Annotated in this window: 52 protein-coding genes (2 of these 52 only partly in view); 21 read left to right on the top strand and 31 right to left on the bottom strand. The window is 66.7% G+C overall.

Annotation, left to right across the window (positions count from 1 at the left end):
* The 5 genes from ACT531_RS01565 to ACT531_RS01545 form a co-directional block, all read right to left on the bottom strand.
* Positions 1-1,184, bottom strand: partial view of an ABC transporter substrate-binding protein gene (locus ACT531_RS01565; RefSeq protein ID WP_110961605.1) — the 5' portion only. Its footprint begins 145 nt before the window's first position; 1,184 of the gene's 1,329 nt are visible here — the first part of the coding sequence; the start codon lies at positions 1,182-1,184; its stop codon lies beyond the left edge, outside the window.
* Between the two features lie 126 nt (positions 1,185-1,310).
* Entirely contained in the window at positions 1,311-2,387 is a 1,077-nt protein-coding gene (locus ACT531_RS01560; protein WP_015012349.1) for a branched-chain amino acid ABC transporter permease, read from the bottom strand.
* A 153-nt stretch (positions 2,388-2,540) separates the two neighbouring features.
* Positions 2,541-3,470, bottom strand: a complete 930-nt coding sequence (locus ACT531_RS01555; RefSeq protein WP_015012350.1) for a branched-chain amino acid ABC transporter permease — start codon at positions 3,468-3,470, stop codon at positions 2,541-2,543.
* Positions 3,471-3,485: 15 nt separating this feature from the next.
* A complete protein-coding gene (locus tag ACT531_RS01550; RefSeq protein WP_015012351.1) occupies positions 3,486-4,271 on the bottom strand; it encodes an ABC transporter ATP-binding protein in 786 nt (261 codons plus the stop codon).
* Between the two features lie 35 nt (positions 4,272-4,306).
* Positions 4,307-6,253: an AMP-dependent synthetase/ligase gene (locus ACT531_RS01545; protein ID WP_476016247.1), complete on the bottom strand. Its 1,947-nt coding sequence runs from the start codon at positions 6,251-6,253 to the stop codon at positions 4,307-4,309.
* 181 nt (positions 6,254-6,434) lie between these two features.
* Here ACT531_RS01545 and ACT531_RS01540 point away from each other — a divergent pair, with 181 nt between their 5' ends.
* On the top strand, positions 6,435-8,216 hold the full coding sequence (locus ACT531_RS01540) for an ExeA family protein (RefSeq protein ID WP_476016246.1): 1,782 nt from the start codon (positions 6,435-6,437) through the stop codon (positions 8,214-8,216).
* Positions 8,217-8,221: 5 nt separating this feature from the next.
* Complete coding sequence (locus ACT531_RS01535; protein ID WP_476016245.1) at positions 8,222-9,019, top strand: general secretion pathway protein GspB; 798 nt, start codon at positions 8,222-8,224, stop codon at positions 9,017-9,019.
* 133 nt (positions 9,020-9,152) lie between these two features.
* On the opposite strand, the gene ACT531_RS01530 is transcribed toward ACT531_RS01535, so the two are convergent.
* Positions 9,153-10,364 (bottom strand): ABC transporter substrate-binding protein, encoded by a 1,212-nt coding sequence (locus ACT531_RS01530; RefSeq protein WP_476016244.1) that lies wholly within the window; start codon positions 10,362-10,364, stop codon positions 9,153-9,155.
* Between the two features lie 165 nt (positions 10,365-10,529).
* On the opposite strand from ACT531_RS01530, the gene ACT531_RS01525 reads away from it, so the two are divergent.
* Positions 10,530-11,255: a Crp/Fnr family transcriptional regulator gene (locus ACT531_RS01525; protein ID WP_015012356.1), complete on the top strand. Its 726-nt coding sequence runs from the start codon at positions 10,530-10,532 to the stop codon at positions 11,253-11,255.
* A 49-nt stretch (positions 11,256-11,304) separates the two neighbouring features.
* Here the strand turns inward: ACT531_RS01525 and ACT531_RS01520 are convergent, their stop codons facing one another.
* A complete protein-coding gene (locus ACT531_RS01520; protein ID WP_476016243.1) occupies positions 11,305-13,020 on the bottom strand; it encodes a methyl-accepting chemotaxis protein in 1,716 nt (571 codons plus the stop codon).
* A gap of 403 nt (positions 13,021-13,423) precedes the next feature.
* Here ACT531_RS01520 and ACT531_RS01515 point away from each other — a divergent pair, with 403 nt between their 5' ends.
* The 7 genes from ACT531_RS01515 to htpG all read left to right on the top strand — a co-directional run bounded on the left by ACT531_RS01515 (position 13,424) and on the right by htpG (position 22,998).
* Entirely contained in the window at positions 13,424-14,317 is an 894-nt protein-coding gene (locus ACT531_RS01515) for a DUF4394 domain-containing protein (RefSeq protein WP_476016242.1), read from the top strand.
* Positions 14,314-14,958, top strand: coding sequence for a methylamine utilization protein (locus ACT531_RS01510; protein WP_476016241.1), 645 nt, complete (start codon positions 14,314-14,316; stop codon positions 14,956-14,958). The genes ACT531_RS01515 and ACT531_RS01510 overlap by 4 nt, the downstream gene beginning before the upstream one ends.
* On the top strand, positions 14,958-17,291 hold the full coding sequence (locus ACT531_RS01505) for a putative bifunctional diguanylate cyclase/phosphodiesterase (protein ID WP_476016240.1): 2,334 nt from the start codon (positions 14,958-14,960) through the stop codon (positions 17,289-17,291). The genes ACT531_RS01510 and ACT531_RS01505 overlap by 1 nt, the downstream gene beginning before the upstream one ends.
* A 282-nt stretch (positions 17,292-17,573) precedes the next feature.
* The gene (locus ACT531_RS01500) at positions 17,574-18,470 is read left to right on the top strand and encodes a pseudouridine synthase (RefSeq protein WP_476016615.1); all 897 of its coding nucleotides are present in this window, start codon (positions 17,574-17,576) and stop codon (positions 18,468-18,470) included.
* Positions 18,471-18,514: 44 nt separating this feature from the next.
* Positions 18,515-19,819, top strand: a complete 1,305-nt coding sequence (locus ACT531_RS01495; protein WP_476016239.1) for an esterase/lipase family protein — start codon at positions 18,515-18,517, stop codon at positions 19,817-19,819.
* A gap of 103 nt (positions 19,820-19,922) precedes the next feature.
* Positions 19,923-20,858 (top strand): exopolyphosphatase, encoded by a 936-nt coding sequence (locus tag ACT531_RS01490; protein WP_015012363.1) that lies wholly within the window; start codon positions 19,923-19,925, stop codon positions 20,856-20,858.
* Between the two features lie 160 nt (positions 20,859-21,018).
* Complete coding sequence (htpG, locus tag ACT531_RS01485) at positions 21,019-22,998, top strand: molecular chaperone HtpG (RefSeq protein WP_476016238.1); 1,980 nt, start codon at positions 21,019-21,021, stop codon at positions 22,996-22,998.
* Positions 22,999-23,183: 185 nt separating this feature from the next.
* On the opposite strand, the gene ACT531_RS01480 is transcribed toward htpG, so the two are convergent.
* The 11 genes from ACT531_RS01480 to ACT531_RS01430 form a co-directional block, all read right to left on the bottom strand.
* On the bottom strand, positions 23,184-23,492 hold the full coding sequence (locus ACT531_RS01480; RefSeq protein WP_295944321.1) for a hypothetical protein: 309 nt from the start codon (positions 23,490-23,492) through the stop codon (positions 23,184-23,186).
* Positions 23,493-23,549: 57 nt separating this feature from the next.
* Positions 23,550-24,317, bottom strand: a complete 768-nt coding sequence (locus ACT531_RS01475) for a response regulator transcription factor (protein ID WP_476016237.1) — start codon at positions 24,315-24,317, stop codon at positions 23,550-23,552.
* Between the two features lie 160 nt (positions 24,318-24,477).
* On the bottom strand, positions 24,478-25,536 hold the full coding sequence (locus ACT531_RS01470; RefSeq protein WP_476016236.1) for a serine/threonine protein kinase: 1,059 nt from the start codon (positions 25,534-25,536) through the stop codon (positions 24,478-24,480).
* A gap of 44 nt (positions 25,537-25,580) precedes the next feature.
* Positions 25,581-26,675, bottom strand: coding sequence for a DUF2855 family protein (locus tag ACT531_RS01465; protein ID WP_476016235.1), 1,095 nt, complete (start codon positions 26,673-26,675; stop codon positions 25,581-25,583).
* A gap of 97 nt (positions 26,676-26,772) precedes the next feature.
* Positions 26,773-28,212 carry a serine/threonine protein kinase gene (locus tag ACT531_RS01460; protein ID WP_476016234.1) on the bottom strand — a complete coding sequence of 480 codons (1,440 nt, stop codon included), beginning with the start codon at positions 28,210-28,212 and terminating at the stop codon, positions 26,773-26,775.
* A gap of 1 nt (position 28,213) precedes the next feature.
* On the bottom strand, positions 28,214-28,972 hold the full coding sequence (locus tag ACT531_RS01455) for a metallophosphoesterase family protein (protein WP_110961588.1): 759 nt from the start codon (positions 28,970-28,972) through the stop codon (positions 28,214-28,216).
* Positions 28,973-29,106: 134 nt separating this feature from the next.
* Complete coding sequence (locus ACT531_RS01450) at positions 29,107-29,493, bottom strand: DUF1304 domain-containing protein (protein WP_476016233.1); 387 nt, start codon at positions 29,491-29,493, stop codon at positions 29,107-29,109.
* Between the two features lie 4 nt (positions 29,494-29,497).
* The gene (locus tag ACT531_RS01445; RefSeq protein ID WP_476016232.1) at positions 29,498-29,914 is read right to left on the bottom strand and encodes an organic hydroperoxide resistance protein; all 417 of its coding nucleotides are present in this window, start codon (positions 29,912-29,914) and stop codon (positions 29,498-29,500) included.
* Positions 29,915-29,997: 83 nt separating this feature from the next.
* Positions 29,998-30,462, bottom strand: a complete 465-nt coding sequence (locus ACT531_RS01440; protein WP_476016231.1) for a MarR family winged helix-turn-helix transcriptional regulator — start codon at positions 30,460-30,462, stop codon at positions 29,998-30,000.
* A gap of 270 nt (positions 30,463-30,732) precedes the next feature.
* A complete protein-coding gene (locus ACT531_RS01435) occupies positions 30,733-31,551 on the bottom strand; it encodes a crotonase/enoyl-CoA hydratase family protein (RefSeq protein WP_476016230.1) in 819 nt (272 codons plus the stop codon).
* Between the two features lie 80 nt (positions 31,552-31,631).
* The gene (locus ACT531_RS01430; protein ID WP_015012375.1) at positions 31,632-32,480 is read right to left on the bottom strand and encodes a 3-hydroxybutyryl-CoA dehydrogenase; all 849 of its coding nucleotides are present in this window, start codon (positions 32,478-32,480) and stop codon (positions 31,632-31,634) included.
* A 129-nt stretch (positions 32,481-32,609) separates the two neighbouring features.
* Between ACT531_RS01430 and ACT531_RS01425 the strand changes: the two genes are divergently transcribed.
* The gene (locus ACT531_RS01425) at positions 32,610-34,199 is read left to right on the top strand and encodes a GMC family oxidoreductase (RefSeq protein WP_476016229.1); all 1,590 of its coding nucleotides are present in this window, start codon (positions 32,610-32,612) and stop codon (positions 34,197-34,199) included.
* A gap of 188 nt (positions 34,200-34,387) precedes the next feature.
* Positions 34,388-35,125, top strand: coding sequence for a hemerythrin domain-containing protein (locus ACT531_RS01420; RefSeq protein WP_476016228.1), 738 nt, complete (start codon positions 34,388-34,390; stop codon positions 35,123-35,125).
* Positions 35,126-35,128: 3 nt separating this feature from the next.
* Here the strand turns inward: ACT531_RS01420 and ACT531_RS01415 are convergent, their stop codons facing one another.
* Genes ACT531_RS01415 through ACT531_RS01405 form a run of 3 tightly spaced genes read right to left on the bottom strand, consistent with a single transcriptional unit; the run spans position 35,129 to position 37,841 of the window.
* Positions 35,129-36,481, bottom strand: a complete 1,353-nt coding sequence (locus ACT531_RS01415) for a GAF domain-containing protein (RefSeq protein WP_043565971.1) — start codon at positions 36,479-36,481, stop codon at positions 35,129-35,131.
* Complete coding sequence (locus ACT531_RS01410; RefSeq protein WP_476016227.1) at positions 36,478-36,993, bottom strand: hypothetical protein; 516 nt, start codon at positions 36,991-36,993, stop codon at positions 36,478-36,480. Before ACT531_RS01410 ends, ACT531_RS01415 begins: the two co-directional genes overlap by 4 nt.
* The gene (locus ACT531_RS01405; protein WP_476016226.1) at positions 36,990-37,841 is read right to left on the bottom strand and encodes an ABC transporter permease; all 852 of its coding nucleotides are present in this window, start codon (positions 37,839-37,841) and stop codon (positions 36,990-36,992) included. Before ACT531_RS01405 ends, ACT531_RS01410 begins: the two co-directional genes overlap by 4 nt.
* Before the next feature lie 91 nt (positions 37,842-37,932).
* Between ACT531_RS01405 and ACT531_RS01400 the strand changes: the two genes are divergently transcribed.
* The 6 genes from ACT531_RS01400 to cynS all read left to right on the top strand — a co-directional run bounded on the left by ACT531_RS01400 (position 37,933) and on the right by cynS (position 43,676).
* On the top strand, positions 37,933-39,141 hold the full coding sequence (locus ACT531_RS01400) for a sensor histidine kinase (protein WP_476016225.1): 1,209 nt from the start codon (positions 37,933-37,935) through the stop codon (positions 39,139-39,141).
* Positions 39,138-39,833: a response regulator gene (locus ACT531_RS01395; RefSeq protein ID WP_476016224.1), complete on the top strand. Its 696-nt coding sequence runs from the start codon at positions 39,138-39,140 to the stop codon at positions 39,831-39,833. The genes ACT531_RS01400 and ACT531_RS01395 overlap by 4 nt, the downstream gene beginning before the upstream one ends.
* 146 nt (positions 39,834-39,979) lie before the next feature.
* The gene (locus tag ACT531_RS01390) at positions 39,980-41,386 is read left to right on the top strand and encodes a CmpA/NrtA family ABC transporter substrate-binding protein (RefSeq protein ID WP_476016223.1); all 1,407 of its coding nucleotides are present in this window, start codon (positions 39,980-39,982) and stop codon (positions 41,384-41,386) included.
* Position 41,387: 1 nt separating this feature from the next.
* Complete coding sequence (gene ntrB / locus ACT531_RS01385) at positions 41,388-42,254, top strand: nitrate ABC transporter permease (RefSeq protein WP_309826967.1); 867 nt, start codon at positions 41,388-41,390, stop codon at positions 42,252-42,254.
* Entirely contained in the window at positions 42,244-43,119 is an 876-nt protein-coding gene (locus ACT531_RS01380; RefSeq protein WP_291442142.1) for an ABC transporter ATP-binding protein, read from the top strand. Before ntrB ends, ACT531_RS01380 begins: the two co-directional genes overlap by 11 nt.
* A 113-nt stretch (positions 43,120-43,232) precedes the next feature.
* The gene (gene cynS / locus ACT531_RS01375; protein WP_008905293.1) at positions 43,233-43,676 is read left to right on the top strand and encodes a cyanase; all 444 of its coding nucleotides are present in this window, start codon (positions 43,233-43,235) and stop codon (positions 43,674-43,676) included.
* Positions 43,677-43,698: 22 nt separating this feature from the next.
* Here the strand turns inward: cynS and ACT531_RS01370 are convergent, their stop codons facing one another.
* The 10 genes from ACT531_RS01370 to ACT531_RS01325 all read right to left on the bottom strand — a co-directional run bounded on the left by ACT531_RS01370 (position 43,699) and on the right by ACT531_RS01325 (position 53,876).
* Positions 43,699-44,469: an anti-sigma factor gene (locus ACT531_RS01370; RefSeq protein ID WP_476016222.1), complete on the bottom strand. Its 771-nt coding sequence runs from the start codon at positions 44,467-44,469 to the stop codon at positions 43,699-43,701.
* The gene (locus ACT531_RS01365) at positions 44,466-45,032 is read right to left on the bottom strand and encodes a sigma-70 family RNA polymerase sigma factor (protein WP_476016221.1); all 567 of its coding nucleotides are present in this window, start codon (positions 45,030-45,032) and stop codon (positions 44,466-44,468) included. Before ACT531_RS01365 ends, ACT531_RS01370 begins: the two co-directional genes overlap by 4 nt.
* Positions 45,033-45,139: 107 nt before the next feature.
* A complete protein-coding gene (locus ACT531_RS01360; RefSeq protein WP_476016220.1) occupies positions 45,140-45,718 on the bottom strand; it encodes a DUF3455 domain-containing protein in 579 nt (192 codons plus the stop codon).
* A 150-nt stretch (positions 45,719-45,868) separates the two neighbouring features.
* Complete coding sequence (locus ACT531_RS01355; protein ID WP_476016219.1) at positions 45,869-47,191, bottom strand: FAD-dependent oxidoreductase; 1,323 nt, start codon at positions 47,189-47,191, stop codon at positions 45,869-45,871.
* Positions 47,188-48,345, bottom strand: a complete 1,158-nt coding sequence (locus tag ACT531_RS01350) for an acyl-CoA dehydrogenase family protein (protein ID WP_476016218.1) — start codon at positions 48,343-48,345, stop codon at positions 47,188-47,190. The genes ACT531_RS01355 and ACT531_RS01350 overlap by 4 nt, the downstream gene beginning before the upstream one ends.
* 45 nt (positions 48,346-48,390) lie before the next feature.
* Positions 48,391-48,969, bottom strand: a complete 579-nt coding sequence (locus tag ACT531_RS01345) for an OsmC family protein (RefSeq protein ID WP_066789476.1) — start codon at positions 48,967-48,969, stop codon at positions 48,391-48,393.
* Positions 48,970-49,055: 86 nt separating this feature from the next.
* Positions 49,056-49,967 carry a sulfurtransferase gene (locus ACT531_RS01340; protein WP_476016217.1) on the bottom strand — a complete coding sequence of 304 codons (912 nt, stop codon included), beginning with the start codon at positions 49,965-49,967 and terminating at the stop codon, positions 49,056-49,058.
* Positions 49,968-50,201: 234 nt separating this feature from the next.
* Complete coding sequence (locus tag ACT531_RS01335) at positions 50,202-51,824, bottom strand: sigma-54 interaction domain-containing protein (protein ID WP_476016216.1); 1,623 nt, start codon at positions 51,822-51,824, stop codon at positions 50,202-50,204.
* Positions 51,825-51,990: 166 nt separating this feature from the next.
* Positions 51,991-52,899, bottom strand: a complete 909-nt coding sequence (locus ACT531_RS01330) for a c-type cytochrome (protein WP_476016215.1) — start codon at positions 52,897-52,899, stop codon at positions 51,991-51,993.
* On the bottom strand, positions 52,896-53,876 hold the full coding sequence (locus tag ACT531_RS01325; RefSeq protein WP_476016214.1) for a VOC family protein: 981 nt from the start codon (positions 53,874-53,876) through the stop codon (positions 52,896-52,898). Before ACT531_RS01325 ends, ACT531_RS01330 begins: the two co-directional genes overlap by 4 nt.
* Before the next feature lie 89 nt (positions 53,877-53,965).
* Between ACT531_RS01325 and ACT531_RS01320 the strand changes: the two genes are divergently transcribed.
* The 3 genes from ACT531_RS01320 to ACT531_RS01310 all read left to right on the top strand — a co-directional run.
* Positions 53,966-54,682 carry a TetR/AcrR family transcriptional regulator gene (locus tag ACT531_RS01320; RefSeq protein WP_015012395.1) on the top strand — a complete coding sequence of 239 codons (717 nt, stop codon included), beginning with the start codon at positions 53,966-53,968 and terminating at the stop codon, positions 54,680-54,682.
* A 166-nt stretch (positions 54,683-54,848) separates the two neighbouring features.
* Entirely contained in the window at positions 54,849-56,051 is a 1,203-nt protein-coding gene (purT, locus tag ACT531_RS01315; RefSeq protein WP_476016213.1) for a formate-dependent phosphoribosylglycinamide formyltransferase, read from the top strand.
* Between the two features lie 59 nt (positions 56,052-56,110).
* A protein-coding gene (locus ACT531_RS01310) for a putative bifunctional diguanylate cyclase/phosphodiesterase (RefSeq protein WP_476016212.1) crosses the window boundary here: on the top strand, positions 56,111-56,291 show its 5' portion. The gene runs 2,231 nt beyond the window's last position; only the first 181 of its 2,412 coding nucleotides appear in the window; it begins with the start codon at positions 56,111-56,113; its stop codon lies beyond the right edge, outside the window.

Here is a 56,291-nt window from a genome sequence, read left to right as displayed (position 1 = left end):
GTGTGCACGCGCGCCCAGGTGGAGCCCATGTGGTCGGCGCAGCTGGTGGACAGCGGACGCATCACGCCGCCAAAGCCCAGCGCGTCCAGCTTCTTCTGGTCCAGGGCCAGGTTTTCCATGCCCCAGCGCACTTGCTCGCCGGTCATGACCTTGCCCTTGCCAAAACGCTCCTGGGCGCGGCGCACCGACTCGACGGCCAGCATCTGGATGATCACGCCGCGCGTGTACAGCACCGAGCCCACTTCGTCCTTGGGACCCGTGCCCTGGCCCTTGTCGTGCACGTGCTTCAGGATGTCCTGGATCACCTTGGGCTGCTGGCCCGAGGTGTTCAGCGCCAGTGCGTTGTAGCCCTTGGCACCTTCGCCCACGTCACGCACATCGGGCTCGGCACCGGCCCACCACACGCCGTACATCTTGTCGCGGGGGTAGCCCGTGGCTTGGGCTTCCTTCAGGGCGGTGGAGTTCATCACGCCCCAGCCCCACAGCAGCACGTAGTCGGGACGGCTCTGGCGTACTTGCAGCCAGGTGGCTTTTTGTTCCACGCCGGGGGCGGTCACGGGCAGCATCTGCAGCTCAAAGCCGTGCATCTTGGCGCGCTCCTGCAGCAGCGGGATGGGCTCCTTGCCGAAGGGGCTGTCGTGGTACACCAGCGCGATCTTTTTGCCCTTGAGCTTGTCCAGGCCGCCATTGGCCTTGCCGATGTGCTGGATCAGGATGTCAGCGCCGGTCCAGTAGCTGCCCATGAAGGGGAAGTTCCACTTGAACGCCTGGCCGTCCTGCGCCACCGACAGGCCGTAGCCCAGCGTCATCAGCGGGATCTTGTCCACGGGGGCTTTTTCGGTCAGCGCAAACGTGATGCCGGTGGCCTGGGGGTCGAACAGCGAGACGCCGGGACGGCTCTTCAGGCGCTCGTAGCATTCCACGCCACGGTCGGTGGCGTAGCCCGTTTCGCATTCTTCAAAAGTGAGCTTCACACCGTTGATGCCGCCGTCGCGGGCGTTGATCATCTTGATGTAGTCCTGCTTGCCGTTGGCCCATGGCACACCGTTGGGTGCGTAGGGGCCCGTGCGGTACGACAGCAGCGGGAAGAACTGCTCCTTGGCTTGTGCGAAGGCGTTCGTCGCGATGGACGAGGCACCGGCAGCAACCACCGCAGCGGCGATCACGATTTTCGAAAGCTTCATGGATGTCTCCTTTGGATGAATGTGTTGAAGCACGGGAAAAAACACGACAGACAGACAGTTAACGCGGCAATGCAACAGGCTCGTATCGGGACTTGCGAGTAAGGGGTTTCCTGCAGCGCGGTCTGATCAGTGCGGGAAGGGCCACAGGCGCAGCTTCTGCTTGGCGGTGGACCAGAGCTTGGCCAGGCCATGGGGCTCCACGATCAGGAACCACACGATCAGCGCACCGAAGATCATCAGCTCGGCATGCGACACGCCCGCCGTGGACACCTCGATGCCAAACAGCCCCATGAAGGCGGGCAGGAACTGGTTGAGCACGATGGGCAGCACCACGATGAAGGCCGCGCCAAAGAAGCCGCCCATGATCGAACCCAGCCCGCCGATGATCACCATGAACAGCAGGCGGAAGGACACTTCCACCGAGAACGCCGCAGGTTCCCAGGCGCCCAGGTGCACAAAGGCCCACAGCGCACCGGCCATGCCCACGATGAAGGAGCTGACGGCAAACGCGCTGAGCTTGGCGTACATGGGGCGGATGCCGATCACGGCGGCGGCCACGTCCATGTCGCGGATGGCCATCCACTCGCGGCCAATTGCGCCGCGCACCAGGTTCTTGGCCAGCAGGGCCACCACCACCAGGATGGCCAGGCAGAAGAGGTATTTGCTGGTGGCGCTTTCGATGGGCATGCCCAGCACCTGCAGGTTGGTGACCGACACCGAGCCCGAGTCGGAGTTGTTGGTGAACCACTTGATGCGCAGGAACATCCAGTCGCTGAAGAACTGCGCGGCCAGCGTCGCCACCGCCAGGTACAGGCCCTTGACGCGCAGACTGGGCAGCCCGAACAGGATGCCGAAGAACGTGGCGCACAACCCGCCCAGGATGAGCGCCGGAATCAGCGGCATGCCCGGAAAGCGCACAAAGAAGTTGTAGGCTCCATAGGCCCCCACGGCCATGAAGGCGCCCGAGCCCAGCGAGATCTGCCCGCAGTAGCCCACGAGGATGTTCACCCCCAGGGCTGCCAGCGCCATGATGACGAAGGGGATCAGGATGGCGCGGAAGATGTAGTCGCTGGCCAGCATGGGCACGGCGATGAAGGCGATGGCCAGGATGATGCCGATGGCAAGGCGGTCCTGCGCGATCGGGAAGATCTGCTGGTCGGCGCGGTAGCTGGTCTTGAACTGGCCGTTTTCGCGGTAGAGCATGGTGTGTCTCCTGTGTTCTTGTTGTTATGGGTTAAGTGCGATCAAGGATCTTTTGCACGGGGGCGCACCTGCGGTGCCACGCGGAGCTTGCGGCACCGCTGACAACGCGCTGCGCGCGTTGTGCCTCCTTCGAAAAATTATTGGTCTCGTATTTCATACGCGATCAATAATTTTTTCCCCAAACAAGCCCTGAGGCCTGAAGAGAAGGAACACCAGCGCCAGCACATACGCAAACCAGATTTCGATGCCCCCGCCCACATACGGGCCCAGGTACACCTCCGACAGCTTCTCGCCCACACCGATGATCAGCCCGCCGATGATGGCGCCGGGCACCGATGTCAGGCCGCCCAGGATCACCACGGGCAGGGCTCGCAGCGCCACGGTGGTCAGCGAGAACTGCACACCCAGCTTGCTGCCCCAGATCATCCCGGCCACCAGGGCCACGACGCCCGCCACGCACCACACGATCACCCAGATGCGGTTGAGCGGGATGCCGATGGACTGGGCTGCCTGGTGGTCGTCGGCCACGGCACGCAGGGCGCGGCCGGTGGAGGTCTTCTGGAAGAACACCGACAGCAGGGCCACCAGCGCGGCGGCGATGGCGGCGGCAATCACGTCTTCCTTGTTGATCAGGATGCCGCCCTGGAACATGGACTCCAGCGCAAAGATCGGGTCCTTGGGCATGCCCACGTCGATCTTGTAGATGTTGCTGCCGAACAGCGTCTGGCCCAGGCCTTCCATGAAGTAGGTGATGCCCAGCGTGGCCATGAGCAGCGTGGCGCCCTCCTGGTTCACCAGATGGCGCAGCACCAGCTTCTCAATCAGCCAGGCCACCACAAACATGATGGCGCCGGCAATCACAAAGGCCGCCAGGTTGGCCACGATGGGGTTCGTGATGCCGGTCCACTGCGGAATCCACTCGGCAAAGCGGGCCATGGCCAGGGCTGCGAACAGCACCATGGCGCCCTGCGCAAAGTTGAAAACGCCCGAGGCCTTGTAGATCAGCACAAAGCCCAGCGCCACCAGCGAATACAGCATGCCGGCCATGAGGCCGCCGATCAGTGTTTCGAGAAAGAATGCCATGAGTTGTTCTCCTGATCAGTGCGAGGTGCCGAGGTAGGCACTGATCACGTCTTCGTTGCTGCGCACTTCGTCGGGCGTGCCGTCGCCGATCTTCTTGCCGTAGTCCAGCACCACCACGCGGTCGCTGATGTCCATCACCACGCCCATGTCGTGCTCGATGAGCACGATGGTGGTGCCGAACTCGTCGTTCACGTCCAGGATGAAGCGGCACATGTCCTGCTTCTCTTCCACGTTCATGCCGGCCATGGGTTCATCGAGCAGCAGCACCTGCGGCTCCATGGCGAGGGCCCGGCCCAGGTCCACGCGCTTTTGCAGGCCGTAGGGCAGCTGGCCCACGGGGGTCTTGCGGTAGGCCTGGATTTCGAGGAAGTCGATGATGTGTTCGACGTACTCGCGGTGGCGGATTTCCTCGCGCTCTGCCGGGCCGATGCGCAGCGCCTGCATCAGCAGGTTGCTTTTGATCTTGAGGTTGCGGCCGGTCATGATGTTGTCGATCACGCTCATGCCCTTGAACAGCGCCAGGTTCTGGAACGTGCGCGCCACGCCCATCTCGGCTACCTGGCGCGAGTTCATGTGGTCAAAGGTCTTGCCCCGGAAGGTGATGGAGCCTTCGGACGGTGTGTACACGCCGTTGATGCAGTTAAGCATGGAGCTTTTGCCCGCACCATTGGGGCCGATGATCGCGCGGATCTCGTGCTCTTTCACGTTGAACGAGATGTCGGTGAGTGCCTTCACCCCGCCAAACCGGAGGCTGATGTTCTTGACGTCGAGGATGACGTCGCCGATCTTTTTGGTGGTCATGGTGGGGGGCTTCTCCAGCGGGTAGAGCGCGGGTTTCATGCGGCGGTCTTGACGGGTGTGAAGGTCTTGGCGTCCGAGATCTTGAGCGTGGCGCTCACGCTGCCGGTGCGGCCGTCCTCGAACTTGACCTGGGTCTCGATGTACTGCTCGGTGCGGCCTGCGTACAGCGCATCGACGAGCACGCCGTACTTGTCGGCAATGAAGCCCCGACGGACCTTGTTGGTGCGGGTGAGTTCGCCGTCGTCGGCGTCCAGCTCCTTGTGCAGCACCAGGAAGCGGCTCACTTGGCTACCAGCCAGCATGCTGTCGCCCGCCAGGTCGGCGTTCACCTTCTCGATGCATTCGCGGATCAGCTCGTAGACCTCGGGCTTTTGCGCCAGGTCGGTGTAGCCGGCGTAGGGCAAGTTGCGGCGCTCGGCCCAGTTGCCCACGGCGTCGAAGTCGATGTTGACCATCACGCACACCTTCTCGCGCTTGTCGCCCAGGGCCACCACTTCCTTGATGTGTGGGAAGAACTTGAGCTTGTTCTCCACGTACTTGGGCGCAAACATGGCACCGTCGTTGGCACCACCCATGATGCGGCCCACGTCCTTCACGCGGTCGATGATCTTGAGGTGGCCGTGCGCGTCCAGAAAGCCTGCGTCGCTGGTGTGGTACCAGCCGTCCGCCGTCAGCACCTCGGCCGTGGCTGTGGGGTTCTTGTAGTACTCCTTGAGCAACCCGGCCGACTTGACCATGATCTCGCCGTTGTCGGCCACCTTGATCTGCACGCCACGAATCGGCACGCCCACCGTGTCGGCGCGGGCCTGGTTGTCGGGCTGCAGGCACACGAACACGGCGGTCTCGGTGGAGCCGTACAGCTGCTTGAGGTTGATACCGATGGAGCGGTAGAAGGTGAACAGGTCCGGGCCAATGGCCTCGCCCGCCGTGTAGGCCACGCGCACGCGGCTGAAACCCAGGTTGTTGCGCAGCGGGCCGTACACCAGCACGTTGCCCAGCGCGTACTTGATGCGGTCCAGCGTCCCCACGGGTTCGCCGTCCATGAGGGCCGGGCCCACGCGCTTGGCTACGCGCATGCAGGCCTCGAACATCTTGCGCTTCAAGGCGCCCGCGTCTTCCATGCGGATCATCACGCTGGTCAGCAGGCCTTCAAAAATGCGCGGCGGTGCAAAGTAGTAGGTGGGGCCCACTTCCTTGAGGTCGATGGTCACGGTGCTGGCCGACTCGGGGCAGTTGACCACGTAGCCGCAGGCCAGCCACTGCGCATAGCTGAAGATGTTCTGGCCGATCCAGGCGGGCGGCAGGTAGGCCAGCACCTCTTCGCTGCTGGTGAGCTTGTCAAATTCGGCGCCAGCGCTGGCGCGGTCCAGCAGCGTGCTGTGGGTGTGCACCACGCCCTTGGGATTGCCCGTGGTGCCCGAGGTGAAGAACATCGCGGCCACGTCGCCGGGCTGGGCCTTGGCCACCTCGGCCTTGAACCAGCCGGGGTTCTTTGCCGCAAAGGCCTTGCCAGATTCGATCAGGGCGTCCAGCGAGGCCAGGCCGGGCTCCGAATAGTTGCGCAGGCCGCGCGGGTCGTCAAAGTAGATGTTGGAAATCTGCGGGCACTGCTCGCGGATTTCGAGCAGCTTGTCCACCTGCTCCTGGTCTTCCACCAGGCAGAAGCGCACCTCGGCGTTGTTCAGCGGGAAGATGCATTCGGCTGCCACCGCATCCTGGTACAGCGGCACGGGGATGGCGCCCAGCGACTGCGCGGCCAGCATGGTGGCGTACAGGCGGGGGCGGTTGGCTCCCACCACCACCATGTGCTCGTGGCGCTTCAGGCCCGCCAGGTGCAGGCCGGCGGCCACCTGTTCCACCAGGCGCACCAGGTCTGCCCAGCTGTGGGTTTGCCAGATGCCATATTCTTTTTCGCGCAGGGCCGGGGCCTCGGGGCGCTCGGCGGCGTGCTTGAGCAGCAGTTGCGGGAACGTGGTCAACATTGCAGGTTCCTGAAAGTGAGAAGGTGTCAGCCCGGTGACTGCCGGGCGCGCAAGCTTGTGATTGCGCGATGGGGGAATGCTAGGACCCACTTTGACGCCATCTTGTCTTGCCGACGACAATTTAGGGGTAACTCCTGGGTGGGTAAAACCCTGCCCACGGGCGGGCGGTATCCTCCGGGGCATGTACGCCCCGTTCTTCGGCCTTCAGCACCCGCCGTTCTCCATCGCCCCCGACCCCCGCTACCTGTTCATGAGCGAGCGGCACCGCGAGGCGCTGGCGCACCTGCTGTACGGCCTGGATGCGGGCGGCGGTTTTGTGCTGCTGACGGGCGAGGTGGGTGCGGGCAAGACCACGGTGTGCCGCTGCTTTCTGGAGCAGATCCCGTCGCACTGCAACGTGGCCTACATCTTCAACCCCAAGCTCACGGTGGGCGAGCTGCTGCGCTCCATCTGCGATGAGTTTGGTGTGCCGCACCAGCCCTCGGTGGCCGGGGTGGAAACGGTCAAGGATTACATCGACCCGCTCAATGCATCGCTGCTCGCGGCGCATGGCGCCGGGCGCAACACCGTGCTCATCATTGACGAGGCGCAGAACCTGTCGGCCGATGTGCTGGAGCAGCTGCGCCTCTTGACCAACCTGGAAACCAGCGAGCGCAAGCTGCTGCAGATCATCCTCATCGGCCAGCCCGAGCTGCGCACCATGGTCGCCAGCCCTGCGCTGGAGCAACTGGCCCAGCGCGTGATTGCGCGCTTTCACCTCGATGCGCTGAGCGCGCAGGAAACCCAGCAATACATCGCCCACCGCCTGGCCGTGGCGGGCCTGCAAGGGCCGCTGCCCTTCAGTCGCAGCGCCCTGCGGCGGGTGCATGCGCTGTCGCGCGGCATTCCCCGGCGCATCAACCTGCTGTGCGACCGGGCGCTGCTGGGCGCCTACGCGGCCGGGGTGCGCGAGGTCAGTGCCCGCATCGTCCAGCGTGCGGCGGCTGAGGTGTTTGATGCACCCGCGTCGGCCGCTGCAGCGCGCAGCGCCCGGGGCCAGTGGCCCCGCTGGGCGGTGGCCGGCCTGGGTGTGGCGGCGGGTGCCGCGCTGGTGGCGGGCGGCTGGGCACTGGGGACCTGGCCGCAATGGTCTCGGCAGGGCGTCGTGTCATCCACCGCGCCTGCGGGCGCCACGGCCAGCCAAACATCTGCCAGCGCGCCATCCAGCGCCCCGCCCAGTACCCCGCCCAGTACCCCGCCCAGCAGTGCTGCCAGCACTGCAGCGGTTACAACACCCACGGCGCCCGCGGCAGGGGCTTCGGCCCCGCGCGTCGCGGCGCCGGTGGCCATGTCGGACCTGCAGCAGTTTGTGGCCGCACTGCCCGCCAGCGACAACGCGGCCTGGCAGGCGCTGGCCTCGGCCTGGGGGGCCAGCGTGGCCGACGGGGCCGATGCCTGCGCCACCTTGCCGCGCGACGGCCTGCGTTGCTACCGCAACCGCCGCGCGGGCCTGAACCTGGTGCGGCAGATCGATCGCCCGGTGCTGCTCACGCTGTTTCCGTCCGAAGAGGGCGATGTGGCCGTCTCGGCCGTGCTGCGCCGTCTGGACGGCGACATGGCCACGCTCGAAGGCGCGGGCCGTGCGGTGCGCGTGCCGGTGGCCGAGCTGGCGCAGGTGTGGCGTGGCGACATGGCCACGCTGTGGCGCACGCCGCCCGACATGCCCGACAAGGGCGACCTGGCGGAGACCGCTGCCGGCGCCGCCTGGCTGGACCAGCAGCTGGCGACGACTGCGGCCGGTGGCTCGCGCGTTGGCGCACCGGCTGCGGGCCGTACGACCACGCCGGCCCAGCGCCAGGCACGCATCCAGCGCTTCCAGCTGGCCCAGGGGGTGACCCCGGACGGCCGGGCGGGGCCCTTGACCCTCATGCTGCTCAACCGTGTCAACGGCGTGAGCGAACCGCGCTTGCGCACCGGAGGCTGAACCCAGTGTCTTACATCCTTGACGCGCTGCGGCGCGCAGAAGCCGAACGGGGCCGTGGCGCCGTGCCCGGCATCCATACCCCGGCGGTGCCTGTGCCGGGTGCCGTGCCGGTGGCCGGGCGGTCATTCATCAGCCCGGTGCTGGTGGCTGTGGCGGTGGTTGCTGTGGCCGCCGTAGCGGCTGGCGGCACCTGGTGGGTCTTGCAGCGGCCGGTGCCTGCGGGTGCCGTCGTGGTGGCTGCAGCGCCTGCTACTCCTGCGGCCGTGGCTCCGTCCATGCCGGCGGTAGCGTCCACGGCGCCACCCGCTGCCGTGGCCTCCCCGGAACCGGCCCCTGCCGTGGCGCCAGCGGTAACGCCCCCTCCGGCACCCGCGCCGCGCGCGGCGGCACCGCAGCGGGAGCGGCCCGCGCCCAGCCCCTCCGTAGCGCCGCGTTCCCCTGCCGCCGACCCCGAGCGGCCGCGCCCTGCTGCGCCCGCCCCGCGCGAGCGCACGTCCGCAGCCCCCGCGCCGCGTGCTGCAGACGTAGCCTTGGCCAACCCCGCTCCTGCTGCATCCCCGGCCGCGACCGGCACCGTGTTTGCGCAAGCCGATCTGCCCGAGGCCGTGCGGGCGCAGCTGCCGTCACTCAAGATTTCTGGGGTCACCTATTCCAGCAACCCGGTGTACCGCATGGCCATCGTCAACGGCCAGGTGCTGCACGAAGGAGACCCGGCCGGGCCGGGCCTGTTGCTGGAGAAGATCGAGCCCGGCCGCACCATCTGGTCGTTCAAGGGCTACCGGTACGGGCTGGCGTCGCAATAGCAGTATTTGGGCGAAATCGGCCGGTAGCGCTAGTGCAATATGCGCTGATAGCTATCTGATTTATAGCAATTGCATGGGCGGCCCCGCCGCAGCGCGCCCCTGTCATCAGCGTGCCACCGGCGGGCCCTTCGGGCTATCGCAAGAACCGCCCATCGCGTCCCACCAGCGTGAGTTCGACAAAGCGCGAGGCGTTGCGGTCCGGGGTGCTGGCGCTGATCTCGAACCCGCCCAGGTCCCACTTTTTCAGGTTCCAGGTGGCGTCGATGAAGGCTGCGCGGGTGGGGTTGCGGCCTGCGCGCTGCAAGGCCTCGGCAAACACGCGGGCGTTGATGTAGCCCTCCAGCGCCAGATGCGAAGGCTCGGCCGTGGCGCCCGAGGCCTTCCAGGCGGCCTGGAACTCGCGCACCACGGGCATCACCACGTTGGAGGGCAGGGGCACCACCTGCGAAATCGCCATGCCCGTGGCGTCCGCACCCAGGGCCTTGACGGTGGCCGGGGTGCCCATGACCGACAGCGCATACAGCGTCACGCCCCGCTTGAGCGCGCGGAACGCCTTCACAAACTCCAGCGTGGGCTTGCCTGCGAGGCCAATCACGATGGCCTCCAGGTTGCCGCCCGCCAGCTTGGCGGCGGCGCTGCCCGCGTCCGAGGCATTGTTCTCGACTGTCACCGTGACGGCCTCGGGCAGCTTGAGCCGGTCCATCGACTGCTTGGCGGCGTTGAACACCTCTTTGCCGAACGAGTTGTTCTGGTAGACGATGCCAATGCGCTGGATGCCTATGGTGGACAGGTGCTGCACCAGCTTCTCGGCCTCGTCGGCATAGCTGGCGCGGATGTTGAACACGTTGCGGGCGTTCTTGGTGCGGCTGAGCTGCGCGCCGGTGAAGGGCGCAAAAAACGGGATGCCGCTCTCGATCACCTTGGGCAGCATGGCGTCGATCATGGGCGTGCCCATGCAGTTGAACAGCGCAAAGTACCCAGGGTCGGCCAGAAACTGCTCCACATTGGCCAGCGCCTTGGGCACGTCGTAGGTGTCGTCCTGGGTGACAAGTTCAATGGCCTTGCCGTGCACGCCGCCGCGCGCGTTGATGCCCGCAAACGCGGCCTTGGCGCCCTGGTGCATGGCCGAGCCCAGATCGCCCAGCGGGCCAGTGAGGGCGGTGGACTGCGCGATCTTGATCGCGCCTTCCTGCGCGCGGGCTGCGCCGCTCCAGCCCAGCCCGGGCAGGCCCACGGCCGCTGCGGTGGCGGCTGCGGCGGCCAGCACCTGGCGGCGGGCCAGGGGGCGCGGCGCGGCGGGCGCGGGGTGGAGGGGGCGTGCGGTGGTGGAAGATGGTTGGGTCATGGTGCTTGTCTCCTCGGGGCGCCCTCCGTAGGTGGCAGGGGCGCGAGGCGACATCATCCCGTCACGATTGGCATTTTTTTGTCGGTCTGACGACAATTGGGGTCGTGGTATTCCCGCATGCCCAGGCGGCTGCGGGGCGCCCTTTTTCGTGAGAACCTTTGCGCCATGGACCCACGCACCCACCAGGACTTGTCGCTGCACCAGCGGCGCCGTTCGCCCACGCCGCAGGAGCTGGAAGGCATTCCCTGGCTCCCCCTGCTGCTGCCCGCCGAGCGGGAGCGCGCGGTGGCATCGCTGCTGGTGGGGGATGCCAAACCGGGCGACTATGTGTGCCGCGTCGGGCGCCCGGTGACCTACTGGTTTGGGGTGGTGGAGGGCCTGCTCAAGATGAGCACCGACAACGCCCAGGGGCAGACCATGACCTATGCGGGCCTGCCGCCCGGCGGCTGGTTTGGCGAGGGCACCACCATCAAGCGCGAACCCTACCGCTACAACATCCAGGCCCTGCGCAAGAGCGTGGTGGCGGGGCTGCCCATCGACAGCTTTCACTGGCTGCTGGACCACTCCATCGGCTTCAACCGCTTCGTGATGAACCAGCTCAACGAGCGCCTGGGCCAGTTCATCGCAGCCCGCGAAATCGACCGCCTGAACAATCCCGATGTGCGCGTGGCCCGTAGCCTCGCCTCGCTGTTCAACCCGGTGCTGTACCCGGGCGTGGGCGAGGTGCTGCGCATCACGCAACAAGAGCTGGCCTACCTGGTGGGGCTGTCACGCCAGCGGGTGAACGAGGCGCTGTCTGCGCTGGAGGCGCAAGGCGCGATCCGTGTGGAGTACGGCGGCCTGCGCGTGCTGGACCTGGCGGCGCTTCGGTCCAGCGTGACCGCCCCCTGAGGCGCTGTGCGCATTCCCTCCGGGAGCGTACGCCCGTGGGAAAGTCCCGTCAGCTGCGCGGCAGTGCAGGAGCGCGCGATGGGGCCGAGGCCAGTGGGCGCGGGGCTGCAGTGCGTGTGGGCGCCGGCACCGCCGCCGGTGCTGCGGCGGGGCTGGCGGTACCCCAGCTGTCCTCGTCGCCGCCGTCGTTGCGCGAGAGGCGGAAGGTGCCCACCATCTGCGTCAGGCGCCCGGCCTGGTCCTTCAGGCTGTCGGCGGCAGCCGCGCCTTCTTCCACCAGCGCGGCGTTCTGCTGCGTCATTTCCTCCAGCGCGCCCACCGAATGGCTCACATGGCCGATGCGCTGGCTTTGCTCCTGCGTGGCGGCCGTGATCTCGCCCATGATGTCGGACACGCGGCGCACCGACTGCACCAGTTCTTCAATGGTCTTGCCGGCGTGGTTGACGAGCGTGCTGCCTTCCTGCACCTGGTCCACGCTGGTGCCGATCAGGGCCTTGATCTCGCGCGCCGCCTGGGCCGAGCGGCCCGCGAGGTTGCGCACCTCGCCCGCCACCACCGCGAAGCCGCGGCCCTGTTCGCCGGCGCGGGCGGCCTCCACGGCGGCGTTCAGCGCCAGGATGTTGGTCTGGAACGCGATGCCATCGATCACGCTGATGATGTCGGCGATCTTGCGCGAGCTGGCGCTGATGGTGTCCATGGTGCGCACCACCTGGCCCACCACTTCGCCGCCGCGTGTGGCCGCATCGGACGCGGTGGACGCGAGCTGGTTGGCCTGACGGGCCGAGTCGGCGCTTTGCGACACCGTGCCGGTCAGGTCCACCAGCGAGCTGGCCGCGCTTTGCAGGTTGTGCGAGGTCTGCTCGGTGCGCTGGCTCAGGTCCAGGTTGCCCGAGGCCACCTCGGAGCTGGCCACCAGGATGGAGTCGGCGGTCTGCCCGATTTCGCCCACCAGGGTGCGCAGGCGCTCCTGCATGGCGGCAATGGCTTCGAGCAGTCGGCCGGTTTCGTCGTGGATACGCACCTCGACCTGCGAGGTGAGGTCGCCGCGCGCAATGCGCTCGGCCACCACCACCGCGCGGCCAATGGGGGCGGTGATGCTGGCCGTGATGCGCCAGGCGATCAGCGCGCCCAGGCCAATGGCCAGCAGCACCAGCAGCCCGCCCACCACGCGGGCGCTGCTCTGGGTTTGTTCTGCCGAGCTTGTGGCTTCAGCATTCAGGGTGTTTTGCAGCTCGATCAGCTCGCGCAGCTTGGCGCGCCAGGCGGTTTCTGCGGGGGCCACGCGGGTCATCAGCGCCAGCGTGGCGCTCACGGTGTCGCCGTCGTCAGCGGCCTTGATGGCGCTGTCGAGTTCGGGGCGGGTCTTGCCGCCCAGGGCCTGCACCTCGCCCAGCAGCTTGAGCTCTGCAGGGGTGGCCTTGGCGGGGGTGAGCAGCTCGGTTAATGCAGCTTCTTGCGCGGCGTATTCCTTGAGCGTCTTGCCCACGGCCACGATCTGCTCGCGCGCCTGCTTGGGGTCGATGTCGTTGAGCATGGCGGCGGAGCGGCTCTGGATGCCGATGGCGCTCACGCTCTCCAGCATGCCGTTGACCAGCTTGGCCTTGTTGGCGCCCACGCCGGTGATCTGGGTCATCTGATCGTGCACCTTGCCCACGGACAGCTGCCCCACCGCTGCCACGGCCACCAGCAGCACCAGCATGCAGCCAAACCCCAGGCTCAGCCGGCTGGAGATCGACAGGGATTTGAGGGTGGAAGCAGCCGACATGGGGGTCCTTGGGTATCGAAAAAGATCAAAGCGTGATCAAGCGGGGGCTTTGGTGCAAAAGCAATAACGGTGCCCACCGGCCCCGGGGCGCCCGATGGGTGGGGCAGAGGTCGGTGCAGTGTAGGCAATAACAACAAAATGTGTCATGAGTGTTGAGGATGCTCCCATGCCCGATCTGCATAGCCGTCTTGTTACAAATGCAGCCGTGCACAGCCTTGGTGCACTGGCGTCAAAGTGCAACAGAAGATGCCGGTGAAATCATTGGTAAAAACGCTATGGGCGCAAATAAATCATGCCTTCGGTGCTATTAAAAACATAGTTGGTGGAGGCTCGGGGTTTGCCCTTGTCCCCGCCGCGGGTGCAGCCGATCAGGTATAAACCTGTAACACTTGCGAGGCGTCCCATGCATCCGTTTTTTCCCTCCTCCACGCTGCGTGCAGCGGTGGCTGCAGTGGCCTTGGCCGTGCTGGCTGGCTGTGCGGCGCCCCGGCCCGATACCGGCTTGCGCGAAACGCTGGTGGCCGTGACGGCCTCGCACGAACTCATCACCTTCCACGCAGCACAGCCTGACCGCATCCTGGAGCGGCGCCCGGTGACGGGCCTGGCGCCCGGCGAGCGGCTGGTCGGCATCGACTTCCGCGTGGCCAAGGGCGTGCTCTATGCGCTGTCGCAAGCGGGCCGCCTGTACACGCTCGACATTCCCACGGGTGCGCTGCGCCCGGTCGGCCCCGCGCCTGCTGCGCTGGCACTGCAGGGCACGGTGTTCGGCTTTGATTTCAACCCGGCGGCCGACCGCATCCGGGTGGTGTCCAACACGAGCCAGAACCTGCGCCTGCACCCCGACACGGGGGCGGTGGTGGATGGCGACGCTACTGTGGAAGGTGTGCAGCCCGACCCCAGCCTGCGCTACGCCTGGGGCGATGTAAACGCCCGCCGCCGGCCCGACATTGCCGGTGCCGCCTATACCTACAACCCCAACGACAGCAAGATCACCACCAACTACGCGATCGACCGCGCGCTGGGTGTGCTGGTGATGCAGGGCTCGCGCGAGGGGACTCAGCCGATGGTGTCGCCCAACGCCGGGCAGCTGCGCACCGTGGGTCCGCTGGGGCTGGGACCGCTCACGGATGTGAGCTTTGACATTGCCGACGTGGGCAACACCGCCCTGATTGCCGTGCGCACAGCCGCCGACACCCAGACCCGCCTGCACCAGGTGGACCTGGCCACTGGCGCCACCCGCCCCCTGGGTGTGGTGGGCGATGGCGCGCCCCTGGTGGGCCTGGCGATCGAACCATGAGGCTGGCCGGCCCGCCGACGCTGCAGCCCGCCAGGTTGGCCCGGTTGGCAGCGCTTGCTGCGCTGGTACTGCTGGCTGGCGGCGCGCAGGCGGGCACGGTGCAGGTCGATGTGTCCGACGCTGCGGGCAAGCCGCTGGCCGATGCCGTGGTCTTTCTGGACTCGGCCGAGGCCCGCAAGCAGGTCAAGCCGCTCGTTGGCGTGGAGATGGCGCAGGAGAAGCGGCAGTTCGTGCCCGGTGTGCTGGTGGTGCCGGTGGGCACCGAGGTGCGGTTTCCCAACCACGATACCGTGCGGCACCACGTGTACTCGTTCTCGCCCGCCAAGAAGTTCGAGCTCAAGCTCTACAGCGGCACGCCGTCCAACCCTGTGCTGTTTGACAAGTCTGGCGTGGTCACGCTGGGCTGCAACATCCACGACCAGATGGTGGGGTGGGTGCTGGTGGTGGACACACCGTACTACGCCCGCACCCCTGCGGCCACGGGCAAGGCACAACTCGACAACGTGCCGCCTGGCACCTATACGCTGCGCACCTGGCACGCCCGCCTGCCGGTGGGCGCCCCGGCCCTGGAGCAGGCACTGACCGTGCCGGCCACAGGAGCGGCCACGGCGGCGGTGCGCATGACGGGGTTGCAACCTTGATGCGGCTGCGCCTGGCCCGGCGCAGCCTGATCCTGCGGTTGGTGGGGTTGTCGTTGCTGCTGCTGCTCATCGTGCAGGCGGCGGGGTTTGCCGTGGTGCGGGCCTCCATCGACCGCAATGCGCGCGCCCAGATCGCGCGCGCCCTGGACCTGGATGAAAACATCTGGCGCCGCCTGCTGGACCAGAACGCGGAGCAACTGCGCCAGGGCTCGGCCCTGCTGGCGGCGGACTACGGGTTTCGTTCGGCGGTCAACTCGGGCGACGAGGAAACCATCCAGTCGGTGCTCGAAAACCACGGCAGCCGCATCGGCGCGGCCGTGACGGCGCTGCTGAGCACCGACCTCACGCTGCGTGCGGTCAGCCTCACGGGAAGCATGGACCAGTTTCCGGCCACGCTGCAGCAGGTGGTGCCGCGCCTCGCGCAGCAGCCCCAGGGCAGCCAGATCGCGGTGATGGAAGGCATTCCCTACCAGTTCGTGATGGTGCCCATGCGGGCGCCGGTGGTCATTGGTTGGGTGTTGATGGGCTTTCGCATCGACCAGTCGCGTGCCGACGAAATGCGCCAGCTCCTGTCGGTGCATGTGGCCCTGATGGTCAAGGCCCCCGGGGGCGCAATGACCCTGCCGGTCAGCACCCTGCCCAAGGACGCACAGGCCTTGCTGCTGGCCAGCGGTGGTGCGGCGGGCGAGCTGCAGACGGCCGAGGGCACCTTGCTGGCGCGCTCCAGCCCGCTCGATAGCGTGGGGGGCGAGGTGCACTCGCTGCTGCTGCGGTCGGTGGACGAGGTGGTAGCCCCCTACCGGCAGCTGCAGGTGTTGCTGGCCATCATCACCGTGGCGGGTGTGCTGCTGTTTGCCGTGGGTACGGGCCTGGTGGCGCAACGGCTCGCCACGCCGCTGCGCTCCTTGCTGGCGGCCACGCAGCGGCTGTCGCGTGGTGAATACGACGTACCGCTGGAGCACACCGACCGCACGGACGAGATCGGCAACCTGGCGCGCTCGTTCGACCACATGCGCGTGGACATTGGCGCCCAGCAGACCGAGATCCGCCGCCTGGCCTACTGGGACCGCCTGACGGGCCTGCCCAACCGGGAGCGGTTTCGCGACGCCGTGGTGCAGGCCATTGCCGCCAGTGCCAGCACGCCGCAGCCCCTGGCCGTGCTCACGCTGGACCTGGACCGCTTCAAGCATGTGAACGATGTGCTGGGCTATGCCTTTGGCGATCGCCTGCTGCAGGCCGTGGCCGAGCGCCTGAGCCAGCAGGTGCGCTCGCCCGACGATATGGTGGCGCGCCTGGGCGGCAATGAGTTCGCCATCCTGCTGCAGCGCGCCGATGCGGCGGACGCGCACGACGTGGCCCAGCGCATCAACCAGTCGTTCGAGTTACCGCTGGCCTTCGAGGACCAGACGGTGGACCTGAGCGCTGGCATCGGCTTTGCCTGCTGGCCGGGTGATGCGGGCGACGCCGACACGCTGCTCAGCCGTTCTGAAATTGCCATGTACGCCGCCAAGCGCCAACTCAGCGGGGCCCTGCAGTACGACGCGGCGTTTGACTCGTCCAGCGCGCAGACCCTGTCGCTGCTGACCGAGCTGCGCCACGCCGTGGAACACCATGAGCTGCGTCTGTACCTGCAGCCCAAGGTGCCCCTGCACGGGCAGCCGGGCCTGGCGGCCGAGGCGCTGGTGCGCTGGCAGCACCCGCAGCGCGGTCTGGTGCCGCCCATGCAGTTCATTCCGTTTGCCGAGCAGACCGGGTTTGTGCGCCACCTCACGCTGTGGATGTTTGAAGAAGTAGCGCGCCTGCTGGCCGACCCACGCACCCAGGGCCTGCCGCTCAGGGTGTCGGTCAACCTCTCCACGCGCGACCTGCTCGACCCCGAACTGAGCCACCGGCTGGCCGACATCCTGGCGCGCCATGGGGTGCCAGCCAGTGCCTTCTGCCTGGAGATCACCGAAAGCGCGATCATGGACGACCCCCAGCGCGCCGAGGCCATGCTCAACCGCCTGTCGGAGCAGGGCTTCAAGCTGTCCATCGACGATTTCGGCACCGGCTATTCGTCGCTGGCCTACCTCAAGCGCCTGCCGGTCGATGAACTCAAGATCGACAAATCGTTTGTGATGGGCATGGAAACGGGTGAGGACGACGCGATGATCGTGCGCTCCACCATCGACCTCGCGCACAACCTGGGACTCACGGTGGTGGCCGAAGGCGTGGAGACTGCCGCCATCCAGGATCGCCTGCGTGCGCTGGCCTGCGACGAGGCGCAGGGGTACCACATCGCGCGGCCCCTGCCGGTGGATGATTTCCTCGCCTGGCAGGCGCGCCAGGGGTAGCTGGCAGCAGGCCGCCGCCTCTCTGTTTGGGGGCTAAGCAGTCCACAGGCGAAAATACCCGCAATGTCTTCCTCCTCCTCTCGCCCGCCTGCGGGCCCTGCCGCCGCTCCCGCCTCCGACGTTGGCGGCCCATCGTCTTCTGCACCAGCCGCCGGTCGGCCCGTGCTGCGCCGCCCGACCCTGACGGCCAAGCCCGCCCCTGCTCGGCCTGCTTCTGCACGGCCCGCTCCGCCGCCCCGGGCCCCACGGCCGTCCCGCGCCCCTGCACCCTCCAACTACCGCGTGGCGTCGGGCGCTTTTGTGGCGCCGGTGCGCCAGGTGCCTGCGCCAGCGACGGGCACCGTGGGCGGCTTGCCCACCTCGCGCCTGAACAAGCGCATGGCCGAGCTGGGCCTGTGCTCGCGCCGCGAGGCCGACGACTGGGTGGAGCAGGGCTGGGTCAAGGTCAATGGCGTGGTGGCCACCATGGGCCAGCAGGTCACGGCGGCCGACCGCATCGAGGTGGACAAGATTGCCCAGGGCTTCCAGGAGCAGCGCGTCACCATCCTGCTGAACAAGCCCATTGGCTACGTGAGCGGCCAGGCCGAAGACGGCCACACGCCCGCCGTGGCGCTGATCAACCCCCGCACCCACTGGCGCGAGGACCCCAGCCGCAACCGCTTCTCGCCGCCCCAGCTGCGGGGCCTGGCGCCCTGCGGGCGGCTCGATATCGACTCGGTGGGCCTTTTGGTGCTGACGCAGGACGGCCGCGTGGCCCGGCAGATCATTGGCGAGGACTCCGTGATGGAAAAGGAGTACCTGGTGCGCGTGGTCTACCAGGCCCCGGGCCAGGCGGCGCCCCATCACCCCGGGGAGCGCTCCGCGCCACTGCAGGAAATCAACGAGCGTGACCCCGTCAGCACCAATGTGCAGGCGGTGTTTCCCAAAGAGCTGCTGGAGCGCCTGCGCCACGGCCTGAGCCTGGACGGCGAGCCGCTCAAGCCCGCCAAGGTCGATTGGCAGAACCCCGAGCAACTGCGTTTTGTGCTCACCGAGGGCAAAAAGCGCCAGATCCGCCGCATGTGCGAGCTGGTGGGGCTCAAGGTGGTGGGCCTCAAGCGTATCCGCATCGGCCGCGTGACCCTGGGCAACCTGCCCGTGGGTCAGTGGCGTTACCTGTCCCCCAACGAGCGGTTCTGAGAGTCCCGGGCTCCTTGCAAGCACTTTTAAACGGAGCCCCTCTCATGCCCCTTCCTTCCGCACCTCGGCCACGCAAGCCTGCTCCCTCTACCCCTGCGGGCGACGGCACTAAAGCGGCGACGGCCAGCCCGCTGCGCCAGTTGCGCGCCTCCGACCTGCGCGCTGTAGCGCGCCTGGCCACGCAGGCCACCACCGGCATCAGCCGGGTGGCCGAGGGGGTGCACCAGTCGGTGCTGGACACGCTGGGGCTGCCAGGTGGTGCCGAGCCGGGTCGCACGCGGGGACTGACGGGGCTGGTGTACCAAAGCATCCGGGGGGTGACGCAGCTGGTGGATACGGGCCTGCAGGCGGGTCTGGCGCGGCTGGAGCCGTTTTTTGCCCCGGCCACGTCGGCCGGTAAGGTGCACTGGGAGCGCGAGGCGGTCATTGCCGCGCTCAATGGCGTGATGGGCGACCGCTTGCAGCGCGACGGCAACCCGCTGTGTACGCCAATGGGCTGGTACCAGCACGGTCTGCCCCTGGACTTGCACGCGCTTGCCGCCCCGGGCGCCGCCACCGGCAAGCTGCTGGTGCTGGTGCATGGCCTGTGCATGAACGACCTGCAGTGGCTGCGCCGCGGCCATGACCATGGCGCCCATCTGGCCGAGGCCCTGGGCTACACCCCCGTGTACCTGCGCTACAACACGGGCCAGCACACCTCCACCAACGGGGCCGAGCTGTCGGCCCTGCTCACATCCCTGGTGGCTTCATGGCCTGTGCCGGTGACGGAGCTGTCCATCCTGGCCCACAGCATGGGCGGACTGGTGGCGCGCAGCGCCTGCCACCAGGCGGCCCAGGCACCAGCGGGTGCCAGCGGGTGGCTGCCCCTGCTGCGCCACCTGGTCTTTCTGGGCACCCCGCACCACGGGGCGCCGCTAGAGCGCGCGGGTCACTGGGTGGATGTGCTGCTGGGCAGCAATGCCTATTCGCGCCCGTTTGCGCGCCTGGCCCAGCTGCGCAGCGCGGGCATCACCGACCTGCGCTACGGCCATGTGCTGGAGTCCGACTGGCAGGGGCGGGACCGTTTTCGCAAAAGCCCCGACCAGCGCACCCCGGTGCCGCTGCCCGCCGGGGTGGCGTGCCATGCGGTGGCGGCCACCCTGGCTGCGCAGCGCAGCCCGGTGGGAGAGCGGCTGGTGGGGGACGGGTTGGTGCCCTTGCACAGTGCGCTGGGCATCCACGATGATCCTTCCAGGACGCTGGGGTTTGCCAAGGCCCGCCAGGCGGTGTTCTACCGCCTGGGCCACCTGGATCTGCTGGCAGACGCGGGCGTGGCCCGGCAATTGCAGGACTGGATGCAGGACCATTGATCCAAGAGTACCCGGACGGCCAGCTTTTTGACGCAAGCGGTGCTTGCCAGGGGCCCGGGCGCGGCTACCATGTCGCCGTGCGCTACATAACAAGGAGAATTGAGTGAGTGATGCGAAATACCGCCTGGTGACCCGCAGTGACTTTGACGGCCTGGTCTGCGCGGTGCTGCTCAATGAGCTGAATCTGATCGACGAGATCACCTTCGTCCACCCCAAGGACATGCAGGACGGCAAGGTGCCCATCACCAGCCGCGATATCACCACTAACCTGCCCTATGTGCCGGGTGCGCACCTGGTGTTCGACCACCACGAGTCCGAAACCATCCGCAACTCGGGCCGCCGCGACGAGAACCACATCATCGAAGCCCATGCCCCCTCAGCCGCGCGGGTGGTTTACAACTATTACGGTGGCAAGGCGGCCTTCCCCCGCATCACGGACGAGATGATGGCCGCCGTGGACCAGGCCGACTCGGCCCAGTACTCGCGCGAGGACATCCTCAACCCCCAGGGCTGGGTGCTGCTGAACTACCTCATGGACTCGCGCACGGGCCTGGGGCGTTTTCGGGAGTTCCGCATCAGCAACTATGCGCTGATGATGGACCTGATCCAGTACTGCCGCGACCACACCATCGACGAGATCCTGGCCCTGCCCGACGTGCAGGAGCGCGTGCAGCTCTACCGCGAGCACGCCCCCAAGGCCCAGGCCCAGCTGCAAAGCTGCGCCATCCGCATTGCCAACCTGGTGGTGCTGGACCTGCGCGACGAGGAAACGATCTGGGCCACCAACCGGTTCATGATCTACGCGCTGTTCCCCCAGTGCAACATCTCCATCCATGTGATGTGGGGGCTGCAAAAGCAGAACACGGTGTTTGCCACCGGCAAGTCCATCCTGGACCGCAGCAGCAAGACCCATGTGGGCAACCTGATGCTGGAGTTTGGCGGCGGCGGCCATGCGGCGGCAGGCACCTGCCAGGTCGCCAACGACAAGGCCGACGCCATGCTCAAGACGCTGATCGAGCGCATCACCACCGACGGTTGAAGCCGTCGCTCCCGGCGGGGTGGCGGTCCGCCGCTCACGCCGGGCCCTTGAAAACCGGGCACATGCCCCTACATCACGCCTGCTGGTTCGGCAGGCGTGATTTTTTGTGCCGATTCCATTCGCATTCGTTCAGACCGATTTCCATAGAGAGAACCCCTCCATGAGCAAGCAAACCCTGTCCTTCCAGGCGGAAGTAGCCCAGCTGCTGCACCTGGTCACCCATTCGCTGTACTCCAACCAGGAAATCTTCCTGCGCGAGCTGATCTCCAACGCGTCGGACGCCTGCGACAAGCTGCGTTTTGAGGGCCTGAACAACGCTGCCCTGTTTGAAGACGCCCCCAACCTCGAAGTGCGCGTGACCTTCGACAAGGCCGCCAAGACGCTGACCATCACCGACAACGGCATCGGCATGAGCCAGCAAGAGGCGATCGACCACCTGGGCACCATCGCCAAGAGCGGCACCAAGGATTTCATGGGCAAGCTCTCGGGCGACCAGAAACAGGACGCCCAGCTCATCGGCCAGTTCGGCGTGGGCTTCTACTCGGGCTTCATTGTGGCCGACAAGATCACCGTGGAATCGCGCCGCGCGGGCCTCAAGCCCGAAGAAGGCGTGCGCTGGATCAGCGGTGGCACGGGCGACTTCGAGGTCGAAACCATCACCCGCGCCCAGCGCGGCACCAGCATCATCCTGCACCTGCGCGACGATGCCGAGGAATACCTCAACGCCTGGAAGCTCAAGCAGGTCATCGCCAAATACTCCGACCACATCAGCCTGCCCATCCTGATGGAAAAGGAAGAGTGGAAAGACGGCGAGCTGATCAACCCCAATGACGAAAACGGCGGCCGCCAGCCCGGCGGCATGGTCAAGACCGGTGAGTGGGAAACCATCAACAAGGCCAGCGCCCTGTGGACGCGCCCCAAGAAGGACATCACCGAGGAACAATACGCCGAGTTCTACAAGACCATCAGCCACGACCACGAGGCCCCGCTGACCTGGGCGCACAACCGCGTCGAGGGCAATACCGAGTACACGCAGCTGCTGTACATCCCCGCCAAGGCCCCGTTCGACCTGTGGAACCGCGACAAGAAGGCGGGCGTTAAGCTGTACGTCAAGCGCGTCTTCATCATGGACGACGCCGAAGCGCTGATGCCCACCTACCTGCGCTTCGTCAAGGGCGTGATCGACTCCGCCGACCTGCCGCTGAACGTGAGCCGCGAGTTGCTGCAGGAAAGCCGCGACGTGCGCTCCATCCGCGAAGGCTCGACCAAGCGCGTGCTGAGCATGCTGGAAGACCTGGCCAAACACGACAAGCACGAAGCCGCAGCGGCTGAGGGCGCCGACGGCGTTACCGACGTGGTGAGCGAGGAAGACAAGGCCAAGGAAGGCAAGTACACCGCGTTCTACGCCGAGTTTGGCGCCGTGCTGAAGGAAGGCCTGGGCGAGGACTTTGCCAACCGCGAGCGCCTGGCCAAGCTGCTGCGCTTTGCCTCCACGCAGAGCGATGCCGTGACAGTCTCCTTTGCCGACTACAAGGCCCGCATGAAGGAAGGCCAGGAGGCCATCTACTACATCACGGCCGAAACGCTCGCCGCCGCCAAGAACAGCCCGCAGCTCGAAGTCTTCAAGAAGAAGGGCATCGAAGTGCTCCTGATGACCGACCGCGTGGATGAATGGGCGCTGAACTACCTACACGAGTTTGATGGCACCCCGCTGCAAAGCGTGGCCAAGGGTGCGGTGGACCTGGGCAAGCTGCAGGACGAAGCCGAGAAGAAGGCTGCCGAAGAGGCCGCCGAAGCCTTCAAGCCCGTGCTCGCCAAGCTCAAGGAAGCCCTCAAGGACAAGGCCGAAGACGTGCGCGTGACCACCCGCCTGGTCGATTCGCCCGCGTGCCTGGTGGTGCAGGACGACGGCATGAGCACGCAGCTGGCCCGCCTGCTCAAGCAGGCCGGCCAGCAGGCCCCCACCACCAAGCCTGTGCTGGAGGTGAACGCCGAACACGCACTGGTCAAAAAGCTGGACGGCAGCGTGCACTTTCACGACCTGGCGCACATCCTGTTCGACCAGGCCCTGCTGGCCGAAGGCGGCCTGCCGGAAGACCCGGCAGCCTACGTCAAGCGGGTGAATGCCTTGCTGGCCTGAGTTGGGTGCTTTTTGAGTAAAAACGACCGCAAGCGCTAGTGCCATAAGCGCTGGCTGCTATCAAAATAAGAAACCCCGGTGGTGCCTGGCGCCATCGGGGTTTCTTTATTGGGAGTGGAGGCTGGCGTGTGCTGTTATCCGGTCTTCCCGTCCTGCAGGGGCGTTCGGAGGTCCGTGACGACTCCTCACACCTCGGGCTCTGCCAGCTCCAGGATGCGTGCGTGGACCTGGTTGCGCTCAGCCGGGTCGGCATCGATCAGGGCCTTCAGCGCGCCTTCGGGCAGTTGCATGCCCTTGCGCCGATCGTCCTTGACCGGCATGTTTCGCCAGCCCGACAGCACCAGCCAGTCCCACAGCTCAGCGGGCAACGGGTGTGTGACCAGCATCTTGACTGGCCCCCGCATGATGAGTGCCCCCACCGGAGGCAGCGAGCCCACCGGGGCGGGCCGGCGAGGCTGGCGGATGGACAGGGCGTTGCGAATCCAGTCTTTCATGGGGGCAGTGCAAAGGGGGGATGGCGGCAGCATAGCCCAGCGCCGCCCGCAACGCCATCAGCTTGTTTCCATTTGAGGCAGGAGGTCGCTTCGCTCTGCGACGCGCTCGGTACCGTGCGCCCCAGCCCCCTGCGGCGGCTGCCGCGGCACCGCATCCAGCCGGTACCCCACCCCATACACCGCCGTGATCGTGTAGCCGTTGGCCTCCGTCAACTCCAGCTTGCTGCGCAGCCGGGACATGTGGGTGTCCAGGGAGCGCGAGGGGGTGTCGGTGGCATCGCCCCACACTGCCTCGCGCAGGTGGGTGCGGGACAGCAGGCGGCCTGCGTTGCGGAACAGGAACAGTGCGAGTTCGTATTCGCGGTGCTTGAGCCCGATGGCTTCGCCGTGGAGTTGCAGGGTGCGTTGTTCCGCGTCAAAACGGTACGCACCAAAGTCCAGCCGCGCGCCCATGGACTGGGGGAAAGCCCGGCGCAGCAGGGCGGTGGTGCGGGCCACCAGCTCGCCCATGCGCAGGGGCTTGCTCATGAAGTCGTCGGCGCCGCGCGACAGGGCCTCGACCACATCGCGTTCATCGCTGCGGCGGGTGATGAACAGGATGGGCGGCAGCATGCCGTGGGTGTTGCGCACGGTCTGCACCACGTCTGTCCCTTCCATGTCGGGCAGGTGCCAGTCCACCAGCAGGAGGTCGAAGGTTTCTTGGCGCAGCGCCTGCAGCAGGCTGGTGCCGTCGGCGAAGGTGTGGCACACGTGCTGGTGGCATTCCAGGGTGCCCTTGATCTGCTCCAGCAGGAGAAGGTCGTCGTCAAGGACTGCGATGCGCATGGGAATGGGCTCTGGGGGCTGACACCCCGGTGGATCAACAAAACGCTCCCGTCACAAGGGAGCGCTTTGATGTTGCCCCACATCGGCCCGCTGTGCGCGCGGTTTGACAATCGTTTGCAATGCTCCGGTGCCCGCGCGGGCCCGGCTGGACAAGGCCTGCTCAGGCCACCAGCGGCTCTTCCTGCATGGCCTCGATCTGCTCGATCAGCATGTCCACCTGCCCGCGCCAGTAGTCGCTGCTGCCAAACCACGGGAAGTTGGCCGGGAAGATCGGGTCCTGCCAGCGGCGCGCGAGCCAGGCGCTGTAGTGGATGAGGCGCAAGGTGCGCAGCGGCTCGATGAGCGCCAGCTCGCGGCGGTCGAAGCTGCGGAACTGTTCGTAGCCGTCGATCAACGCACCGAGCTGGTGGGTGCGCTGGCGCCGGTCGCCCGACAGCAGCATCCACAAATCCTGCACGGCCGGGCCCATGCGCGCGTCGTCCAGGTCCACAAAGTGCGGGCCGCCCCGGCCCCATTCATCCAGCGGGGTCCAGAGGATGTTGCCGGGGTGGCAGTCGCCGTGCAGGCGGATCTGGGTGGCATCGTTCAGGCCAAATGTGCCTGTAGCGCTAGTGGAATATGCGCTGGTAGCTATCAAATCAAGAGCTTTTTCGCACTGTGTCTTCCAGGCGGCTTGCATGTCGAGCGGGATGATCTCGTTCATCAACAGCCAGTCGCGCGACGCCGTGCCAAAGGTGGCCAGGTCCAGCGTGGGCCGGTGTGCAAAGGGCTGGGCGGCGCCCACGGTGTGGATGCGGGCCAGAAAGCGGCCGATCCATTCCAGCACCTCGAAGTCGTCCAGCTCGGGCTGGCGTCCGCCGCGCCAGGGGCTGACGGAAAAGGCAAAGCCATCGTGCTGGTGCAGGGTGGCGCCGTTCAGCACCAGCGGGCCCACGGCGGGCACCTCGGCGGCCATCAGCTCGGCGGCAAAGGCGTGTTCTTCGAGGATCTGCGCTTCGCTCCAGCGGCCCGGGCGGTAGAACTTGGCCACCACGCGCTGGCCGTCTTCCAGTGTGGCCTGGTACACCCGGTTTTCGTAGGACGACAGGGCCATGAGGCGGCCGTCGCCATACAGGCCCACGCTGGCCAGCGCGTCCAGCACCTGGTCGGGGGTGAGGCGGGCGTAGGGGTGTTGGTCGTTCGAGGCGTTGGCAGCGGTATTGGGGGGCAATGGGGTCATGCCCCATTGTCGCCGCCGCGCCCTTGACGGCCGCGCATAGCGTTTCAGCCGGGCAGCATCGTCGCGATATGCCCCGCTCGTGGGTCGCCGCTGCCTGCCAGCACGCTGGCAAACAGGGCCTGCGTGGCCTGGGGCCCCGCATGGCGCTGCACCACCAGCCAGGGCTGCGGCCCGGCCGACACGGCGGTGCTGAACTGGTTCCAGGTTGCCACCAGCCGGTCGTTCAGGCCCTGCGCGCCCCAGTCGGTATGGCGCTTCTTGACCTGGGCGGGGGCAAAGAACATCACTGGGCGCGGGCCGGGCAGCTGGCCGGCGCCGCCCAGATCGCCCACATGGCTCGCACCCACCGAGCAGCTGTAGGCCAGGCCGGTGAAGTGGGCGTGGATGCGCTGGCGCAGGCCCACGCTACCTGCAAAGTCGATGTACACGCTGGGTGTGGCACCGTCGAGGGTGTCCAGTGCGTCGTAGGTGACCACGCGGTGGTAGCAGCCCAGACTCTCGCAAAACGCCACGTTGCCGGGCGAGGTGAGGCCGATGACCTCGATGCCCTCCCGCTGCGCAAGCTGGAAGGCCGTACCGTAGGCGGTCTTGCTCGACGCGCTGGACAGCAGCATGCGCTTGGCGCCATAGAACTGCTGGTCGGCCAGAAAGTCGTCGATGAGCCACGAAGTGATGAACAGCGGCCGCAGCAGCGCCTGCACGTCTTCGTTGTCGGCGCGGTATAGCCCGTCAGTGCTGGTGCGCAGGTAGTGGTTGTAGACCGCATGCAGGCCGGCGCGGTGCGGGGCGCCGTCGCTGAAGCCCGTGGGGTTGACGCGGTCTGGCGACAGCACGGCCTGGCTGGCCATGGGCCAGTAGCCATACAGCCGCTCGCCCACGGCCACGGCCGGGTGCAGCGACTGCACCACGGTGCCAAAGCCCCACACGGGCACGATGCCCCAGCCGGCCTCGCCGGTGGGGAAAAACTGCCAGTAGTTCAGCATGTCGCCCAGCGCGGCGTAGGTGATGTTGTTGGCCGTGAGGGCAAACGACTCGACCCGCACGCGGACCTGGCCTTCGGCCAGCGGGGTGTCGTCGGTGGTGATCAGGCTGGTGGTGGCCAGCTGGTCCTGGCGCACGAGGAGGGTGGTGGTGCTCATGCTGCCACGCTAAACCAAAGCGTGCGCGCGCTCAAGCGATGCGCGCCGCCTGGGCGACAGGTGCGCGGCGTGTCGGTGCGCCAGATTGCTAACGGGCTCAGTCCGCCGTGGGCTGCGCCAGTTGCTCGAAAGGCAGCGCCTGCTTGACCAGGATGACGGTGCAAGGCGCGTCGCGTGCCACGCGCATGGGCACGGTGGCAAAAAAGCGCTGGGTCTGCAGCCCGTGCGTGGCGGCGCCCAGGATCATCATGCTCACGTGGTTGCTGGCCGCGTAGCGCACCAGCGCCTGGGCCACGTCGCTGGCTTCGAGCACGTGGTAGCTCACGGCATGGCCGGTCAGGTCCAGCCCCTGGGCCCACTGGCGCAGGCGGGCCATGTGCTGGCGGTGCAGCGTGGTCTCGCTGCGCTCGCTGTCACTGGTGCTGCTGGCGCCGGGCGACACCACCGTCACGCAGGCCAGCCGTGCGCCGGGGCGAATGCCCAGCGACCGGGCCACGGCCTGGCGCAGCGAATACAGCGTGGCGTCCGTCACGTCGGCATGGGGCACGGCCACCATGAGGATGGGCGTGTCCTCGATCTGCTGTGAGGGCAGGGGGCTGGGCGTGTAGTGCATGCCCGCCGCGCGCAGCCAGCGGCGCAGGTGGGTGCCCAGCGGCGTGCGCTCGGTGCGCTCGCCGCGTTCGGTGATGAGCACCTGCTCGGGGTGGGACAGGTCGAAGGCCAGGTGCGCTGCCGAGGGGTAGCGGCTTGCGGCCTCGGGCTCCAGGCAGCGCAGGATGACCTCTTGCAGCCAGGGCGGAATGTCGGCGCGGTGCTTGCGCGGCGGCGCGGGCGTCATCCACAGGCGCTGGCGCATGCCGCCGCTGGTGGTGGGGGCGCCAAAGGGCAGCTCGCCCGTGGCCAGTTCGTACAGCATCACGCCGATGGCAAAGATATCGCTGCGCGGGTCGCCGCGCACGCCCACCACCTGTTCGGGCGCGATCCAGGCGGGCGAGCCCACGGCCTGGCGCATCTCCTCGGCCAGCAGGTCGGGGTAGTGGGCGTGGCACGAGAGGCCAAAGTCCAGCAGCACGGCCGTGCCGTCGTCCTTGATGAGCACGTTGGCGGGCTTGAGGTCCAGGTGGCACACGTTCTGCTGGTGCAGGCTGTGCGCCGCGTGGGCCGTGGCGGCGCCCAGGCGGGCTATGGTTGCGATATCGCAGCGCCCGGGCGCTTCGTCCAGCCAGTGCTGCAGTGTCTGGCCGGGGATGTACTCCATCACCAGGTAAGGCAGCCGCACCAGGTCGCCCGCCGCCACAAAACGCGGCACATGCGGGCCGCTGAGCACGGGCAGGATCTGCAGCTCGACCTCGAAGCTCACGATGTTCTCGGCCCCGTCGCCCGCCGTCATGCGCGGGATCTTCATCGCCATCGGAAAGCCCGGGCTGCGGTCGGTCTGGGCGTATTCCACCGCGTAGATGTGGGCCATGCCACCCGCGTGGATGCAGTCCACCACGCGGAAGCCGTCGATCTCGGTGCCAGGCTCCAGCAGCTTCATCTCACTGGCCCTTTTCCAAGCGATCGGCATAGAAGCCGGGCAGGCCCGCCGCGCGGATGGCGGCGGCGGCGGCCAGGTGGTCGTAGGGCACGCGGTAGAAGGTGATCTGCCTGGCGGTGTCGTCAAACAGCGCGTACATGGCCCGCGCATCGCCATCGCGCGGCTGGCCCACCGAGCCCACGATGCCCAGCCACTGGCGGTGCGTCGGCACGGGCACGGGCACGCCGGGCTCGGGCGCAAAACGCATCAGCTTGGCCGTGGGCGTGAGGAAGTACAGCACCTGCTCGTGCACATGGCCGCAGAACACATAGCGGATGGCGGGGTCGATGCCTTGCGCTGCGGTCATGCTGCGCTCGGCGGCGTTGGAGTCCTCCACATACCGCCACTGCGCGGGCATGTCGGCGCTGGCGTGCACCAGCAAGGCGCTGCTGCCCAGCCGCGCCGTGAGCGGCAGCGACTGCAAAAAGGCGATGTGGCTGTTGCCGAGCTGGTCGTGTGTCCACTGCGCGCCCAGCTCGCTGCGGTTGCGCGGGTTGGCGGGAGGCGCCAGGGCCATGGCGTCGTGGTTGCCCAGCACGCACAGGGCACCTTGCTGGGCCAGGTCGCGCACTTGCTCCACCACCGCCACGGGCTCGCCGCCGTAGCCCACCAGGTCGCCCAGCAGCGCAAATTGTTCGGCGCCTTGGGCGCGGGCATGTTGCAGGCAGGCGTCGAGGGCCTGGCGGTTGGCGTGGATGTCGGACAGCAGGGCGATTTTCATGGGGTTGTCTCCAACCCCATCATCGCGGGTGTCGCTGAACGCCAGCTTGCAGGCGGCAATCCCTGTGTGGCTTCAAAGCAAAAATAGCTGCCAGCGCTTGTTGATCAAGCGCTGGCAGCTATGGTTTTGGTAGCTCAGAGGCTGCGCTGTGCGGCGGCTTTTTTGTCCAGCGCCAGCACCAGGCCCAGCGCAATGATCGCGGGCAGCGCCTGGCTGAAGAAGATCTTGGGCGCTGCGGTGGCGGCTCCGAACACCCCGGCCACGATCACGCAGGCCAGGAAGAAGATCTTGAACAGCCGGTTGCCGGTGAACAGCCCCCAGAACAGCCCGGCTGCCAGAAAACCGTTGTACAGCCCCTGGTTGGCCGCCAGCGTGGTGGTGGCGTCGGCGAACTCCTGGGTCAGGTTGAAGGTCTTCATGCCCTGCGGTTTGTTCCAGAAGAACATTTCGAGCACGAGGATGTACACATGCTCGATGGCCACCAGGGCCACCGCGATGCGGGGAAGCAGCTGGCGGCCCATCGTCTTAGACGATCGTGATGGTCACGTCGATGTTGCCGCGCGTGGCGTTGGAGTAGGGGCAGACCTGGTGGGCTGCGTCCACCAGCTTCTGGGCGGTTTCCTTGTCCAGGCCGGGCAGGCTGATGGCCAGGCGGGCGGCGATGCCGTAGGCGTTCGGGATGGGGCCCAGGTCCACTTCGGCGTCGATGGACACGTCCTGCGGCACGGGGATGCCGATCTTGCCGCCCACAGCCTTCATCGCGCCGATGAAGCAGGCTGCGTAGCCGGAGGCAAACAGCTGCTCGGGGTTGGTGCCGGTGCCGGAGGTGCCGGGCGAGGACAGCTTGACGTCCAGGCGGCCGTCATCGGTCTTGGCGGCGCCATCGCGGCCACCGGTCACATGCGACTTGGCGGTGTACAGGACTTTTTCGAGCTTGGTCATGGTGTCTTCCTTGCGGTTGTTGCCCACGGTGGGCGGTGGAGGGAATCGGTTCTGGCGGTGTCGTTGCGTATTTCTGCGGGCCGTCAGCGTTGCTCGCTGAGCCGGTCTCGCAACTGCTTGAGTTCGGTGGTCAGGGCGGTCAGCTCAGCAATCGAGCATTGGCTGCTTTGCAGCACACACTGCGGAATGGCCTCGGCCTGGTCGCGCAGCGCGCGGCCCTCGGCGGTGAGGGTGATGCGCACGCGGCGCTCGTCCTGCACATCGCGCAGCCGGGCAATCTGGCCCTGGGCCTCCAGGCGCTTGAGCAGCGGCGTGAGCGTGCCGGAGTCGAGAAACAGGCGCTCGCCCAGCTCGGACACGGTCACGCCGTCCTGTTCCCACAGCACCAGCATCACGAGGTACTGCGGGTAGGTCAGGCCGATGCGGTCGAGCAGGGGCTTGTACAGCTTGGTCATTGCCAGCGAGGCGGAATACAGCGCAAAGCAGACCTGGTTGTCCAGCCGCAGGATGGCGGGGCTGGGAATGTGGGGTGTGCTGTGGCTGGGCATGGGGTGAATTGTGGGTGCAAATTAAATTGTGTGCAATTGAATTGTGAAAAACTTTGTTAATGGGCGGGATTGTGCGGGTCGGGGAGCAGAGCCGCGCCATCGGTGCTATTCGCGCGTCCCGCTGGCGCAGGCGGGAGCGTCGTGCCCCCGTTACTCTTCGGAAATTGCTATCAATAGCAGAGCTACTGGCGCATGATTCATCTGCGCTAGAGATCGATTTGGCTTGAAATTTGACGCATGGCGGTTCGGGCGACAACGAACCACCAGGAATCAGCGCCCGCTGAACTGCGCCGGTCGCCGCTCGACAAACGCGCGCACGCCTTCGGCTGCGTCTTCGCTGTTGGCCAGCTGCTTCTGCACGGGGATGAAGTCCGCCACCGCCGCCGCCTGCCCCTGCTCGATAGCCTTGAGCACGTTGAGCCGCGTGGCCACCACGGCCAGCGGGGCCTGGGCCTCGATGCGCTGGGCAATCTGCAGCGCTTCTTGCAGCTCCTGGCCTGCGGGCACCACCTTTTGCACAAAGTTCAGCCGGTAAGCCTCGCTGCTTCCGAACTCGTCGGCCGTCAGCAGGTGCAGCAGCGCATTGCCCGTGCCCGCGCGCTCGGCCATGCGCAGCGTGGCGCCGCCCGTGGCCATGATGCCGCGCTGCACCTCCATCTGCGAGAAGCGGCAGTTGTCGGCCGCCACCACGATGTCGGCGCCCAGCATCAGCTCGATGCCCACCGTGAAGCAGATGCCCTTGACCGCCACCACCATGGGCTTGGTGCGGCGCCGGTAGCCAGGCAGGCCGTAGTCGTGGGGCTCCACCAGGCCTTCAGGGATGGCTTTCTCGCCGCGCTGCATGTAGGCGCTCACGGCCGGCAGGTCCAGCCCGGCGGTGAAGTGGTCGCCAAACGCATGCAGCACGCCCACGCGCAGGGCGGGGTCGTCATCGAGGCGGGTGTAAGCCTCGGCAAGCTGGCGGAACATGGGGGGCGTCCAGCCATTGCGCTTGGCGGGCCGGTTGATACCGATCAGCAGCACATGGCCGATGACCTGGGTGTCGATACAGCCCTCGGGCGGGGGTGTGGTGGGGGTGATGTGTTTCATGGGCGCGGTCTCCTGGCCCATGATTGAAAACGCAATGGAAACTGCGCGCCGTCCCCCGAGGGACAGCGCGCTGAAGGCCGTCAGTAGGTGTAGACGCCTTGCCCGGTCTTGCGGCCCAGGCGGCCGGCGGCCACCATTTCCTTGAGCAGCGGGCAGGGGCGGTACTTGCTGTCGCCAAACTCGGTCAGGTACACGTCCATCACGGCCAGGCACACATCCAGGCCGATCATGTCCGCCAGCGCCAGCGGGCCGATGGGCTGGTTGCAGCCCAGCTTCATGCCGGCGTCGATGTCCTCGGGCGTGGCCAGGCCCTCGGCCAGCACAAAGAAGGCCTCGTTGATCATGGGCACCAGGATGCGGTTCACCACAAAGCCGGGCGCGTTCTTCACGGTGATGGGGCTCTTGCCCAGCGCCTCGGCCAAGGCCTTCACGGCGTCGTGGGTCGCGTCGCTGGTCTGCAGGCCGCGAATGATTTCCACCAGCGCCATCATGGGCACGGGGTTGAAGAAGTGCATGCCGATGAAGCGGTCGGCGCGGCTGGTGGCGGCGGCCAGCTTGGTGATGGAGATCGAAGAGGTGTTCGAGGCAATGATCACCTCGGGCGCCACGATGGCGTCCACCTGCTTGAGGATCTTGAGCTTGAGCTCGTAGTTTTCGGTGGCGGCCTCGATCACGAGCTGCGCGGCCTTCAGGTCGTCGTAGCTGGTGGAAGTCTTGATGCGCGCCAGGGCGGCCGCCTTGTCGGCTTCGCTGATCTTTTCCTTCTTGATCAGGCGGTCCAGGCTGCCGGCCACGGTGGCCAGGCCTTTTTGCACTGCAGCATCCGAAATATCAACCATCACCACGTTGATGCCCGACACCGCACAGGCCTGTGCAATGCCGTTGCCCATGGTGCCTGCGCCGATGATGCCTACGGTCTGAATCGTCATATAGAGAGCCCTCTTCAAAGTGAAACGGATAGACGGAATGGTAAGGGGAATCGCACGGCCGTTCGGTTATCGTGCGTCAAACCTGAACCCACAAGCCGCTGCGCAGCATGGCGGAGGAGACACCACAACATGTTCGACTACATCGTGATCGGCGGCGGCTCGGCAGGCTCCGTGCTGGCCGGCCGCCTGACTGAGAACCCCGCAGTGCGCGTGTGCCTGCTGGAGGCGGGGCCTGCCGACAACAGCGTGCTCATCCACTGCCCGGCCGGGCTGGCCGTGATGGCCAAGTTCGAGCTGAATGGCTGGGGCTTCAACACCACACCACAGGCGGCGCTGAACAACCGGCGCGGCTACCAGCCCCGTGGCAAGGTGCTGGGAGGCTCCAGCTCGATCAACGCCATGGTCTACATCCGGGGTCAGCACGCCGACTACGACCACTGGGCCGCGCAGGGCAACCCGGGCTGGGGCTGGGAAGATGTGAAGCCGTACTTTCTGCGCGCCGAGAACAACGAACGCGGCGCCAACGCTTGGCATGGCCGGGGCGGCCCCTTCAACGTGGCAGACCTGCATGCACCCAACCGGTTCAGCCAGTATTTCACCGACGCAGGTGTGCAGGCTGGGCACCCGCACAACACCGACTTCAACGGCGCCACGCAGGAAGGCGTGGGCCTGTACCAGGTCACGCACAAGAACGGCGAGCGCCACAGCGCAGCCAAGGGCTACCTCACGCCGCACCTGGCGCGGCCCAACCTGCAGGTCATCACCGGTGCGCATGCCACGCGCATCCTGTTCGACGGCACACGCGCCGTGGGTGTGGAATATCGCCAGGGTGGCGCGATCAAGCAGGTCCGCGCCGGGCGCGAAGTGCTGCTGAGTGCGGGCGCGCTGCTGTCGCCGCAACTGCTGATGCTGTCGGGCGTGGGGCCTGCCGCGCATTTGCAGCAACACGGCATCCCGGTGCTGCACGATCTGCCCGGCGTGGGCCAGCATCTTCACGACCACCCCGATGTGGTGCAGGTGCTGGACGCCCCTGAGTTCAAGGACCTGTTCGGCCTCTCGTTTTCGGGCATGGCGCAGACGCTGCGCGGCATCGTCGAATGGCGCAAGCACCGCACCGGCATGCTGACCACCAACTTTGCCGAGGCGGGCGGCTTTATCAAGAGCGACCCGTCAGAGGCTGCGCCCGATCTGCAACTGCACTTTGTGATCGGCAAGCTGGTGGACCACGGGCGCAAGACGGTGTTCGGCCACGGCTACTCGGCCCATGTGTGCCTGCTGCAGCCCAAGAGCCGGGGCTCGGTCACGCTGGCCAGCCGCGACCCCATGGCCTTGCCACTGGTGGACCCGAACTTCCTGGCGGACCCCGACGACATGGCGCGCATGGTGCGTGGCTTCAAGCGCACGCGCGAGATCCTGATGCAACCGGCGCTCGCGAAGTTCGGCGCCAAGGAGCTGGCGGCTTCGGCCAGTGCGCGCACCGACGCGGAGATCGAGCAGTTCATCCGCCAGTACGCCGACACCATCTATCACCCCGTGGGCACGTGCCGCATGGGGCCTGGGCCCATGGATGTGGTGGATGCCGAACTGCGCGTGCATGGCCTCGCAGGCCTGCGTGTGGTGGACGCGTCCATCATGCCGCGCATTGTGAGCGGCAACACCAATGCGCCCACGGTGATGATTGCGGAAAAGGCGGTGGACCTGCTGCGCGCCGCGCCGTGAACGATTTCACGTTTGGCGCCCGGAGCGCGATTTTTAAGGTTTTCAAAGGGTCTGTTTAAGGAGTTTTTAACAGGCAACAACGCGGCGAATTTCTAGACTTCTTGGCATGGAAGCGGGTGCATGGTGCACCCGGCCCGGCGCCCAAAAAAAGGCGCTGAAAGAGCCCAACGAGGCCATGAAAGAACGTGATGAAGATTGATGCCCGCGAAATTGCCGCACTGACCCAAGCCCAACCCGCCGCCCCCCGCATGGACATGTACGCCAGCATCCACAAGGCGCTGCGCGCCTTTATGGCCGACACGCTGCTGGGCCTGGGCCGCATGGATGTGGACGACGACCTGGAGTTTGCCCAGACCTGCGACCGCGTGATGCAGCTGCTGGACCTGTGCCGCGCGCACCTGCACCACGAGAACCAGTTTGTGCACGCTGCCATGGAGGCGCGCCAGCCCGGCTCCAGCCAGAACATTGCGGGCGAACATCTGGAGCACGAACAGGCCATCACGGCCCTGGCCGACGGGGTGAACCACCTGATGGCCTGCGCCAAGCCCGCACGTCCGGCGGCCACCCTGGCCCTGTACCGGCAGCTGGCACTGTTTGTGGCGCACAACTTCGAGCACATGCACGAAGAGGAGACAGCCCACAACCGCGTGCTCTGGCAGTGCTACACCGATGCCGAACTGGCGGGCGTGCACGATGCGCTGGTGGCCTCGATCCCTCCGCACGAAATGATGGTGGTGGCCCGTTGGATGGTGCCCTACATGTCGCCGGCCGAGCGCACGGCCATGCTGTCGGACATGCAGCAGCATGCGCCTGCTCCTGTGTTGGCTGCAGTGCTGGCACAAGTGCAGCCGCACCTCACGCAGCCCGAATGGACCAAGCTGATGCGCAGCCTGGGCCTGGCGGTGGTGCCCGGCCTAGTGCACTGAGGTTCAAGCGTCTTCCAGCACCACGGGGCGCAGCACGCACAGCCGAAAGCGCCCGCGCCCCGTTTTTTCGATGTGGATGTGTGGGCAGTTCTCTTGCAGGCGGCGCTGCAGCAACAGCAGGCGGGCCTCCAGGTTGTCGGCCACATCGGGCAGGCGCAGGGCGGGGTCCAGCCGCAGTTCGCGGTTGGTGAAGTCCACGCGCCCGGTGTGCTGGTGGTCGCGCAGCAGCTTCCAGACAATGGCGCCCGCCACCCCCTTGATCAAATAGTCGTCGTTGATGAACACGCTGTCGTTGGCCGCAAAGTGGCGCACCCGCAGCGCGCTGCCGCTCACTGGCGGTGCCGCTGTCGGAGTAGGCAGCGGCTCGGGCGCATCGGGCGCGGCCTGCAGCAGATCGATGGCGGCGGCCAGCTGGCCCGCAATGGCCACCAGCAGGTCTTCATCCTCGAAGCCAAAGCGCATGTCCTCGGGGCTCTCGGCGAACAGCACACCCAGCAGGCGCCCGGCCGACAGCAGCGGAACCGCCACCTGGCTGTGCGGCTCGGGCAGGCCGGGGTAGGGGATGTCCAGGCCGCGCAACGAGGGTGCATCGGGTGTGGCATGCGCGTCCATGCTTTCGCGGATGGCATGGCTGTACAGGGCGGCGTGCGTCATGTGGCTGATGCGCACCGGCGTGCGCTCGCGCGCAGCCATGCCGATCACTCCCTGGCCCAGCCGGATTTCGGAACCCACGCCCGATGTGGCATAGCCGCAGCTGGCCACCGTGTAGAGCTGCTGGGCGCTGGCGTCCAGCATCAGCACCATGGCGTGCTGGATGCCCAGCTTGTCCTGCAGGCCCTGCAGCGCGCCTTGCAGCAACTCGTCCAGCCCCGAGCAGCGCGCGATGCTCTCGCTGCACAGACGCAGCGTGTGCAGCAAACCGGAACGCGGCGCCGGTGCCGGCAGGCCTTCGCCCGCCACCGATTCGATGCGCTCCACAGCGTAGATGTCGGCCCCTTTGAGTTCAAACACCTCGGCCATGCCCGCATGCGACGCAATGCCCGCCAGCTGCGCGCGCATGCTCTCGAACACCGGGCCACTGTCCTCGGTGCGTTCGTACAGCAGGTGCAGGCGGTAGAAGTGGGCGGTGACTGGGTCCAGCACCAACACCGACGCGCGCGGGTTGCGCAGGATGTTCTGGCGGGTCTTGTTGAAGAACTGGAACGACAGTGCCACATGCGCCGCATCCACATAGACCACCTGCGAGATGTAGGCCACGTTGGGTGTGCCGTCAGGGTCGCAGGTCGCCATGATGGCGGGAATCGCCCCTTCCAGGCAGGGGCGGATGCTGTGCAGGGACGGCGCTGCGGTGCTCATGGCTGCGGTACGGGTGGTGTGGGTGGTGCGGGCGGCGCACACAGCTCCGCGCCTGCGCGTGGGCCTGGGGTCTGGTCGAACGCGCTGGTGGGGGTGAATGTCACTGCCACCACATCCTGCAGCGGTGCTGCCAGCATGGCGCCCACATACTGCGGCCCATAACCCACCCGGCCCACCTCCTGCACCATGGACTGCAGGTAGGCCTGCAACACGGGCAGATCGCCGTCATGGGCCGGGCGCTGCGTGGCCCGGCGGGCCTTGAGCTGCAGCGTCTGGTGGGTGGATGGCACGCTGAACACCACGGCAATCTCGCCGGTGTGCGCAATGTCCTGCAGCAACTGCTCGGACTGGCTGCGCCGCAGGTACACCGTGACCTCCTGCCCATCGCCGCTGATGTGGCTGCCCACGGCCCGCATGATGCTGGGGCGCAGGGCCGCATCGCGTGACGCCACGATGGCCGACACGCCCTTGGCCACCATGGCGATATGGCTGGTGCCGAGCAGCACGGTCATGCCTTGAAGCGCTTGCGGGTTAGGGCCAGCGCCACCCAGAAGGCGACCACCGTGGTCACCACCAGCACCAGGCCATGGCGCAGGGGGTGGGCGGGCCACTGGTCCATGAACAGCGGGCGCACCAGCTCGACCGCGTTGGTCAGCGGCAGCCAGTCGGAGATGGCGCGCACGATGGGCGGCAGCTGCTCGCGCGGGAAGAACACGCCCGAGAGAAACATCATGGGCGTGAGCACCAGCGTGAAGTAGTAAGTGAAGAAGTCATACCCCTTGGCCAGCGCATTGAAGATGAGCGCAATGCTGGAGAACATGATGCCCACGAACAGCAGCACCGGCCAGGCCACCAGCAGCTTGGGGCTGTGGCTGATACCCAGGGCCAGCATCACGCCCAGGATGGCCGTGACGGTGAACAGCGCCTTGAACGCCGCCCACAGCATTTCGGCCAGCACCACGTCGTCCAGGCTCACCGGCGCGTTCATGATGCCGTCCCAGGTCTTTTGCACATGCATGCGCGAGAAGGCCGAGTACAGCGCCTCAAAGCTGGCCGCGTTCATGGCGCTCATGCAGATCGAGCCGCTGGCCAGGAACAGGATGTAGGGCACCTTGGTGTCGCCCGCTGCGCCGCCCACATTCACCTGCCCCACCAGTGCCCCCATGCCGTAGCCAAAGGCCACCAGCCACATCAGCGGCTCGGCAATGTTGCCCACCAGGCTGGGGATGGCCAGCTTGCGCCAGACCAGCAGGTTGCGCATGAACACGGGCCACCAGCGCACGGACAGGCTGGGCGGGCGCCACACCGACGGCGGGGGCGGGGCCACAGAGGCCAGGGAGGACGGGGTAACGGTTTGCATCCGCTTATTGTGCGATGTTGGCGGGCGCGCGCACAGCCCCCGATCGGCAGTTGCCCCTCCAGCTGGGCACGCCCATTGCTTGGGTGCTGCCATGTCCACCCATGTCCTGAACCTGCCTGCCGGTGCCAGCGCCCTCTGGCAGAACCGCCTCGGGCTGCTGCTGGAATCCACGGGGGAAGGCGTGTTCGGCATCGATCTGGCCGGCAACTGCGTGTTCATCAACCGGGCGGGCGCACAGATGCTGGGCTTTGCCGCCGAAGAGGTGATGGGGCGCAACATGCACGCGCTCACCCACCACAGCCACCCTGACGGCAGCCCCTACGCCGACAGCGACTGCCCCATCTTCAACGCCTTCCGCCAGGGCCTGCCCTGCCGGGTGGACACCGAGGTGTTCTGGCGCCAGGACGGTTCGGCGTTTGCCGTGGAGTATTCGAGCCACCCCATCCTGGAGGGCGAGCAGGTGCACGGCGCCGTCATTGCTTTTGTGGACATCACCAGCCGCAAGCGCGCCGCCGACGAACTGCAGCGCGCGCACGACGACCTGGCCCGCGCCAATGACGAGCTGGAGCGCCGCGTGGCCGCGCGCACCCAGGAGCTGTCGCAGGCGCTGGCGCAGCTGCGCGAGCTGTCGGCCTACTCCGAGCAGGTGCGCGAGGACGAACGCACCCGCATCGCCCGCGAGGTGCACGATGAGCTGGGCAGCCTGCTGGTGGCGCTGAAGATGGATGTGAACTGGCTGCACAAGCGCCTGGGCGAGCAGGGCGAGCGCACGCCCGAGGCGGCGGGTGACATGCGCACCCAGATGCGCTGCAAGTGCCAGAACATGAGCCGCCTGATCGAAAACGCCGTGGACAACGTGGGCCGCATCATCACCGACCTGCGCCCCAGCATCCTGGACCACCAGGGCCTGTGGGCGGCGCTGGAGTGGCAGGCGCAGGAGTTTGTGCAGTCGGCCGAACTGGAGCTGGCGTGGCAGATGGAGGTGCCTGCCACCTTGCACTTGCCCGAGCCTGCAGCCATGGCTGTGTTCCGCATCTTCCAGGAGATGCTGAGCAATGTGGGCCGCCACGCGCAGGCCAGCGCCATCGACATTGCCATCGACGTGCAGGACGAGATGCTGCAACTGCGCGTGCGCGACAACGGCGTGGGCGCCACCCGCCAGGCCCTGGAGGCGCCCACCGCCTATGGCGTGATGGGCATGCGCGAGCGGGCACGGCAGCTTGGGGGCCGGTTGAGCATCACCAGCGAGCCGGGGCAGGGCTCGTGCCTGCAATTGCTGATTCCTCTGGAGCTGTCATGAATTCCGTGGTTCGCGTATTGATCGGGGATGACCACCGCATCGTGCGGGAGGGGCTCAAGCAGGTGCTGGGCGACCCGGCCAATGGCGCGCCCGAGATCACTGTGGTGGCTGAGGCCACCCAGGGCAGCGAAGTGCTGGAGCAGGTCACCGCACTGCAAGGGGCCACGGGTACGCTGGCCCTAGACGTGGTGCTGCTGGACATCGCCATGCCAGGCATGGACGGCCTCGAAGTGCTGCAGGCGCTGCGCAAGGCCTGGCCTGCATTGCCGGTGCTGATGCTGAGCACCTATCCCGAGCGGCAATACGCAGTGCGCTGCATCCAGATGGGCGCGGCGGGCTACCTGCACAAAAGCGCCGATCCCGACGACATGGTGGCCGCCGTGCGCAAGGTGGCCGCTGGCGGGCGCTACCTGACGGAGGCGACCGCGCAAGCCCTGGCAGGTGCACTAGAACGCACCGGGGTGGTGCGCACCGCCCAGCAGGGCACGCCCGCCGGGGTGGACGCGCTCTCCTATCGGGAGCACCAGGTGTTCCGCCTCCTCACTGCCGGGCAGAGCGTGAGCGAAATTGGTGCGCAGCTCAAGCTCGCGCCCAACACGGTGAGCACCTACCGCGCCCGCGTCCTCGAAAAGACCGGCGCGCGCAACGATGTGGAGCTTGCGCTGCTGGCGCGTGGCGCACCGGCAGAGTGAATTCGGTGCGTTGCATGCCCGGTTTGTAGTGCTGGCCCTACACGCTGTAGACACCACACCCACGAATTCATGACAGCGGGTCGACACCGGCAAAAACTGGCCCGCGCTTTGCGTAACGCCTGGCACCAACTTCTTCGAGGTGTGCCATGTCCGAATTCTTCTCGCCCTACGATGCCGACCGCCCGTTGATGCTGAAATGCAGCTGTGGCCGCGACCACACGGTGGCCGACCACCACGCCGAGGTGTCGGCCGATGCCGCCGCAGCCACCCTGCGCCAGCGCAGCGAGACCCGTGAGTTCGAGCTCTACAGCAACGAGTTCATCGAAGCCACGCTGGTCAAGGCGCTGTTTCCGCAAGACGCAGTGCGCCGCCGCTTCATCAAGGCGGTGGGCAGGGGCACGGCCATGGCGGCCATCGCGAGCGTGTTGCCTGTGGCCAGCATGCAGGCCATGGCGCAAGAGAAGCAGGGCGCACTGGAGAAGACCAACCTCAAGATCGGCTTCATCCCGATCACCTGCGCCACCCCGCTGATCATGGCCCACCCGCTGGGCTTCTACAGCAAGCAGGGCCTGAATGTCGAAGTCACCAAGACGGCCGGCTGGGCGCTGATCCGCGACAAGATGATCAACAAGGAGTACGACGCTACGCACTTTTTGAGCCCGATGCCGCTGGCGATCTCCATGGGCCTGGGCTCCAACGCCACGCCGATGAACGTGGCCACCATCCAGAACGTGAACGGCCAGGCCATCACGCTCAGCCTCAAGCACAAGGACAACCGCGATCCCAAGAACTGGAAGGGCTTCAAGTTCGCGATCCCCTTCGAGTACAGCATGCACAACTTCCTGTTGCGCTACTACCTGGCCGAGGCGGGCCTGAACCCCGACACTGACGTGCAGCTGCGCGTGGTGCCACCGGCCGAGATGGTGGCCAACCTGCGTGCGGGCAACATCGACGGCTTCCTCGGCCCCGATCCTTTCAACCAGCGTGCCGTGTTCGAGGAAGTCGGCTTCATCCACCTGCTCACCAAGGACCTGTGGAACGGCCACCCCTGTTGCGCCTTCGGCACCAGCACCGAGTTCATCCAGAAGAACCCCAACACCTTTGCTGCGCTGTACCGCGCGGTGCTTACCTCGGCCGCCATGGCGCGCGACCCCAAGAACCGCGAGCTGATCTCCAAGGTGATTGCCCCCCAGGCCTACTTGAACCAGCCCGAGGCCGTGATCAACCAGGTGCTCACCGGCAAGTTCGCCGATGGCCTGGGCAAGATCCAGAACGTGCCCGACCGCGCAGACTTCGACCCCATGCCCTGGCAAAGCATGGCCGTGTGGATGCTCACGCAGATGCAGCGCTGGGGCTATATCAAGGGCGATGTGGACTACAAGCAGATTGCCGAAAAGGTGTTCCTCATCACGGATGCGAAAAAGCAGATGAAGGCGTTGGACCAGAAGGTGCCCGACGGCGCGTACCCCAAGTTCAAGATCATGGGCAAGGAGTTCGATGCGGCGAAGGCTGCCGAATACGCGAAGAGCTTCCCCATCCGCAAGGCGGCATGACATGACTGCCACCAAAAACCTCAACCTGCGCGCGGGCCTGCTGTCCGTGCTCATCTTCCTCACGCTGCTGGGCATCTGGTACGTGGCCACGTCGTCCTCGGGCGCTGGCGGCGGCACGGCGGGCATGACGGCCGAGCAGATCGAGTACGCCAAGATGATGGGCAAGGACCCGGGCGCATCCAAGAGCGGTGGCTTTCCCACGCTGGGTGCGATGGGCAGCACGGTGTGGGGCCACCTGTCCAACCCGTTCTACGACAACGGTCCCAACGACAAAGGCATCGCCATCCAGCTGGCGCACTCGCTGGGCCGCGTGGCGCTGGGCTTTGGCCTGGCCTGCCTGGTGGCGATCCCGCTCGGCTTCATCATCGGCATGTCGCCGCTGCTGCGCCGCGCGTTCGACCCGTTCATCCAGGTGCTCAAGCCCATCAGCCCGCTGGCGTGGATGCCGCTCGCGCTCTACACCATCAAGGACTCATCCATCTCGGGCATCTTTGTGATCTTCATCTGCTCGGTGTGGCCCATGCTGGTGAACACGGCGTTTGGTGTGGCATCGGTCAAGCGCGACTGGCTCAACGTGTCGGCCACACTGGAAGTGAACCCGCTGCGCAAGGCCTTCCTGGTGATCCTGCCTGCCGCAGCGCCCACCATCCTCACGGGCATGCGCATCAGCATGGGCATCGCGTGGCTGGTGATTGTGGCCGCCGAGATGCTGGTGGGCGGCACGGGGATTGGCTACTTCGTGTGGAACGAGTGGAACAACCTGTCGCTCACCAACGTGATCTTTGCCATCCTGGTGATCGGCGTGGTGGGCATGTTGCTCGACCTGGCGTTTGGCCAGCTGCAGAAGGTGGTGACCTATGTGGAGTGATGTTGCCCAGCGCCCGGCTGTTCCAGCCCCTCTTGCCACTGACGCACCGCAACGAAAGGCCTCTGCCGTGACCCAAGGCTTCCTCCAGATCGACCGGCTGAGCAAAGCCTTTGTACCCGCCAAACCCGTGTTTGCCGACGTGTCGTTCACGCTCGACAAGGGCGAGTTCGTCTGCATCATCGGCCACTCGGGCTGCGGCAAGACCACCATCCTGAATGTGCTGGCGGGGCTGGACACCGCCACCTCGGGCACCGTCATCATGGACGGGCGCGAAGTGGCCGGCCCCAGCCTGGACCGGGGCGTGGTGTTCCAGAGCCATGCGCTCATGCCCTGGCTCACGGTGCGCCAGAACATTGCGTTCGCCGTGAAGTCGCGCTGGCCGGACTGGAAGAGGAGCCAGGTCGATGTGCATGTGGAGAAGTTCGTGGCGCTGGTAGGCCTGAGCCCTGCCATCGACAAGAAGCCTTCGCAACTCTCGGGCGGCATGAAGCAGCGCGTGGGCATTGCGCGCGCGTTCTCCATCCAGCCCAAGATGCTGCTGCTGGATGAGCCCTTTGGCGCACTCGATGCGCTCACACGCGGCACCATCCAAGACGAACTGATGACCATCGTGCGCCAGACGCAGCAGACGGTGTTCATGATCACGCACGATGTGGACGAAGCCATTTTGCTGGCTGACCGCATTCTGCTGATGAGCAACGGCAACGAGACGCCCGAGGGCTATCGCCCCGGTGGCATCGCCGAGGTGGTGGTGAACCCGCTACCGCGCGAGCGCACGCGCACCAGCCTGCACCACCTGGACGGCTACTACGCGCTGCGCAACCACATCGTGGACTTCCTGGTGACGCGCGCCAAAGCCCACTGAATTCCTGAGCAACCAAGCCCTGTCGTGTTGCCCCTTGTGGGTGGCAGGGAGGGCTGCACCCTGAAGTTTTTGTTCCCCGTTCCAAAACCCATCCAACCGAAGGAGCCATCACCATGAACCGCAACGACGTTACCGAAAAGATCATCAGCACCAAGGTCGCCAAGGGCCTGCAATGGGAGGCCATTGCCAAGAAGGTCGGCCAGTCCAAGGAATGGACCACGGCCCTGTGCCTGGGCCAGATGACCGCCACCCCCGAGCAGGCCAAGATCGTCGGCAAGATCTTCGGCCTCACGGCCGAGGAGCAGAAGTGGCTGCAAGTGGTGCCTTACAAGGGCTCGCTGCCCACGCCCGTGCCCACGGACCCGCTGATCTACCGCTGGTACGAGGTGGTGAGCGTGTACGGCACCACCATCAAGGAACTGATCCACGAAGAGTTTGGCGACGGCATCATGAGCGCCATCGACTTCAGCATGGACATCCAGCGCGAAGCCAACCCCAATGGCGACCGTGTCAACGTAGTGTTGTCCGGCAAGTTCCTGCCCTACAAGCAGTACTGAAATTGGGCCCAGGCTGTGTTCGTCACAGCACTTTGACGGCGCGGCCGATGAACTGGATGGGCCCCGTGGGTTTGCCAATCGGCGAGCCCGTCGGCGGCTCCAGCGTCAGCTCGAACAACTGGTTGGGCTGCAGCGGCGGCAGCTTGTCCAGCGGGATCTGCAGGGGCTGACCGGGCTGCACCAGGCCCAGCGACACGGGGCCGCTCCAGCCGTCGGCCTTGGTCCAGAACTCCAGGGCCTTGTCGGCGGGCACTTCGGCCACGCCCAGAGGAATCAGGCTGATCTGCCGCGGCGAGCTGGCCTGCACCACCCAGCCGGGCGCCTTGTCCTGCGGCGCGACCAGCACCACCATGAACTGCGGCGGCGCGGCCACGGGTGCGGTGCGCGTGACCAGCACCGCCGCGAGCACCGCCGCCATCGCAAAGCCTGACCCTGCAAGGGCCCGCCACAGGCCCAGGTGGTCCCACCAGCGGACAGAAGGCTTGCGCTCGGTGTTGGCGCGAGGTGGCGTGGTAACGGGGGGCGCGGCCTGCTGTGCGCTGGCTGCTTGCAGCGATTGATCGATGCGCGCCCACAAGGCGGCGGGCGCCGCGATGGGCTCGGCCAGCTGGGTCAGCGGCAGCAGGCGGGCTTCCCATTCGGCCACCGCCTGCTGCAGTGCTCGGTCACCGGGCAGGCGTTGCTGCACGGCACGGCGCTCTGCTACGGCCAGGGTGCCCAGCACGTACTCACCCGCCAGCACATGCAGGTCGTCCGGCGAGGGGGTAGGCGGTGTGTTGCGCACATCGGTCATGCCATGCACTCCCGCAGCGATACCAGGCTGCGCCGTATCCAGGCTTTCACGGTGCCCAGCGGGGCGCCCAGACGTTCGGCGATTTCGCTGTGCGAGCAGCCGTCCACATAGGCGTGCAGCACGCAGTTGCGGCGCGCCGGGTCCAAGGCCTCCAGGCAATGCTGCAGGCGGCCCAGGCTGGCGTTGAGTTCAAAGGTTTCCTCCACCTCGTGGTGGGCCTGCACAGACATGTCGGCCTCCAGGGCTTGGGTGGTGGTGTCGTCCACATCCACGTGGCGGCTTGCGTCGCGCACGGCGTTCAGGGCCAGGTTGCGCACCACGCTGTAGATCCAGCCGCGTGCGCTGCCACGGGACGTGTCGTAGCTGGCGGCGCGGGTCCAGATGTTCACGCAGGCATCGTGCACGATGTCCTCGGCGAGCGCGCGCTGGCGCACGATGCGCAGCGCCACACCCAGCAGCCGCGCGCCCTCCTGTTGGTACAGGCGGTGCATGGCCTGCCGGTCGCCCGCTGCGCAGGCGGCCAGAGCGGCTTCGTAGTCAAAATCGCCAGGGGTGTCGGGCACGGTGTGCGGGCAGCGGGGCGGTGGCTGATAGGTGCGCGCATCGTAGCCGCAAACCCGCCACCGCCTGGCGGTAGCCCCCGCTGGGCAAGGGATTGCGTGTGGGCGGTTTACGCGGCCTTCCAGAAGATGTAGTCGGCCTGGTACTTCACGATCTGGCGCTCGCCCTTGTTGGCGGTGGTGCAGGCAGCAGCGGGTGCCACGCCGCCCTTCAAGGCCACGCGCTGGATGAAGGTTACGCCCGTCATGGCGCCCGAACCCATGGCGGGGTTGGCCTTGACGAGCTGGAAGGGCAGGTTGCCCGTGCCCGAAGGCGCCACGGCCAGCTGGGTGGCTGTCAGCTTGGAACCGTCGTTCGACTCCCAGGTGGCGGGCGGACCATAGTAGGTGCCCACTTGCTTGCCGCTGCGGTCATTCAGCACAGCCTTGGGGCCCACGAACACCCATTCGGTCTGGCCCGGCATGTTGGCCTTGTCGCGGCATTCGTAGGTGATCTCGCCCACGCCCACGGTCTCCATCGCGACCTTGTTGCCAGCCGGTACCTTGATGCTGTCGGGCAGGCTGTCCTGCGAATACATGGGTTTGGAGGGCGACGACATCATCGAGCCGCAGGCGCTCAGCAGCACGGCGGCGGCAACGGCACCCGTCAGAGGGAGCAGGCGGGAGGTCTTGGACGTGTGGATGGTCATGGCGTTTCTCTCTTGTCTATGGGTTGATAGGACAGCAGCAAGATGAGCTGCTGTAGGTACTACCCACGAAAACGCCGTTTGGATGCAGTGGATGCAAAAAAATTTTCCGATGCCGGTCCGGGCAGGATATCCGTCCCGGACGGGACTGCCTCAATGCAGGGTCATCGGCCGGGTGGTGGTCTTGACTCGCACCACCGCCGCCCGGTGCTCGTAGGGAGCGGCGGGCTGGCCCAGGATGGCGGCAGCCAGGGTGCGCGCCTGCCGGGCAATCGGCTCGATATAGCGGCTGCACTGCCCGTCAATGCTGATGCAATCGCCCAGCGCATGGATGCCGCTTACGCTGGTTTGCAAGTTGGCGCTGTCCACCGCAATGCCGTTGGCCCAGGCCAGGGCCGCACTCTGCGCCAGCCGTGGGGGCGGCTGCAGGCCGGCGGCCACCACCACTTCATCGGCTGCAAACCGCCGCCCAGTGGTGGTGGTGACGCGGTAGCGCGAGCCCACGCGTTCCACTTCCCGCACCTGCAGGCCCCCCTCAAAGCGGATGGACAGGTCCTTCCATGCGTCCAGCAACTGGGGCCCCGCCTGCTGGTCGTGCCAGCGTGCCAGTGGTTCGTTGGCCGTGTCCAGCAGCGTGATGCGGTGTCCGCCCAGTGCCAGGTCGTTGGCCAGCTCGCTGCCGACCAGGCCTGAGCCAATGATGAGCACGTCCTTGGGCTGGTCGCCCAGGTGCTGGCGCAGGCGCTGGTAGGCGTCCAGGTGGTTGACGCGCCAGCACAGGCTGGCGGGCAACCCCGGCGGCAAGGTAGCCTGTGCGCCGTGGGCCAGCACCAGGTGGCCGTAGCGCAGCACGCCCCGTGTGGTGCGCAGTTGGCGGGTGTCGGCGCATATTCGCACGGCATGGGTGTGGGCCAGCAGAGTGACACCCAGGCGCAACGCTGCATCGCGGCCGGTTTCGGACACCAGGGCCAGCGGGTCCAGCTGGCGCGCCATGGCCACCGACAGCAAAGGCTTGTCGTACCGGTCGCCCGCGCAGGCCGTCACCAGGGTGATGGGCAGCGTGGCGCTGTGTTGGCGCAGGGTTTCGGCCAGTTGCCAGCCTGCACGGCCCGCGCCGACGATGACCACGCCCGGCTCGCCACGCACGCGCAGGGAGGCGGCTGGCGCTGCGCTGGCCTGCGCCCGCAGCGCCTCCAGCGTGGGGGCTTCGTACGGAGAAAAATCGGCCTTGGTCACGCCGCACAGGGGGCAGGCCCAGTCGTCGGGTATGTCTGCCAGCCGCGTGCCCGGCGGCAGGCCGCCATCGGGGTCGCCGTCGGCCTCGTGGTAGACGTAGCCGCAGGCGTTGCAGATGTAGCTTTGCCAGGGCGCTTGTGTTGCCGCGTCGGCCAACGCATTGTGTACGGCCTGCGAGGCGGCGCTCAATGCGAAGGCGGAGTCTGCCGACGGCGTGGTGGTGGTTGTGGCAGGCGTCATGCAGGCATCTCCTCGGCACTGAGCCGGGCAATCTCTTTGCGCAGGTGCTTGATGGCGGGCGTGACGATGGCCACAAAGTGCGACTCGCGCACGCGGCGCTGCACGTCCGAGCTCATGAGGTAGCCGCGTGCACCCTGGTGCATCAGGGCGGACTGGGCGGCGCGCAGGCACAGCTCCGCGCCGTGGGCGCGGGCGTCCAGCACGTCGATGAAGAAGTCGGTGCTTGTGTCGAACGGCGTCTGGGCCAGTTGCATGACGCGTGCGGTCAGTGCATCCAGCTCGGCCTGCAGCGCGTCGGGCCGGTCTTCCAGGAACTGGTTGACGTGGCCCAGTTGGGCCTCCACCGCCCACATCGAGTCGATGGCGCCCTGGGTGATGCCCACGGCCATGCCACATTGCAGCATCACAAACGCCGCTCGGATGCGGGCGATGAAAGGACGCGTAGGGTCGGCCATGATGTCGGCCGTGCCGATGAAATGGTCCTTGAGCCGCAGTGCATAGGTGCCCGTGCCCTCCATGGCCGAGAAGCTGGGGCATTCGCGCATCTCCACGCCCGGTGCGTTGCAGCGCAGCAGGAACATCACCTCGCGCTGGCTGGCCGTGCTGTCGGCCTCCACCACCGCCGCGATCGCGCCACAGTAGTGGTCAGGCCCCAGGTTGCTCACCCAGGGCAGGGTGCCGTTGATGAGATAGCCACCCTCCACTGGCGTGGCCTTGAGCAGCAGGTTTTCGATCTGGGCATAGCTCTTCATGGGGTTGGACAGCGCCGTGCCACCCATGCCCGCGCCGCTGGCGTGGCGCTGCAGCACATCGCCCATCAGCGCGGGGTTGCCCGACTGCTGCAGGTACAGCCCGCACACCGCCTGGCACCACATCATGAAGCCGGTGGCGCCGCACACGCGCGAGGCCTCGGCCATGGCGCGGATGGCCAAGCCGTAGTCGGCGGGGCCCGCCGTGCTGTCCAGGTGCGCGCTCATCGCCCCCACGGCGGCCAGTTGCTGCAGCTCGGCGCAGGGGTAGTAGCCGGTGCGGTCAATCGCCTCCACCTGCGCGGCCAGCGGGCCCTGGGCAATCTGGCGCACGGCGGCCAGCAGCGCATCGCCCCGCAGGGCGCCGTCCAGGTGGAGTTGGGGAGGGAGGTCGGCGGGGTTCATGGGGCTCCTTGGGTGCGCGGGGCGGGCTCGATGGTGGGGGGCTCTTTAGTCCGCCAGACTGATTTCGAAGGGAATGGGGTTGCGCATGCTGTTGGCCACGGGCGAGTAGAAGTTGGCGTGCTGCACGATCTCGTCGAGCACCTCGCGCGGCGCGTCGCCCTCCACCAGCACCTTCACGCGGATGGCCTGGAAGCCCATTTCGGGCGGCGTCTTTTGCAGCGCGCCGCCAGCGCCCCAGGCGGCGGGGTTGCCGATGTCGCCTTCCATGAACACCTCGATCTTGCTGAGCTTGACCTGCTTCCAGGTGGCCACCGCCGTGATCCCCACGGCCAGGCAGCCGCCCAGGCCTGACAGCACGATTTCGCCGGGCGCTGGCGCCGTGTCCTGGCCGAACAGGTGCAGCGGCTCGTCCACCACCACCGGCGCATGATTGCCCACATAGCTCAGCGAGCGGTACTGCCCTTCCATCACCGTGTGGACCTTGTTGGTGCCACGGCTGGCGGGGTTGTTGCGGCCCTTGTCGGCAAAGGCCATCAGGCCGTCGCGGTCGATGGGGCGCAGGTGCGTGTGCACGGTGGTCACGATGGTGGTGGGGGCAGAGGGTTCCAGCAGATCGGTGGACATGGTGTTCCTTGAAGAAAGAGAAGGGAATGCAAAAAAGAAGGACAGGGTTCGCAGCGGGCCACGCCCGCTGCAACAACGCGCGGGGCTCAGGCCGCCAGCGCCAGCGCAGGCTTTTTGGGGAACTTGACCAGCGGCAGACCGCTTTCGATCGGCAGCTTGTCGTCGCGCGACCATTCGTTCCACGAGCCGAAGTACATGCGCACATCGGCAAAGCCCGCCTGCTTGAGCGCGAGGAAGGTGTTGGACGCACGCGCGCCCTTGAAGCAATACAGGTACACCGTGTCCGCCGGGCTGATGCCCGCCGTGGCGCATTCGGCGCGCACTTCGTCGGGCGACTTGAAGACGGGGCCCTGGGGTGAGGGCTTCATGAAGCGGTACCACTCCAGCCACTTGGCGCCGGGCAGGCGGCCCTTGCGGGGCGCAAAGTCCTTGCCGTAGGGGCTGGAGCTGTCGCCAATCCATTCGTCCACATCGCGCACGTCCAGCAGCACGGTGTCGGTGCCCAGGGCCTCGATCACGTCTTCCTTGGTCAGCATCACGTCGGTGGTGGCCAGGTTGGTGGGGAAGATGGCAGGGGTGGGCACCACGGCCTCGGTGGAGACGGGTAGCTCTGCCGCCTTCCAGGCCGAGTAGCCGCCATTCAATACCTTGACCTTGGGGTAGCCCAGCCAGGTCAGCAGGTAGTAGCCCCGGCAGGACTGACCGTAGCCGCTGTTGAGCGCATCTTCATAGAACACCGCCGTCTCCGCACCCGACAGGCCGATGGCGCCCAGGTGCGCGGCGAAGGTGTCCTTCAGCTCCTGCAGCCCCTGGGGCGTGGAGGTGGCCAGGTACGTGAAGGTCTCGCGCAGGTTCACCGCGCCGGGGATGTGCCCCAGGGCGTAGGTGTCGGCGTCGCGGGTGTCGATCAGCACCACAGGCTCTGCGGCTTGCAGGGCCACCAACTGGGTGGGCGAGATGAGGACGGCGTCGGAGCCGGTAGCGGTCACTGTGCTCATGGAAAACCTTTCGGTGCGGTGGTGGGCGGGATGCCTGCCCTCCTTATCGCAACAGGTGTGCCAGAGCGGTTGTGGATGAGAGGATTTGAATGGAAATGGCTTTTTACGCTAGTGGAATATGCGCTGACAGCTATTGATTTGATAGTGAATGGAGTGTTGCCACATGCCGCTGGTCGGGGTGGACCAGACGGCCCTGGACACTGTGTTGACACATTGTCGACACAGTGTCCGTCGTCACTTCAGACCCGCCTTGCGCAGCCGGTAGCTGAACTGCCGCAGCGTCAGCCCCAGGCTCTGCGCGGCGCGCGACTGGTTGCCGTGGTGCTCGGCCAGTGCTGTCTGCAGCACCAACACGCTGTGCGACTGGGCGGGCGCGTAGTCACGCACCAGCGGCGCCGGGGCAATGGCCGGCTGTGCTGTTGCCCTGGTGGTGGCTGGGGGCGATGGTACGGACGGCGAAGGCAGGGGCGCGGACACGGCCGGCAGAAACCGGTCCAGCTCTGCACGGGTCACCAGCGTGTCATTGGTCAGCAGCACCAGGCGTTCGATCACATTGCCCAGCTCGCGGATGTTGCCGGGCCAGGGGTGTTCTTCCAGCCGCGCCAGCGCGTCGGGCGAGAGGTTCACGTTGCGCTGGTGCGCCTGGTTGGCGCGACTCACAAAGTGCAGCGCCAGCGCGCGGATGTCCTCGCGCCGCTCGGCCAGCGAGGGCAGGTGGATTGGAATCACGTGCAGGCGGTAATACAAGTCCTGCCGAAAGCGGCCGGCCTCTACATCGGCCGCCAGGTCGCGGTGGGTGGCCGCCACCAGGCGCACGTTGACCTTGACCTCGCGCTGCCCGCCCAGTCGCACCAGCGTACCCTCTTGCAGCGTGCGCAGCAGCTTGGACTGCATGGCCAGCGGCAACTCGCCAATCTCGTCCAGAAAGATGGTGCCACTGTCGGCCTGCTCGAACCAGCCCGCGCGGGCCGTGCTGGCGCCGGTGAACGCGCCTTTTTCATAGCCAAACAGTTCGGACTCGAACAGCGCGTCCGGAATGGCCGAGCAGTTGACCTTGATGAAGGGCCGGTCGCGCCGCCCGCTGGCCAGGTGCACGGCGCGCGCAAACAGCTCCTTGCCCGTGCCCGACTGGCCCAGCAGCAGCACGGTGGCCTGGGTTTGCGACACGCGTTCCAGCTCGCTCAGGGCCTGCAGCAGCGGCGGCGAGCTGCCAATGAGCCCGTAGCGCGCGCTTTTGGTGTTGAGCGCATTGGCCAGCACAGCGTTGCGCGCCTCCAGCTGCCGCGTCTGCTCGGCCACCAGGGCTTCCAGCTGCAGCAGCTGCCCCACCAGCGTGGCCAGCACGCGCAGCACCGCCAGGTCGTCGTTCAGGTGGCGTTGGCGGCTGCGGATGCGGTGGCAGGCCAGCACGCCGATGGGCGCGTTATTGACCTCGATGGGCAGGGCGATGAAGGCCACCGTCTCGGGAGGCAGCTGGCTGCGCGCCACCGCGCGGGCCAGGAACAGCGGTTCGGCATCGATGTCCTGCACGATGGCGGGCTGCCCCGAGGCCAGCACGCGGCCCGTGATGCCCTCACCCCAGGCATAACGGCCCCGCGCCACCTCGGCCTGGGTGAGGCCGTAGGCGTGCTGGATGGAGGCAGTGCGCGGCGCGCCGGCCGGGGCGGTGGGCGCTGCGTCCACCAGCACGATGCGCCCCCGGTTCAGGCCCAGCAGTTCGCTCATCAGGTGCAGCATCTCGCGCAGCACCAGCCCGGGCGCCAGGCTGCGGCCGATGAGGCGCATCACCTCGCGCATGAGCAGCAGCTCCTGCGCGTGCCAGTCGGTGGCGGGGCTGGGTGGGGAGTGCGGTGGCATGGGGGTACGCATGCCGGTGCTTCGCAAGTTTTGCGCCTGCTTCGCCCCGCCGGGCCGTCCTCTGCGTTTCCGAGCCTCGCTGGGGCGGCTCCCCGACTTCGTTGCGCGCTTGTGTCTGGCCCTGGGGCATCGCCAACGCACCTTGCAAAAATGGCGTGTGCGGGTGCTAGCGTTTGCTGCCGGTGGGTACGGGTGGCAGCGCCTTGAGGTACAGGTACAGGGCGTCGGCGTCGGTCTGGCTCATGGACTTGAGCGAGCCGAAAGGCATGACGGTGCTGACCGCTGAGCCGTCGGGGCGTGTGCCCGTGGTGAGCATCTGGCGGAATTGTTGTGCGCTGAGGTAGCGGTGCATGGCGCCTTCCGGGGCCGATGTGAGGTTGGAGGCGGCCGGCCAGTCTGGGGGCGCTCCGGGAATCTTGCCTCCAGCCAGCTTTTCACCGTGGCAGCCCATGCACATATTGGCCACATAGGCGCCATGCGCCACATTGACGCCCTCGGCCACCGGCGTCTGTACAGGCAGCGTGTGGTCGATCTTCTCGTAGGCATCTTTCACGACCCCGGCGGCGTAGAGCAGCTTCACAAGCACCGGCAGCCGGACGATGCCGGGTTCGCCATCCACAGCGGGCAATTGCTGCACATAGGCCGCGAGCGCTGCGAGGTCCTGGTCTGTGAAGCGGTTGTAGTCCTCGCTGGGCATGATGAGGGCCGGGCGACCGTCGCGCTTGATGCCATGGCGCACCACGCGATCCCAGTCGGCGCTGCGGTAGCCCACCACCACGCTGTTTGCGCCAGGTGTCAGGTTGGGGCCGCGTACCAGCAGGCCGTTGGCATCGTCTATGAAGGTGCGCCCCGCACCGTTCGCCCCGTGGCAGTCCACACATCCACGGGAGGCAAACAGGTACCGGCCGCGCTCGATGCTGGCGGCGTCCTGCACGATGGCGGGCGAGGCGACTTCGAGCGCGAGCGGGCGATTCATCTTGCGCTCAGCCATCTGTGTGCCGCCAGCGATGAGGGCTGTGGCCACCGCGGCCAGGGCCGCTCCCGCCCAGAGGGTTCGTCGCAACCAGCGCTTCATGATGTTGCTCCCGTAGCCGTGCCGGCGGCCTGGCTCGGGTGCCAGCGGCGCCCTCGGAAGCGCGACTTGATTAGCTCGCGTGCCATTTTGAGCTTCAGGCGCAGCCGCGGCTGGTGGCCCCATGTGCTGGTCTCGTGGGTGTGCATGGTCTGCCAGCCCGTTGGGTCGATGGCTTGGGTCTGCGCTCCGATTTCAAACGCAAAACCGGAGGGTGTCTCTGCGTAAAACGAAAAGGTGCCGTCCGGCTCTGGATGCTGTCCGAGGTCCAGGTCGATGGGCAGCCCCAGCGACTCGGCCCGCTCGAACGCCCGCCCCACATCGCGCAGGCTGCGCGCCTGCAACATGAAATGGTGAATGCGGAACGAGGACGGCAGGTCAAACAGCGCGAGCGAGTGGTGGCGCTGGTTGCAATGCATGAACGTGCCACGGATGTGGACCGGGCCCACTTGCGTCTGGAGTCGCTCTGTCACGCCGAACCCCAGCAGTCCGCCATAAAACGCCTCCATCGCGGCCAGGTCCTGCGCGACCAGAACGACATGCCCCAGACCCAGCGCGCCGGTTTCAAAGCCATCGGGAAAGGCGGTGCTGGCAAACGGCGTCGCCGCTTCGGCAAGGCCCACGCACAGCTCCACGCGACCCTGTTCGGGGTCGTTCACATGCCAGAGGTGCTGGACCTTGCGCTGGCTGCAAAGAGCGGCATCGCCTTGCTGGGCACGGTGCCCGGCTGCTTGCAAGCGTTGCACCAACTGGCGCAGTTCGTGTTCATCGGCGCATTCCAGGCCCACGGCCGCCAGGTCGTCACGGGGACCTGGCGTCACCACAAGGCGCTGGCTGGCACCATCCACACGCCAGCCTGTGCTGCCGTCGGCATGGACGGTGGGCGCGGGAAGCCCGAGCATGTCTTTCATGAACCGCTCCCAGCGGGCGGGTTTGCGGGCTTCAAACACCAGATAGGCAAGGCGGAGGGAATTCAGCATGGCGGTATGCTCCTGAAATTGATTAAACAATTGAAAATTGAATTGACTGTTCAAAAATGAATTCTGAATCAATTTATAGTGCTCCGTCAATGCCCCCGCTGCCGGAGCCTTTGGCGCGCTTCCTCCTGCCGGGCGAAGGCGAGCGGCCGTCCAAGCGCGAACGCACGCGGCGGCAACTGCTGCACGCCACGGTGGAGGTGATCGCATCGCGGGGCGTGGCCGGCACCACCATTCAGGAGATCGCGCGCGTGGCCGGCATGGCGCCCGGCACGGTCTACAACCACTTCAGCACGCGGGAAGAGATCTTTGAAGCGCTGGCTCTGGCGCTGTTCACCACGCTCAACGAGCGTGTGGTGCAGAGCTACCAGCACATTGAGGACGGGGCGCAGCGCATGAGCATCGGCATGCGGCGGTTCCTCTGGCTGGCGGAAGTGAGCGCACCCTGGGCCCTGCTGATGATTCAGCTGGCGATGGCCCACCCCCAGGCCATTGAACTGGTCAAGCCGTATTCCTTGGCCGATCTGCGGCGAGCGAAAGCGCAGGGGCGATTTGATGTGGTGGATGAAGAGGCCGCCATCGACATGGTGTTCGGTACCTGCATCCGCGCGCAGGTGCGCATTGCGCAAGGGGAGGTGGCTGACTCTCCCGCGTTTGTGAACGCACTGCTGCAGATGGTGCTGCGCGGGCTGGGAATGGCGGCGGCCGATGCGGCCGAGGTCATGGCGCGGCCGCTGCCAGCGTTCACCACGCAGGCTGCTGCAGGGGCCGTTACCGCGCGGCGAAAATCACCCCGCGCAAGCTCCTAGCAAAGCCATTGCAACGATGTGGGTGGGTGGTGCCAGCGGCGCGATGGGGCAACCGGGGGCTGCCTGATTGGTCAGCGCCCAGATGCCGTAAAGTTGTGCTCGCGCCGTGGATTGCCCGCCTCTCCCACGGTGCTCTGGCCCATCCCCCAACGAAAGCACTACCACCATGACCACCCTCGGAACCCCCCTGTCCCACCACGCCACCAAAGTCATGCTGCTGGGCTCGGGCGAGCTGGGCAAGGAAGTGCTGATTGCGCTGCAGCGTCTCGGGGTCGAGACCATCGCCGTCGACCGCTACGACAACGCGCCCGGCCAGCAGGTGGCCCACCACGCGCGCACCATCACCATGAGCGACCCGGCCCAGCTCAAGGCGCTGATCGAAGCCGAGCGCCCGCACCTGGTGGTGCCCGAGATCGAAGCCATTGCCACCCCCATGCTCGAAGAGCTGGAAGCCGCGGGCACCGTGCGGGTGATCCCCACCGCCCGCGCCGCGCGCTTGACCATGGACCGCGAAGGCATCCGTGTGCTGGCTGCCGAGACGCTGGGCCTGCCCACCAGCCCTTACAAGTTCTGCAACTCGCTCGAAGAGTTGCAGGCGGCGATTGATGCCGGTGTCGGCTACCCCTGCATCGTCAAGCCTGTGATGAGCAGCTCCGGCAAGGGCCAGAGCAAGATCGACGGTCCGGCCGACGTGCAAAAAGCCTGGGACTACGCCATGGCCGGTGGCCGCGTGAGCCACGGCCGCGTGATCGTCGAGGGCTTCATCGACTTTGACTACGAAATCACCCAGCTCACCGTGCGCTCTGTGGGTGCGGACGGCCAGATCGTCACCAGCTTTTGCGACCCCATCGGCCATGTGCAGGTGAGCGGCGACTATGTGGAAAGCTGGCAGCCCCACCCCATGCATCCGGCAGCACTCGAAAAATCGCGCCAGATCGCCAAGGCCGTGACTGACAACCTGGGGGGCCAGGGTTTGTTTGGTGTAGAGCTGTTCGTGAAGGGCGAGAACGTGTGGTTCAGCGAAGTGAGTCCGCGCCCGCACGACACCGGCCTCGTGACGCTGTGCACCCAGCACCAGAGCGAGTTCGAGCTGCACGCCCGCGCCATCCTGGGCCTGCCGGTGGATACCAGCCTGCGCAACCCGGGCGCCAGTGCCGTCATCTACGGCGGCGTTGAGGCCCAGGGCATCGTGTTTGACGGTGTGGACAACGCTCTGCGCGTGCCGGGCACCGACCTGCGCTTGTTTGGCAAGCCCGAGAGTTTTGTGAAGCGCCGCATGGGCGTGGCGCTGGCGCGTGCCGACAATGTGGACAGCGCGCGGGCCAACGCCAAGCTGGCTGCGGGCAAGGTGAGGCCCCGCGCGGCCTGATGACCCAGGCCTGCAGCAGGTGCAGGCCGGTGCCATGGCGCTTGTGAAGGAGCAACCCTGTGAGCCTGAGTGCACGCATTCTGTGGCTGGTGCTGGCGGCCTCTTTGCTGCCGGTGCCGGCCCTTGTGTGGCTCCTGCTGGAGTTCCGGTCGGCCACCACCACCCAGGCGCGTGACCGTTTGGTGGCCCGGGCCAGCATCATCGCGAGCGATCTGGACGACAAGATCGCGGGCACGGGGC

The sequence above is a fragment of the Acidovorax sp. DMC1 genome, from assembly GCF_056314325.1.
This window is presented reverse-complemented; position numbering and strand designations above follow the sequence as displayed.

What these genes read in the sequence shown, in the direction of transcription:
- ACT531_RS01560 (WP_015012349.1), bottom strand. Translation starts at nt 2,387, where the DNA reads ATGCTCTACCGCGAAAACGGCCAGTTCAAGACCAGCTACCGCGCCGAC.
- ACT531_RS01555 (WP_015012350.1), bottom strand. Translation starts at nt 3,470, where the DNA reads ATGGCATTCTTTCTCGAAACACTGATCGGCGGCCTCATGGCCGGCATG.
- ACT531_RS01550 (WP_015012351.1), bottom strand. Translation starts at nt 4,271, where the DNA reads ATGACCACCAAAAAGATCGGCGACGTCATCCTCGACGTCAAGAACATC.
- ACT531_RS01545 (WP_476016247.1), bottom strand. Translation starts at nt 6,253, where the DNA reads ATGTTGACCACGTTCCCGCAACTGCTGCTCAAGCACGCCGCCGAGCGC.
- ACT531_RS01540 (WP_476016246.1), top strand. Translation starts at nt 6,435, where the DNA reads ATGTACGCCCCGTTCTTCGGCCTTCAGCACCCGCCGTTCTCCATCGCC.
- ACT531_RS01530 (WP_476016244.1), bottom strand. Translation starts at nt 10,364, where the DNA reads ATGACCCAACCATCTTCCACCACCGCACGCCCCCTCCACCCCGCGCCC.
- ACT531_RS01525 (WP_015012356.1), top strand. Translation starts at nt 10,530, where the DNA reads ATGGACCCACGCACCCACCAGGACTTGTCGCTGCACCAGCGGCGCCGT.
- ACT531_RS01520 (WP_476016243.1), bottom strand. Translation starts at nt 13,020, where the DNA reads ATGTCGGCTGCTTCCACCCTCAAATCCCTGTCGATCTCCAGCCGGCTG.
- ACT531_RS01515 (WP_476016242.1), top strand. Translation starts at nt 13,424, where the DNA reads ATGCATCCGTTTTTTCCCTCCTCCACGCTGCGTGCAGCGGTGGCTGCA.
- ACT531_RS01510 (WP_476016241.1), top strand. Translation starts at nt 14,314, where the DNA reads ATGAGGCTGGCCGGCCCGCCGACGCTGCAGCCCGCCAGGTTGGCCCGG.
- ACT531_RS01505 (WP_476016240.1), top strand. Translation starts at nt 14,958, where the DNA reads ATGCGGCTGCGCCTGGCCCGGCGCAGCCTGATCCTGCGGTTGGTGGGG.
- ACT531_RS01495 (WP_476016239.1), top strand. Translation starts at nt 18,515, where the DNA reads ATGCCCCTTCCTTCCGCACCTCGGCCACGCAAGCCTGCTCCCTCTACC.
- htpG (WP_476016238.1), top strand. Translation starts at nt 21,019, where the DNA reads ATGAGCAAGCAAACCCTGTCCTTCCAGGCGGAAGTAGCCCAGCTGCTG.
- ACT531_RS01480 (WP_295944321.1), bottom strand. Translation starts at nt 23,492, where the DNA reads ATGAAAGACTGGATTCGCAACGCCCTGTCCATCCGCCAGCCTCGCCGG.
- ACT531_RS01475 (WP_476016237.1), bottom strand. Translation starts at nt 24,317, where the DNA reads ATGCGCATCGCAGTCCTTGACGACGACCTTCTCCTGCTGGAGCAGATC.
- ACT531_RS01470 (WP_476016236.1), bottom strand. Translation starts at nt 25,536, where the DNA reads ATGACCCCATTGCCCCCCAATACCGCTGCCAACGCCTCGAACGACCAA.
- ACT531_RS01465 (WP_476016235.1), bottom strand. Translation starts at nt 26,675, where the DNA reads ATGAGCACCACCACCCTCCTCGTGCGCCAGGACCAGCTGGCCACCACC.
- ACT531_RS01460 (WP_476016234.1), bottom strand. Translation starts at nt 28,212, where the DNA reads ATGAAGCTGCTGGAGCCTGGCACCGAGATCGACGGCTTCCGCGTGGTG.
- ACT531_RS01455 (WP_110961588.1), bottom strand. Translation starts at nt 28,972, where the DNA reads ATGAAAATCGCCCTGCTGTCCGACATCCACGCCAACCGCCAGGCCCTC.
- ACT531_RS01450 (WP_476016233.1), bottom strand. Translation starts at nt 29,493, where the DNA reads ATGGGCCGCCAGCTGCTTCCCCGCATCGCGGTGGCCCTGGTGGCCATC.
- ACT531_RS01445 (WP_476016232.1), bottom strand. Translation starts at nt 29,914, where the DNA reads ATGACCAAGCTCGAAAAAGTCCTGTACACCGCCAAGTCGCATGTGACC.
- ACT531_RS01440 (WP_476016231.1), bottom strand. Translation starts at nt 30,462, where the DNA reads ATGCCCAGCCACAGCACACCCCACATTCCCAGCCCCGCCATCCTGCGG.
- ACT531_RS01435 (WP_476016230.1), bottom strand. Translation starts at nt 31,551, where the DNA reads ATGAAACACATCACCCCCACCACACCCCCGCCCGAGGGCTGTATCGAC.
- ACT531_RS01430 (WP_015012375.1), bottom strand. Translation starts at nt 32,480, where the DNA reads ATGACGATTCAGACCGTAGGCATCATCGGCGCAGGCACCATGGGCAAC.
- ACT531_RS01425 (WP_476016229.1), top strand. Translation starts at nt 32,610, where the DNA reads ATGTTCGACTACATCGTGATCGGCGGCGGCTCGGCAGGCTCCGTGCTG.
- ACT531_RS01420 (WP_476016228.1), top strand. Translation starts at nt 34,388, where the DNA reads ATGAAGATTGATGCCCGCGAAATTGCCGCACTGACCCAAGCCCAACCC.
- ACT531_RS01415 (WP_043565971.1), bottom strand. Translation starts at nt 36,481, where the DNA reads ATGAGCACCGCAGCGCCGTCCCTGCACAGCATCCGCCCCTGCCTGGAA.
- ACT531_RS01410 (WP_476016227.1), bottom strand. Translation starts at nt 36,993, where the DNA reads ATGACCGTGCTGCTCGGCACCAGCCATATCGCCATGGTGGCCAAGGGC.
- ACT531_RS01405 (WP_476016226.1), bottom strand. Translation starts at nt 37,841, where the DNA reads ATGCAAACCGTTACCCCGTCCTCCCTGGCCTCTGTGGCCCCGCCCCCG.
- ACT531_RS01400 (WP_476016225.1), top strand. Translation starts at nt 37,933, where the DNA reads ATGTCCACCCATGTCCTGAACCTGCCTGCCGGTGCCAGCGCCCTCTGG.
- ACT531_RS01395 (WP_476016224.1), top strand. Translation starts at nt 39,138, where the DNA reads ATGAATTCCGTGGTTCGCGTATTGATCGGGGATGACCACCGCATCGTG.
- ACT531_RS01390 (WP_476016223.1), top strand. Translation starts at nt 39,980, where the DNA reads ATGTCCGAATTCTTCTCGCCCTACGATGCCGACCGCCCGTTGATGCTG.
- ntrB (WP_309826967.1), top strand. Translation starts at nt 41,388, where the DNA reads ATGACTGCCACCAAAAACCTCAACCTGCGCGCGGGCCTGCTGTCCGTG.
- ACT531_RS01380 (WP_291442142.1), top strand. Translation starts at nt 42,244, where the DNA reads ATGTGGAGTGATGTTGCCCAGCGCCCGGCTGTTCCAGCCCCTCTTGCC.
- cynS (WP_008905293.1), top strand. Translation starts at nt 43,233, where the DNA reads ATGAACCGCAACGACGTTACCGAAAAGATCATCAGCACCAAGGTCGCC.
- ACT531_RS01370 (WP_476016222.1), bottom strand. Translation starts at nt 44,469, where the DNA reads ATGACCGATGTGCGCAACACACCGCCTACCCCCTCGCCGGACGACCTG.
- ACT531_RS01360 (WP_476016220.1), bottom strand. Translation starts at nt 45,718, where the DNA reads ATGACCATCCACACGTCCAAGACCTCCCGCCTGCTCCCTCTGACGGGT.
- ACT531_RS01355 (WP_476016219.1), bottom strand. Translation starts at nt 47,191, where the DNA reads ATGACGCCTGCCACAACCACCACCACGCCGTCGGCAGACTCCGCCTTC.
- ACT531_RS01350 (WP_476016218.1), bottom strand. Translation starts at nt 48,345, where the DNA reads ATGAACCCCGCCGACCTCCCTCCCCAACTCCACCTGGACGGCGCCCTG.
- ACT531_RS01345 (WP_066789476.1), bottom strand. Translation starts at nt 48,969, where the DNA reads ATGTCCACCGATCTGCTGGAACCCTCTGCCCCCACCACCATCGTGACC.
- ACT531_RS01340 (WP_476016217.1), bottom strand. Translation starts at nt 49,967, where the DNA reads ATGAGCACAGTGACCGCTACCGGCTCCGACGCCGTCCTCATCTCGCCC.
- ACT531_RS01335 (WP_476016216.1), bottom strand. Translation starts at nt 51,824, where the DNA reads ATGCCACCGCACTCCCCACCCAGCCCCGCCACCGACTGGCACGCGCAG.
- ACT531_RS01330 (WP_476016215.1), bottom strand. Translation starts at nt 52,899, where the DNA reads ATGAAGCGCTGGTTGCGACGAACCCTCTGGGCGGGAGCGGCCCTGGCC.
- ACT531_RS01325 (WP_476016214.1), bottom strand. Translation starts at nt 53,876, where the DNA reads ATGCTGAATTCCCTCCGCCTTGCCTATCTGGTGTTTGAAGCCCGCAAA.
- ACT531_RS01320 (WP_015012395.1), top strand. Translation starts at nt 53,966, where the DNA reads ATGCCCCCGCTGCCGGAGCCTTTGGCGCGCTTCCTCCTGCCGGGCGAA.
- purT (WP_476016213.1), top strand. Translation starts at nt 54,849, where the DNA reads ATGACCACCCTCGGAACCCCCCTGTCCCACCACGCCACCAAAGTCATG.